Source organism: Peribacillus sp. YIM B13481 (assembly GCF_042787985.1).
In the GTDB taxonomy this organism is placed as follows: domain Bacteria; phylum Bacillota; class Bacilli; order Bacillales; family DSM-1321; genus Peribacillus; species Peribacillus simplex_A.
Genome location: NZ_JBHZPE010000020.1, coordinates 1 through 57671 on the forward strand (window position 1 = coordinate 1; position 57671 = coordinate 57671).

General features: G+C 37.4%; 36 protein-coding genes and 8 pseudogenes (1 of these 44 running past the window's edge). 13 read left to right on the top strand and 31 right to left on the bottom strand.

The features are described from left to right. Positions 1 to 915 precede the first annotated feature (915 nt). From ACFX4X_RS13150 to ACFX4X_RS13175, 6 genes and pseudogenes are all read right to left on the bottom strand, one after another. Entirely contained in the window at positions 916 to 1050 is a 135-nt protein-coding gene (locus ACFX4X_RS13150) for a hypothetical protein (RefSeq protein WP_377384016.1), read from the bottom strand. A 492-nt stretch (positions 1051 to 1542) separates the two neighbouring features. After that, positions 1543 to 2811, bottom strand: a complete 1269-nt coding sequence (locus ACFX4X_RS13155; RefSeq protein ID WP_483878259.1) for a glutamate-5-semialdehyde dehydrogenase — start codon at positions 2809 to 2811, stop codon at positions 1543 to 1545. Between the two features lie 18 nt (positions 2812 to 2829). Continuing rightward, positions 2830 to 3945, bottom strand: coding sequence for a glutamate 5-kinase (gene proB, locus ACFX4X_RS13160; RefSeq protein WP_284470705.1), 1116 nt, complete (start codon positions 3943 to 3945; stop codon positions 2830 to 2832). A gap of 49 nt (positions 3946 to 3994) precedes the next feature. Beyond that, entirely contained in the window at positions 3995 to 4837 is an 843-nt protein-coding gene (gene proC, locus ACFX4X_RS13165) for a pyrroline-5-carboxylate reductase (RefSeq protein WP_377384023.1), read from the bottom strand. 496 nt (positions 4838 to 5333) lie between these two features. Then, positions 5334 to 6688, bottom strand: a pseudogene (locus ACFX4X_RS13170) (IS3 family transposase). A 537-nt stretch (positions 6689 to 7225) separates the two neighbouring features. Then, positions 7226 to 7771, bottom strand: a complete 546-nt coding sequence (locus ACFX4X_RS13175) for a helix-turn-helix domain-containing protein (protein WP_284470701.1) — start codon at positions 7769 to 7771, stop codon at positions 7226 to 7228. A 151-nt stretch (positions 7772 to 7922) separates the two neighbouring features. Here ACFX4X_RS13175 and ACFX4X_RS13180 point away from each other — a divergent pair, with 151 nt between their 5' ends. After that, entirely contained in the window at positions 7923 to 9284 is a 1362-nt protein-coding gene (locus ACFX4X_RS13180; RefSeq protein WP_377384027.1) for a D-serine ammonia-lyase, read from the top strand. A gap of 127 nt (positions 9285 to 9411) precedes the next feature. Here ACFX4X_RS13180 and ACFX4X_RS13185 read toward each other — a convergent pair. Further along, positions 9412 to 10315: pseudogene (locus tag ACFX4X_RS13185) on the bottom strand (transposase); the annotation flags it as partial. A 291-nt stretch (positions 10316 to 10606) separates the two neighbouring features. Between ACFX4X_RS13185 and ACFX4X_RS13190 the strand changes: the two are divergent. After that, positions 10607 to 10806 (top strand): annotated as a pseudogene (locus ACFX4X_RS13190) (MFS transporter); the annotation flags it as partial. 541 nt (positions 10807 to 11347) lie between these two features. On the opposite strand, the gene ACFX4X_RS13195 reads toward ACFX4X_RS13190, so the two are convergent. The 3 genes from ACFX4X_RS13195 to ACFX4X_RS13205 all read right to left on the bottom strand — a co-directional run bounded on the left by ACFX4X_RS13195 (position 11348) and on the right by ACFX4X_RS13205 (position 16116). Next, the gene (locus tag ACFX4X_RS13195) at positions 11348 to 12130 is read right to left on the bottom strand and encodes a phosphotransferase (RefSeq protein ID WP_377384030.1); all 783 of its coding nucleotides are present in this window, start codon (positions 12128 to 12130) and stop codon (positions 11348 to 11350) included. Between the two features lie 872 nt (positions 12131 to 13002). Continuing rightward, the gene (locus ACFX4X_RS13200) at positions 13003 to 14205 is read right to left on the bottom strand and encodes a macrolide family glycosyltransferase (RefSeq protein ID WP_377384033.1); all 1203 of its coding nucleotides are present in this window, start codon (positions 14203 to 14205) and stop codon (positions 13003 to 13005) included. Between the two features lie 1689 nt (positions 14206 to 15894). Next, a complete protein-coding gene (locus ACFX4X_RS13205; protein WP_483878237.1) occupies positions 15895 to 16116 on the bottom strand; it encodes a Ger(x)C family spore germination C-terminal domain-containing protein in 222 nt (73 codons plus the stop codon). Between the two features lie 574 nt (positions 16117 to 16690). Here ACFX4X_RS13205 and ACFX4X_RS13210 point away from each other — a divergent pair. Together ACFX4X_RS13210 and ACFX4X_RS13215 are read left to right on the top strand one after the other, a co-directional pair. Beyond that, complete coding sequence (locus ACFX4X_RS13210) at positions 16691 to 17308, top strand: hypothetical protein (protein WP_377384038.1); 618 nt, start codon at positions 16691 to 16693, stop codon at positions 17306 to 17308. A 492-nt stretch (positions 17309 to 17800) separates the two neighbouring features. Continuing rightward, positions 17801 to 19279, top strand: coding sequence for an Lsa family ABC-F type ribosomal protection protein (locus ACFX4X_RS13215; RefSeq protein ID WP_377384041.1), 1479 nt, complete (start codon positions 17801 to 17803; stop codon positions 19277 to 19279). Positions 19280 to 20505: 1226 nt separating this feature from the next. Here the strand turns inward: ACFX4X_RS13215 and ACFX4X_RS13220 are convergent. Then, on the bottom strand, positions 20506 to 22902 hold the full coding sequence (locus ACFX4X_RS13220) for an immune inhibitor A domain-containing protein (RefSeq protein WP_377384104.1): 2397 nt from the start codon (positions 22900 to 22902) through the stop codon (positions 20506 to 20508). Positions 22903 to 23475: 573 nt separating this feature from the next. Continuing rightward, positions 23476 to 23661, bottom strand: a complete 186-nt coding sequence (locus ACFX4X_RS13225; RefSeq protein ID WP_377384044.1) for a hypothetical protein — start codon at positions 23659 to 23661, stop codon at positions 23476 to 23478. Positions 23662 to 24771: 1110 nt separating this feature from the next. Between ACFX4X_RS13225 and ACFX4X_RS13230 the strand changes: the two genes are divergently transcribed. Then, positions 24772 to 25728 carry a patatin-like phospholipase family protein gene (locus ACFX4X_RS13230; RefSeq protein ID WP_284470688.1) on the top strand — a complete coding sequence of 319 codons (957 nt, stop codon included), beginning with the start codon at positions 24772 to 24774 and terminating at the stop codon, positions 25726 to 25728. Between the two features lie 410 nt (positions 25729 to 26138). On the opposite strand, the gene ACFX4X_RS13235 is transcribed toward ACFX4X_RS13230, so the two are convergent. The 5 genes from ACFX4X_RS13235 to ACFX4X_RS13255 form a co-directional block, all read right to left on the bottom strand. Beyond that, positions 26139 to 26756: a DUF3885 domain-containing protein gene (locus ACFX4X_RS13235; RefSeq protein WP_377384107.1), complete on the bottom strand. Its 618-nt coding sequence runs from the start codon at positions 26754 to 26756 to the stop codon at positions 26139 to 26141. A 256-nt stretch (positions 26757 to 27012) separates the two neighbouring features. After that, positions 27013 to 28536 carry a CoA-acylating methylmalonate-semialdehyde dehydrogenase gene (locus ACFX4X_RS13240; RefSeq protein WP_377384110.1) on the bottom strand — a complete coding sequence of 508 codons (1524 nt, stop codon included), beginning with the start codon at positions 28534 to 28536 and terminating at the stop codon, positions 27013 to 27015. Between the two features lie 31 nt (positions 28537 to 28567). Further along, positions 28568 to 29470, bottom strand: a complete 903-nt coding sequence (locus ACFX4X_RS13245; protein ID WP_377384047.1) for an NAD(P)-dependent oxidoreductase — start codon at positions 29468 to 29470, stop codon at positions 28568 to 28570. Between the two features lie 26 nt (positions 29471 to 29496). Further along, the gene (locus ACFX4X_RS13250; RefSeq protein WP_377384050.1) at positions 29497 to 30852 is read right to left on the bottom strand and encodes a GntP family permease; all 1356 of its coding nucleotides are present in this window, start codon (positions 30850 to 30852) and stop codon (positions 29497 to 29499) included. A 31-nt stretch (positions 30853 to 30883) separates the two neighbouring features. Next, complete coding sequence (locus ACFX4X_RS13255) at positions 30884 to 32083, bottom strand: iron-containing alcohol dehydrogenase (RefSeq protein WP_377384053.1); 1200 nt, start codon at positions 32081 to 32083, stop codon at positions 30884 to 30886. A gap of 266 nt (positions 32084 to 32349) precedes the next feature. Here ACFX4X_RS13255 and ACFX4X_RS13260 point away from each other — a divergent pair, with 266 nt between their 5' ends. Both ACFX4X_RS13260 and ACFX4X_RS13265 read left to right on the top strand, forming a co-directional pair. Next, a complete protein-coding gene (locus tag ACFX4X_RS13260) occupies positions 32350 to 34275 on the top strand; it encodes a sigma 54-interacting transcriptional regulator (protein WP_377384056.1) in 1926 nt (641 codons plus the stop codon). Between the two features lie 112 nt (positions 34276 to 34387). After that, positions 34388 to 34565 (top strand): annotated as a pseudogene (locus ACFX4X_RS13265) (IS4 family transposase); the annotation flags it as partial. 735 nt (positions 34566 to 35300) lie between these two features. On the opposite strand, the gene ACFX4X_RS13270 reads toward ACFX4X_RS13265, so the two are convergent. Next, positions 35301 to 37676 (bottom strand): M14 family zinc carboxypeptidase, encoded by a 2376-nt coding sequence (locus tag ACFX4X_RS13270; protein WP_377384059.1) that lies wholly within the window; start codon positions 37674 to 37676, stop codon positions 35301 to 35303. Between the two features lie 932 nt (positions 37677 to 38608). Then, positions 38609 to 39997: a M28 family peptidase gene (locus ACFX4X_RS13275; RefSeq protein ID WP_377384062.1), complete on the bottom strand. Its 1389-nt coding sequence runs from the start codon at positions 39995 to 39997 to the stop codon at positions 38609 to 38611. Positions 39998 to 41330: 1333 nt separating this feature from the next. Here ACFX4X_RS13275 and ACFX4X_RS13280 point away from each other — a divergent pair. Further along, positions 41331 to 42761, top strand: a complete 1431-nt coding sequence (locus ACFX4X_RS13280; RefSeq protein WP_377384112.1) for an IS4 family transposase — start codon at positions 41331 to 41333, stop codon at positions 42759 to 42761. Between the two features lie 131 nt (positions 42762 to 42892). On the opposite strand, the gene ACFX4X_RS13285 is transcribed toward ACFX4X_RS13280, so the two are convergent. The 4 genes and pseudogenes from ACFX4X_RS13285 to ACFX4X_RS13300 all read right to left on the bottom strand — a co-directional run bounded on the left by ACFX4X_RS13285 (position 42893) and on the right by ACFX4X_RS13300 (position 45301). Next, a complete protein-coding gene (locus tag ACFX4X_RS13285; RefSeq protein WP_317778845.1) occupies positions 42893 to 43375 on the bottom strand; it encodes a DUF2690 domain-containing protein in 483 nt (160 codons plus the stop codon). 573 nt (positions 43376 to 43948) lie between these two features. After that, a pseudogene (locus ACFX4X_RS13290) lies at positions 43949 to 44390 on the bottom strand (transposase); the annotation flags it as partial. Between the two features lie 114 nt (positions 44391 to 44504). After that, on the bottom strand, positions 44505 to 44639 hold the full coding sequence (locus tag ACFX4X_RS13295) for a hypothetical protein (RefSeq protein ID WP_377384065.1): 135 nt from the start codon (positions 44637 to 44639) through the stop codon (positions 44505 to 44507). A 221-nt stretch (positions 44640 to 44860) separates the two neighbouring features. Beyond that, complete coding sequence (locus tag ACFX4X_RS13300) at positions 44861 to 45301, bottom strand: IS110 family transposase (RefSeq protein ID WP_289337529.1); 441 nt, start codon at positions 45299 to 45301, stop codon at positions 44861 to 44863. Between the two features lie 238 nt (positions 45302 to 45539). Between ACFX4X_RS13300 and ACFX4X_RS13305 the strand changes: the two genes are divergently transcribed. Beyond that, positions 45540 to 46151 carry an undecaprenyl-diphosphatase gene (locus ACFX4X_RS13305; RefSeq protein ID WP_289337528.1) on the top strand — a complete coding sequence of 204 codons (612 nt, stop codon included), beginning with the start codon at positions 45540 to 45542 and terminating at the stop codon, positions 46149 to 46151. A gap of 383 nt (positions 46152 to 46534) precedes the next feature. Continuing rightward, positions 46535 to 47296, top strand: a pseudogene (locus tag ACFX4X_RS13310) (COG4705 family protein); the annotation flags it as partial. Between the two features lie 1712 nt (positions 47297 to 49008). Here the strand turns inward: ACFX4X_RS13310 and ACFX4X_RS13315 are convergent. Then, entirely contained in the window at positions 49009 to 50352 is a 1344-nt protein-coding gene (locus ACFX4X_RS13315) for an SCP2 sterol-binding domain-containing protein (RefSeq protein WP_377384068.1), read from the bottom strand. 426 nt (positions 50353 to 50778) lie between these two features. Beyond that, complete coding sequence (locus ACFX4X_RS13320) at positions 50779 to 51375, bottom strand: TetR/AcrR family transcriptional regulator (RefSeq protein WP_317778850.1); 597 nt, start codon at positions 51373 to 51375, stop codon at positions 50779 to 50781. Between the two features lie 140 nt (positions 51376 to 51515). Here ACFX4X_RS13320 and ACFX4X_RS13325 point away from each other — a divergent pair. Both ACFX4X_RS13325 and ACFX4X_RS13330 read left to right on the top strand, forming a co-directional pair. Continuing rightward, positions 51516 to 52685 (top strand): annotated as a pseudogene (locus ACFX4X_RS13325) (glutamate-5-semialdehyde dehydrogenase). A 303-nt stretch (positions 52686 to 52988) separates the two neighbouring features. Further along, positions 52989 to 53128, top strand: a pseudogene (locus tag ACFX4X_RS13330) (DUF896 domain-containing protein); the annotation flags it as partial. 79 nt (positions 53129 to 53207) lie between these two features. Here ACFX4X_RS13330 and ACFX4X_RS13335 read toward each other — a convergent pair. The 4 genes from ACFX4X_RS13335 to ACFX4X_RS13350 form a co-directional block, all read right to left on the bottom strand. Next, entirely contained in the window at positions 53208 to 53588 is a 381-nt protein-coding gene (locus tag ACFX4X_RS13335; protein WP_125162717.1) for a VOC family protein, read from the bottom strand. Positions 53589 to 53841: 253 nt separating this feature from the next. Next, positions 53842 to 53931 carry a hypothetical protein gene (locus ACFX4X_RS13340; protein WP_377384115.1) on the bottom strand — a complete coding sequence of 30 codons (90 nt, stop codon included), beginning with the start codon at positions 53929 to 53931 and terminating at the stop codon, positions 53842 to 53844. Further along, positions 53912 to 54160 carry a DUF5131 family protein gene (locus ACFX4X_RS13345; RefSeq protein ID WP_377384117.1) on the bottom strand — a complete coding sequence of 83 codons (249 nt, stop codon included), beginning with the start codon at positions 54158 to 54160 and terminating at the stop codon, positions 53912 to 53914. The genes ACFX4X_RS13340 and ACFX4X_RS13345 overlap by 20 nt, the downstream gene beginning before the upstream one ends. Before the next feature lie 64 nt (positions 54161 to 54224). After that, positions 54225 to 55193 (bottom strand): hypothetical protein, encoded by a 969-nt coding sequence (locus ACFX4X_RS13350; RefSeq protein ID WP_377384070.1) that lies wholly within the window; start codon positions 55191 to 55193, stop codon positions 54225 to 54227. A 912-nt stretch (positions 55194 to 56105) separates the two neighbouring features. Here ACFX4X_RS13350 and ACFX4X_RS13355 point away from each other — a divergent pair. Continuing rightward, positions 56106 to 56684: a 2OG-Fe(II) oxygenase gene (locus ACFX4X_RS13355; RefSeq protein WP_375166292.1), complete on the top strand. Its 579-nt coding sequence runs from the start codon at positions 56106 to 56108 to the stop codon at positions 56682 to 56684. A 525-nt stretch (positions 56685 to 57209) separates the two neighbouring features. On the opposite strand, the gene ACFX4X_RS13360 is transcribed toward ACFX4X_RS13355, so the two are convergent. After that, positions 57210 to 57662 carry a hypothetical protein gene (locus tag ACFX4X_RS13360; RefSeq protein ID WP_377384072.1) on the bottom strand — a complete coding sequence of 151 codons (453 nt, stop codon included), beginning with the start codon at positions 57660 to 57662 and terminating at the stop codon, positions 57210 to 57212. Then, positions 57614 to 57671, bottom strand: partial view of a VWA domain-containing protein gene (locus tag ACFX4X_RS13365; protein WP_377384074.1) — the end only. It continues 899 nt past the right edge of the window; 58 of the gene's 957 nt are visible here — the last part of the coding sequence; the start codon falls outside the window, past its right edge — the gene reads right to left on this strand; it ends in the stop codon at positions 57614 to 57616. The genes ACFX4X_RS13360 and ACFX4X_RS13365 overlap by 49 nt, the downstream gene beginning before the upstream one ends.

Below are 57671 nucleotides of genomic sequence, written 5' to 3' on the forward strand. Positions count from 1 at the left end.
TCCAAGACGGACACATCCTCTCAAAAATCATTGTAAGGACTTAACTAAAATGTGTCCATGAAACTATACTAACTCCAGAAGATGGTTTTCCTATAGGTACCCATTACCCTACCCAAAAGTTTTTAATAGTATTTATGGGAATGAATTAAATATTAATTCTCCTAATAAAGAAACAGTACTGATTTTCACCCAATCTACTTCTAGTATATGTAAACGTGTATACGCTATATTAGATCTAGTGAGAAAAAAGTATTCAAACAAGGAATTTATTATTTTAATGGTGGCTTAAAAAGAAGAAGCACTGAACTATGTAAACGAGTACTTTTTAAATAATTTTCAGGTAAGTTTAATAAAAGAAGGAGACCTAGAAGATCTTGGTATCTCTAGTGTTCCATTTTCGTATTTACTATCATCAGAAGGCAATGTTTTAAATAAAGGGGTAGTTAATACTATTGAGCACTTTGACATTCTTTTTTCACAAGAGGAAGATAGAAAAATTTCTTAATCTTTTTTTATCTAATTTTTACAATACTACGATATGAAAGGTATTTCTTTCATATGAATGTAATGCTAAAACTCACTTCATAAAAAAAGCCAAAGTAAAGGTCGATAATCCTGTAAAAAGCATGCTGATGAGTGTTGATAAAAAAGTAAATAAAAGCCACTTTAAAGAGTTTTTGAATAATTTCTTCATTATCCGTTTACCTCTTTAGCTTTATTTTCTTTCCAATAGACGTCTGAAAATACTTCAGAAAATGCATCAATACTTCTATCTAGGGGTACAGCCATGGGTAGCGTCACATTGCCATCAAGTTAAAGTTTTGTAGGATCCCCAGTACGAAATTTTGGACTTTTCTTGTAACTTATAAGCTCAGTTTATCGTTTTTGGGGGACGCGGTACCCTTTTTTATCAACTTACTGCCGTTTATAGTCTGATACAAAATTTCTTATTTCTTGTATCGGTATTTCCAAATTAATAACCATTTGAATGAGTTCAATCCATTCTTTATCAAGTTCTTCTACTGTATCGTTTGCCTCCTTACTTAGCATTACTATTCCCCTATCAGGATCAGCGGGTAACCCCCAGGTATCTTTCTCAAACCAGATTCACCTTCTTTTCTTGATACCCCTGTGATTCTTCGTGTAGCAGTTCCGACTGCTCATATAGGCTTTTAGCTATCTGATAGTCATCGAAATCCACTTTTAAATCTATCTGTAATTTTCCTTTTAATTCGCGATTTGACTTTTTCCATTCCTCTAAACTTTTTATGTAAAAGAGTTTTGAAAACCTCGGTTTTATATTTTCCCAGTGAAAATAAATAAGATATCACACCATTGCAACAAATCTTCACGGTATTGTTTTTGTTCTTCTATAAACAGCTTTAAAAGCATATCCCGCATCGGCTAACACGTGCTCAATGTTCAAAATAAGGATGCTGTTATGCCTTTAAGCAAAGGATTTTTGCGAATTTTTTTCTGATTTCCGCAAAAAAAGACCACCCTTACTAAAAAGGATGATCGGTCCTGTTGAAAATAGACTTCTTACCTAATCTGCCCATTCCCACTCATCATATATTTAATCGTTGTCAGTGCAGGCAATCCCATCGGTCCGCGCGCGTGAAGCTTTTGGGTTGAGATGCCGATTTCTGCCCCAAAGCCGAGTGCTCCTCCATCTGTAAATCTAGTGGAAGCATTGTGGTATATTGCGGCTGCATCCACTAATTGCATGAATCGCTTAGCCGTATCATCATTTTCTGTAATGATAGCCTCTGAATGCTTTGTGCCGTACTGATCAATATGCTCAATGGCTTCATCTAGACTGTTGACCGTTTTAACTGCAAGATCTAAGCTTAAATATTCGTTGGCCCAATCCTCTTCGTTTGCAGGGATTACATTGAGCAAGACTGCAGCTGCTTCTTGATCACCGTGAATCGTAATGCCATATTCCTTTAACGTTTCTGCAAGGATTTCTTTATTTTCACTCAGCCAATCTTTATGAACGATAAGTGTTTCCGCTGCATTGCATACAGCAGGACGATCTGTCTTGGCATTGATAATTATGTTTAAAGCTTTTTCTGTCTCAGCTTCTTTATCAAAATAGATGTGGCAATTTCCTACACCTGTTTCAAGGACCGGAACCGTCGCATTTTCTACAACCGCCTTGATTAAAGAAGCACCGCCTCTAGGAATCAAAACGTCGATATGCTCCTTCATGGTAAATAACTTCTGAGTTGTCGCACGGTCTGTTGAAGCAATGAATTGCACGGCTTCTTTAGGTATCTTTGTTTTTTCAAGGGCGCGGTGCATCACTTCAACAATCATTTTGTTGGATGAAAGCGAGGATGATCCTCCTTTCAGCACAATTGCATTACCTGACTTCAATGCAAGTCCTGCCGCATCTGCCGTTACATTTGGACGTGCTTCGTAAATCATTCCAATGACACCAAGGGGAACGCGTACCTCTTGCACTTTCAAACCATTTTCAAGCGTCCAGTCGGAAAGAACATCACCCGTTGGATCCGGAAGACCAGCAACCTCGCGCAGTCCCTCTGCAAAGTCACTGACTCTTTCTTGAGTTAGTGCAAGACGATCCATATACGCCTGGTCAAACCCTTTTTCTCTTCCTTTTTTCAAGTCCTTTTTATTTGCGTCCAAAATGATTCCATATTCTTTTTCTAATTCATTCGCTACAATTCTAAGTGCATCATTTTTTTCCTCAGTTGTCAGCATGCTTAATATTTTCGCTGCTTTTTTCGCTGTGATTGCCTGTTCTTCCACCGTCATTGGTTTAAGCGGTGCAACACTCATCAAAACCCCTCCTGTAAGTTTTTAGCTTGGCACCTTCATTGAGAAATCGAGAGAACATACAAACGTCTCTTGATCAATAGCTGCCGCCGTTTCGTTTTTAGTTTCTTGTGTCAGCTGTTCAGTTGAAAAGTTGATTCTGCCGAGACCGAATTCTTCTCCCTCTTCGTCAAGGATGGTCACAACGGCCCCATCGTTAAATCTTCCGTTCACTTCCTGAATATCGATTGGATATATATTTCTCTGCTGATCAATTATGGCTGTTTTCGCTTTTTGAGAAATGATGATTTTGCCCTCAGGGCCTGAATGAAACGCAATCCATTGCTTTTTCTTATCAAGGTTAAAGGCATTCGGCTTCGGCTCAAAATACGTACCTCTGGCAGTGCCCTTCACTGCATCCATCAGGATATCCCTTGTGCTTGATTTTCCTAAAAAGGACTGAATGCCGGATGCCATCGCAATTTTAAAGGCTGCAATTTTTGATTTCATGCCGCCTGTACCGACTGGGCTTCCTGTTCCCCCAGCTGCTGCTTCAATTTCAGGTGTGATGGCATCTACTTTTTTAAGCAATTTCGCATCTGGATTATTGTTCGGATTGTCATTAAAAAGTCCATCAATATCAGATAAAATAATCAGGAAATCAGCACCAATCAGCGCGGCCACCTTAGCAGACAGCGTATCATTGTCTCCAAATTTCAATCGATCGACTGTGACTGTATCATTTTCATTTACAATCGGAATAATTCCGCGTTCCAATAAGACATTCATCGTATTTTTCATATTGCCATAGCGTGTTTCATCGGAAAAATCACTTCTTGTAATTAACAGCTGTGAAGCGACGTATCCGTGAGATAAAAAGAGTTCTGAGTAAGATTCCATTAATAGACCCTGTCCGATGGAAGCTGCTGCCTGCTTTTCAGGTAAGGCAGATGGACGCTTGATGCACCCTAACTTACGATAGCCCGCTGCTACTGCTCCAGAAGAAACTAAAACCGTTTCATATCCTGCATCCTTTAGCTCTACAATCTGATCCGCCAGCTTCTCAAGTTTTCTGCGGCTGAGCTCACCATGCATGCTGGTCAGTGAACTGCTTCCAATCTTAATAACAACTCTCTTTATCTGTTTCTTTTCTTTGAACATCCTATCCCTCCTGATTTTTCTCCTTTAAACCTACATTCTTAAACTCTGATTAAGACGTCACCAATGCTACTGCCATCTCTTCATTCAGCTCTTTCGAACGTTTCGCCGCTTGATGAATCGCCTGTGAAATGGCTCTGCCGCCATTATTTTTCCGTAAAGCAGCAAGTCCGTATGCTGTCGTTCCATTTGGTGAAGTGACCTTCTCTCTGAGACTTGCCGGTGCTTCGTCGTTCACCAAAATCATCTTGGCTGCGCCTAAAATCGTTTGGGCGACAATCTCACGGACCATCGCTTCATCCATACCCTTTTCAACGCCAGCGTGTTCCATATGCTCCATTAAATAATAGAAGTATGCAGGTCCGCTTCCTGCAATTCCTGTAAAAATATCCATTTGCTCTTCCTCAATTAAGAACACTTTTCCCATACAGCCAAGCAGTTCTTTCACTGCTATCACATTGTCCATCCCTGTATGTCTTCCCGGACATAACGCAGTTGCCGACTCCCGGATCATACTCGACGTATTCGGCATCAACCGCACAACCTGCTGTCCAAGCTGTAGATGATTTTCCATAAATTCAGTGGAAATGCCCGCTAATACAGAAATCACAACTTGATCCACTCTTACTTTCTCTTTGAGTGCATCGAGAGCATCTGCTGCTCCCTGGGGCTTCATTGCCAAAATAAAGAAATCAACTTCTTCATATGGCAATGCATCCTGATGGACCGCATGAACTCCATACACGTGATTCATTTCCTTTAGTCGTAATTGATTACTGCGATTTGTCACATAAATTCTCTCTGCTGGTATGCTCCCAACCTGCACAATTCCTGAAATCATCGACTCTGCCATCGAACCGGCTCCTAAAAATGCAACAATTTTATCTCTCAACATTATGCCCCCTAAAAGTTCATTGTTCGTAATTCTGTTCGTATTTTTCAACCTTTTTATCGTAACATGCTGAGATTTAGATTCAAGGGAAGAGAGGACATTCATAAGGAAAAGGCCGAGATAGTGAAAGGAAGCGTTTTCATCTGGTGCTTACATGCCAGTAAGGTCATTTAATCAGGGATAATCCGCTGTAATCGGGGTATTTGCGGATATTTTAGGAAGAAAAACGAAATAAAACAATTCAGTAGCTGTTTTCTCGTTCGAAAAAATATATTAAAAATAAGCGAACGTTCGAAAATGATTTTTGTGGTTTTACAAACGCTCAAAACAGGTGTTTTTAATCAAAAATACCCCATTCGTAAAAGTATACTTTTATGAACGGCAGCGACAATGCTATATTTCCTATTTCAGAAACTTTATATGTTAAGAGAATTTTCAACTTAAAAAGTCGATCTCCACTACGTGAACTGCACCCCATAAAGTTAGACAGGTTATTTCGTTAGGCAGCCCGTTGGGCATGAACTCGGTATTGTACCGGGCTCATGCCTTTTAATTTTGCCTTGATTCGTTTGTGATTATAGTATTCTATATATTTTGCTAGTTCTTGTTTAAAGTGTTCCACACTTTCAAATTCTTTTAGATAAAGAAGTTCCGATTTCATGATACCAAAGAAATTTTCCATAACAGCGTTATCGTAACAATTCCCTTTGCGAGACATACTTTGTGTAATGCCACGTTCCCTAAGGGCATTACGGTATTGTTTCATTTGATAATGCCAAGCCTTGATCGGAATGAATAAGGAGAGTATCGTCGTCTGTTAAACGTTCAAAAGCTTGATCTAACATCGTTGAAATGAGTGAGTAGGTTGGTCTTGAACCGATTGTATACGTAATGATTTCTCCATTAAATAAGTCCAATATCGGCGATAAATATAGCTTTTCTCCAAATAATTTAAACTCTGTAATATCCGTAACCCATTTCTCATTTGGTTTTTCAGCTTTGAAATTGCGATCTAAAATATTTAGTGCAATCTTGCCCACAGTTCCTTTGTAAGAGCGATATTTTTTCATACGGACAAGACATTTTAGCCCTAGTTCTTTCATGATACGCTGTACCTTTTTGTGGTTTACTAGGTGTCCGCGATTTCTAAGTTCATCACGAATATGACGGTAACCAAACCGACCTTCATGTTCATCGAAAACAGATTTAATCAATACTTTCAGTTCTGCATCTGGATCAGGACGACCGAAGTTTTTCACCCAATAGTAATACGTGCTACGCGGAATGTCTGCGAGCTGTATAAGTGCTTTCACCGGGAATGCATTCCTTAATTCATAGACTACTTGTGCTTTGTCTTGTTTGGTGATTTTTCCTTGTTTTGAACTAAGGCATTCAACTTTTTTAAATAGGCATTCTCCATACGTAAACGTTCATTCTCCGCCTGTAAAGCCTCTATTGACCCTTCATCGGGTACTTGAGTATTTGATGTCTTATTATTTTTATTTTTCATGGATGGACGCCCCTTTTTCTTCGATTGTAGGGCATCAAATCCTTCTGTTTCATAAGCAACTTTCCATTTTCGAAGCGTTTCATAAGATGGAATATTAAAAATCGCCGCTGTTTTCCTGATAAACGTCCCGTGTTCGTTCATATAATTGAGTACATCTAGTTTGCGGGGTAGAGTGTATAGCGTTTTTCAAAAGCATCATCACCAAAAAGGTCAAATTGTTTAATCCACTGATGGAGTAAACTCGGATGAACACCAATAGATTTAGCAATTGTTTGTCCTCCTTCATTACCATCTATATATTGCCTTACTGCCTGTATTTTTTCTTCTGAAGAAAATCTCGCCATAAAAAACTGCACCTCCAATTGTTAGTTGTGTCTAACAATTGGGGTGCAGTTCAACGTTAAGAAATCGACTTTTTTTACTTTTTCTTAAAGAACAAACACCTCCGTTAGCCATTCATGAAGCGCAAAAATCAGCGCTTCACCACAGAGAATGAAAATTGATCTCTATGTCGATAATGTTTTAATGGCTGGCGAAGTATCCGTTTGTCTGCCTCCAACGATCCAACGTTACCATCGACTGTCGCGCCCTTTAAGGGCAGCACTCATGGGAGATTAATCCTTTTTTGGTCTTCGCCCTAGCCTCTACGTAATTCGCTATAATTGGAGGTTTTTGTTTAACGATTTACCAAACTCAATCAGATCACTCATAAGGCTCAGCCTTTTTTTAAAAAGCGTTTTTATTGGGTCTATTTTGTTGTTGCTGTGGTTTTTTCTAGATTTTGTGCTTTTTTAATTTTCATGGGAGTTCATTAAGAAAAGCGAACCTTTTTCAATAATCGCGTCTGTTTGTGGAAAATATTACACTCGACATTTTTTACATTAAAACGCAGGTGGGGTAACTGAAAATAATACAACAGCATTTTGACTAAAATTATTTTCCCATTTATGTTTCAAATTTGCTGGTATTTTCACACTATCACCAGCTTCTAAAAGATACTCTTCTTCGCCTAAATACAGCTTAATTTTCCCTTCCAAAATAAATGCTACTTCCTCTCCTTTATGTTCTAGAAGATTTTCTGACGAAGAAATATTGGAAGGAACTTTCATAATCGCTGTTGCTAAATTACCCGTAAAATCAGGTGACAATAACTCATAAGACAAATTATCAATGATCATTTTCTTACGTTTACTGGATCTAACGATCAAGTCTTCCGTATTTATTTCTTCAAGTAAAAAACTAAAAGTTGGAACATTCAGGGTTTTAGCTAAAACCTTTAGGGTTTGAATAGAAGGATTCGCCAAACCTCGTTCAATTTGGCTTAACATTGAAGGTGTAATTTCAGCTAATTTTGCCAACTCTCTACTACTCAATCCTTTAGCTTTTCTAAATTTTTCAACTTTCTTACCAATATCTATATTTTCCATAATCGATACTCCTTAACAAGTTGTTAAATTTCATTTAAATAAAGTAAATATAAATTAACACAAAGATGATTATGTGTTAAACTGTATTAAATTTTATTTAATTATAATTTACAAAGCAACTTGTTACAAGAAAATGAGGAGGATCAAACAAATGAAAGAGATTGAAAGCAAAGAAATACAAACATGGAAAGACCAATATCCTTTACTAAACAAGCTCATTTCGATGGATGAAGTATTTTGGCTGAATCCAAATGTCGAAAAATTTCAAACGGGAATTAAAAAATCCCCCCTTACTCAAGAAGATGTAAAAGATGCAGAGGAAAGGTTGAAGCGTTTTGCTCCATATATCGCCAGGGTTTTCCCTGAAACAAAAGGAACGAACGGTATCATAGAATCTCCTTTAGTGAGAATTCCTGCCATGAAACAATCCTTAGAACAGGATTATCAACAACCTATATTAGGAGAATTATTACTAAAATGTGATAGTCACCTTCCTATATCAGGATCTATTAAAGCAAGAGGCGGGATTTATGAAATTCTCAAACATGCAGAAAAATTAGCTTTTCAACATCAATTGTTAACAATACAAGATGATTATTCGATTTTAGATAGTGATAGATTCCGGACCCTTTTCTCAAAATATTCAATCGCAGTAGGCTCGACTGGAAATTTAGGACTTAGTATTGGCATCATCAGTGCAAAGTTAGGTTTTAATGTTTCCGTTCATATGTCAGCTGATGCAAAGCAGTGGAAAAAAGACTTGCTTAGAAGCAAAAATGTCAAAGTTATTGAATATGAAGCTGATTATAGTAAAGCTGTAGAGGAAGGCCGAATCCAAGCAGATAGTGACCCAACATGTTATTTTGTGGATGATGAAAATTCTCACGACTTATTTTTAGGATATGCAGTGGCTGCATCTCGATTGAAAAAACAATTAGAAGAGCTAGAGATAATAATAGATGAAAATCACCCTTTGTTCGTTTACCTTCCATGTGGAGTAGGTGGTGGCCCTGGAGGCGTAGCTTTTGGTTTGAAATTATTGTACCAAGACCATATTCACTGTTTCTTTGCAGAACCTACCCACTCACCATGTATGTTACTCGGTTTAATGACTGGACTTCATGATAAAGTTTCTGTACAAGATTTTGGTATCGATAATGTAACAGACGCGGATGGACTTGCTGTAGGAAAGCCATCAGGGTTTGTGGGTAAAACTATGGAACCTTTTTTAAGTGGCAATTATACGGTTAGCGATGAACAGTTGTATAAGTTGCTAAAAGAACTAGTCGATACAGAGGGGCTCCATTTAGAACCTTCAGCACTAGCAGGCATGATAGGACCAAGTAAATTATGTAAAGAGGGCATCGATTATTTACAGAAGCATCATTTAACGGAAAAGATGGGCAATGGTACACATATTATTTGGGGGACTGGCGGAAGCATGGTTCCTGAAGAAATGATGAAGCAATATTATCAAAAAGGGTTGAAAATAGCGTTAGAGAAACAAAAGTAATTTTACACGAGGTAGTTTAACCCCGTGTCAGTTTGTAGACCAAAAGGTTTCGGAATGTTCTCATTCCGAAACCTTTTTGATTTTTTATTGGATTTGAAGCTGTTATAGAAAATAGCTGACCTCTCCATTATTTAGATCTTTTCTGGGCCTCGCAAGTCCAGTTGGCTCTCTTCTTTACATTCATTGCAGCGAAAGTTAGCATCGACTGCATCAACAATTTTTTAAGTCCCCTTAACGTTGTCCAACGCATGCCATTCTTTTCTTTTCCATCCGCGAATACTCGCTCAATTGTTCTTTGCATTTTGCAAAAATTGGCTATATATCTTCGTGATGGCGCAGATGATCTGCTACTTCCACGTATTTTTGCCAAATGGGACGTGTAACAACTTATTGATGATCTTTACTATCCGTACATTGTGCTAATAAAAAGGGCACGTTGCGCAGATATGTTTTGGTGATTTGTACTCACGATTCACCTGCCCGGCAAAGATAACAGTCAAAGGATTCTTTCGTAAACATATTCATGTTTAAAAGAATCCTTCTTTTTGAATGGTCGTGTATATGGTAAGGCAGGTGTTATCTCCAGTACAAATAAGTATCTCGTAGTCGCAGGTGTTTTATAAGCTGTATCTGCGGAAACAGCCTGGGGTTTTCCAACTCTTCTAATCACTTTTTAACTATTGGCTCTAAGATATTACTATCATGTGTGTTACCTGGTGTTACAATCATGCCGACTACAAAACCGTTTCGTCTGAGGCAGCAAGGAATGAATAGGCAAACTGTTTTGTACGTTCGTTTTTGACGTAGTATCCACTATCTGGATCGGTTGTACTTTCTTTCATTTCTTTCTCTTCTTCATTAGTGAACTTTTCTTGAAAGAATGGCTTTTTTTCGTGTTTTTTAAGTCCTGGTTAATCTCATTTTGAAGATGTTCTCGATAAGCATCGATTTCTTTCCAAACGATTTTCTTTTCAAATTTGTGCAATTCTCATTAGCCTTACATGTGTGGAGTCAACGAAAACATGTTCTGCAATGATTGGTCTGTCTATCTAATTACCTTTCCTATTAATTAGGAGTTTACAACTATCTAAATTCTGTCTATTATCTTCGATTTTATCAACATAAATCGAAAGAAGTGATAACTAATATACAGTTATTAGGAAATTGTCTATTGTCAAATTACCCTTTAATAAGGTAATTTTTATAGTGTGAATTATTCAACACTTTGTAAAAAAGTCTGCATTAAGATAAGAGAGAATTGCCTAATCAGACTAAAACAGCCCCCAATTCGATAAAAAAAAGGTCTATTTTATTCATTATGATTTTATCAACTGACGGACTCCACTAGTTATACCTATTTGATTCTCATATCAACAGGGCGTCGCATTGGAATGGCCTTAATGATGATGCCTATACAGCCTGCTGGTTTAAGTCCATTGCCACAACGGTTAAATGCGCATGGAACAGCAATAATAATACGATTCGTCAAGTTGCCGGTGCCTTCGGTACTTCGCTTCTTTTGATTTCTCCAAAGTCCTTTCTCACTGAGAAAAGAAAAAGAGAACGATATAATGATTCCACATATCATTAATACACGAAAAGTTGTTACTCCAGGATCAATTACTTGTGTTATATTCGCAGTAAAAAAACAAATAACCAAGATAATTAGAGCAAACGAAATAACCCCTAAATATTTTGTCATGATTCCCCACCCTTCTCCTCTAATCTAATTTACTAAATTGTGGTTAATATGTATATTTTTATTCGGTATCTTGCCCTATAGTTTCATAAAGAAAAGCTTACTTAAAGACCCCTCAATCTTCAACGAATGCACCGTTAGCCATTCATGAAGCGCAAAAATCAGCGCTTCACCACAGAGAATGAAAATTGGTATCTATATCGATACTGTTTTAATTGCTGGCGAAGAAGGTCGTCGAACTATGTGCCTTTGAGCTCATCCGTTAGTCTGACTCCGGCGACCACGTTGTACCACCGACTGTCGCGCCCTTTTTGTGCTTTTTTAATTTTCATGGGAGTTCAACAAAAGCCTACCCTTAAATCCACTATTTTCCATGTTCACAAATGAATTTAATATCGTTTTGGTAATGTTCAAGATGCCCTTCATCTATCATCTTTTGAAATGCAATGTCACCTTCACTGGATTTTTTTGTAATTGTTTTACATAACCCCTCTAATCGTAGCAATACCATTTCCAAATAATCTTCGTCTATTCCTTCACCGTAAGATTCAAAAAACAATCTAACTCTTTGTTTTATACGGTTAGCATGCTGTAATGAATTATAATAAACTCTCTCACCTGTTTCAGAAAGGTAAAATCTACTTAAGGGGACGCAATTATAAAGAGTATAAGCCATGTCCCAAAGTCTTGGACCAGGTCCAGCAACATCGAAATCAATAATACCTATTGGTCTTTCATGTTTAAAAATAATGTTGTATATCGCAAAATCATTATGGCATAGTACCTCAAATTGTTGTGGGGTGTTATCTATCGATTCCCAGCTATCATCAAATGAAAAATCACTGACAGAATCATGATAAAGACGGAGCATTTTCGCTATTTCTATTAAGACATCATTAGACCGCATGTATTCTTTTAAAGGATAATTACCAGCTTCTCCTTCAATAAATGATAATATCCCCCTTCCTTTTTCATCAATACCTAACAACTTTGGGGCATAACTGAAACCTTTGTTCTCCAAATGCTTTAATAGCTTATGAATTTTGGGACTATCTGGCTTTAATTCTCGTCGCACAGTATCTCCCGAACGATAAACCCTAGAGACATTCCCTCCTGTTAGCATTTCTTCGTTTTCATGGTTTGACATCTAAATATCCCTCCTTGATATGACTTTCTATAAACCATAAAATAAATCCTGTTTGTTAAACTAATCTCTTTCAATTTATACCGGGACAAGGTACTTTGGGAGATTCCGATTTCCTTAGAGCCGCCTCTATAATGGATTAATCCCCGATCCATTCTTTCCTTTATAATCGTTACTGGATAAACCTGCTTTTCTTCAACCATTCCCTGGTTGCAACAGTCTCCCTGTCCGTCATACCCTTCAACAAAGATCATCTCCCATTCCCGTGATTTCATTAGGTGGGATTATTTGAACACGTGCCTTCAACCAGGTGTTATGTTTTTACCTTATACCCACAGCCTTAATGATTCCATCCTTCTTGAAATTGTTCTCTAATCCTTGAACCATATCGCGGATTCACTTCCAAATTCATGACTTTTATAAGCCCTTTGCCTCTCCTGTTATGATAAGACCTGAGATAGCCCGTACTCCTCTGGTGAATCCACCATTGCCAGGACAGGTACTGGAATAACCGTTTAGGGTATCTTTGCTTAATTGGATGGTATTCAAGAGTCTTTAATGCAGAGCAGCCCACTGCGGAACCATTCAAGAAGTTGGCAAGCAATTCCCTGGACGAATGCTGCATTCATAAATACCAATTCGGATTTCCCCCCGCTACCCACAAAAAACAAGGGATTAAACTGCACTTGGCCAAACTTTCACAAAGTCTCCCTGATTTTCATTAATGAACCTCAAATTCTCTTTTTCTGATCCATATCGTTGTGGGCACAATCTAGCGTTTATAATAGTTCCTGTTCCATTACTTAATTAAAAACAGAAGTTGCCGAAACCACTAAAAAAAGCCGCCAATAATGGCAGCTGAGAAATCTTTATATTTATATATCATATTGGCTTTTAAATTGGAAAATCTCATCGACAGCTTGATGATACCCACCCGATTTTTGAAAGGATTCACTAATATTTGAAACAGCTTTATGGAAGGATGGGTGGTTTAACAAATGATCTACCGCTTCATTAAGTTGAGTTGCCGTCAAACTTTGCATTTGTAATTGAATACCTGCTCCTATATTGGCAACTTGCTTGGCAATTATCGGCTGATCCGCACTTTGCGGAATTACAATTAGCGGAACCCCGTAGTAGAGACCCTCATTGGTACTGTTCATTCCACCATGAGTGATAAATAATTTCGTGTATTTCAGCACCTCAGTTTGTGGAACATAATTTTTCACAATGAAGTTTCTAGGAATCTCCCCCAAGTCAGATATTTGAGCATTTTTCCCGATAGACATCAAGACAGTATGATCAGTGGCCTCGAATGCCTTAAAACATAGCTTATAGAAATCAATTTCTTGGTTAAAGACAGTACCCAGTGAAATGTAAATTGGGCTTTTTCCTTTGATTGAAGTAAGCTCGAAGTTTTCTTGCTTTAATCGTGTGGAGATTGATGGACCAACAAATTTGTAAGTTTGGTTGAATACTTCTCCGAAAGGTTGAAACTCCCTAGTTGTATAAATAATTGTAAGTGGTGCAGGATTGCAAAAAACTTCGTAAGGAGAATCGATCACCACATCATATTTTTCCTTCACCATTGCCGTCAGGCTTTGAAATTCATCGTATATAGGTTTAACTCTTTCTGTAGGGATTTTTTTAGAAAGTTGTTCCAACATTTTATCGAATGATGCTTTTGTCTGCGCAAAAGATGTACAAGAATTAATTGCCGGAAGTTTAAGTATTTGTGCAAGTAAATATCCACATCCAAACATGGAATCGTGGATGATATAATCAAAATGTTCTCCTTCGATTTGCTTCAGAACACTAGGTATCACGACATCTGCTGTATGCAAAAGACCGTTGATTCTTTCGAGTAAATAATTTCTTCCACCAGAGATAAAGGCTTTTACAAATTTTTCACCGTCTAATGTTCGTACAGTAGCTCCGGTCTTCTCAATACGCTCTCGAAAAGCTTCTATCGTAAAGTACACCACCTCCTCTCCACGCGAAATAAGCTCATGCACAACTCCAATAGTTGGATTGATATGTCCTTCTGATCCACCATTAATAAATAAAACACGTGCCATTATAACCACTCCTTAAGTAAAACGTTCACTTGATTTTGTAAGAGTAAGGGGCACTGCCCCATACCTTTCTCAACTATGTTAAAACTCCGTGGGTTCTTTTAGCAAGTGCAATCAAGTATCATTTTTAACTAAATTGCCCAGTTTAGTGAAAATCCTCACACTCTCTTCACCATTACCGATTTTCTTTAAATTGTTTTTTAATTATCTGTCCGCTTACTAAATAAGAAAAAACCCTACATTATCAAAAAACAGCATATAAACGGCCTACTTTGGGTTATACTCTTCAAGCATTACTGATTTCCCCATTAACTAGGTCACCTCTTAATTAAAAACAGTTAAATCCCACGTTACAAGAACGATTATATATGACAGAAAAGAATGGACAAAATCCTTTTTCAGGTTTTAGCGATGTAGACATGCTACAGTGGTTTCTTCAAAGGCGAGAGCATTTATAACTGCAACATGAAAAGTCCACCCGCACCGTCTAAGCCTAAGAGCGAGAACTTCTTCAATTTATTGAACAATTACCCACTTATTCATTGGAAATCCATGTAGACTTGGAAAAAGTTGTGGAGGGTTCCCTTTTTAAATCTTTATCTAGCCGGCACATTCGAAGGTATCAGGAATGGTTATCAGAAAAAAGCCCCTATGTCTTAACAAAAGGAGCGTATTCCGTTGCCACATTATCCAGAAAGACAACCATCATTAAGAGTTTTTTGAAATTCCTGTTCGAAGCAGGATAAATCACGGAACCTATTCATGAAGGTTTCTTTAAGATCAATGTTCGTAAAGATGATCGGCCCAACGGGATTGGGGACCAAAGGAAGTCATTCAGCTACTTGATTACTTTAGGGAAATTAACCACCCCATCGTTTTTTCGATTATTCATATCCTAACGATGACAGGCATGCGTAATGAAGAGTTTACAAGACTCCGGGTCAAGGATCTTCAATATGATTCCATTACCAGCACGTATTTTTTAGAGGTCCTAGGTAAGGGAATAAAAAAAGGCAAATACTATTGAAAAGGAATGAATAGTATTCGAATGTTCCGTTCCGCTAGAGGCATCGACGATATAGATGCAGCAGAAGGAGACGACCCTCTCTTTACGACCAATACCGGCCGTGCCTACTCTCCCTTTTATTTGTCTCAATTCTTAACAAAAGTCATAAAAGAGAGTGGATTGCCCTTTTTGAAGTTCCGTTCTTCTTCCGTTGGTCCTCATACCTTTAGGTAGGCGTGCTTTCGCCATCATTTCTCACTTAAATGGAGTTAATGTCTATCAGATTATGAAGAGTCTGGGCCATGAGCAGCTATCCACTATAGAAATTTATTTGGAAAAGGTTTTTGAAAAAGAACGCCATGCGATTCATTTGTGGAAATCAGATGTGTTTGGAGAGTATATATAATAGAAGAAAGTCGTCCTATTTAGAGAAGTTTTTGAAGCATATCGCTGATAACTAAGAACTTCTTCGAAAATTTGAACAATCATTTCCTTGGAATCGTTCATTGTTATACCGCCTAGTATATTATGTTTAGGCTCTTTATTTAGAGCACATATTCTTCTTGTTTTTACTGCAAAATATAGTCCAATTACTTGAACTAAATTGAAAGGGGGGGAAAAAGAGGAGCGTCTCAAGGGGACGAATTTAGATCCTTTTGGGTCGCTCCCTTTTTTGACGTCACTTTCTATTCGGTGATGCCGGTGTTCACAATACGAACGTTCATATAAAATTCAACAGGAACGGTTGGGTAGCGGTCTTTCCATGCTTCTTTATCAAAGTTCCGAAAATGGCTCCGGACTTTTCCGCCGATTCCGAGCGGATCAATCTTTAGCTCCTGAAATTTCCTCATCATTTTTTCCGCTCTTTCCGCCGTCTCTTTGCTCCATTCCTGCTCCACTTCTTTCATCTTACTAGAACCCTCATTTTTATTCCTCCTGCTAGTTTCATAATATATATTTACCACTTTAAAGTTTAATGAAACAATTAAGCGTCTTCTGCCGTATCGTTTAATTTAACGATTCTGTTCATTAAAAGGGACATTATTCTACGAGCTGAAAAACCTTCAATATCGAAGGTTATTTGTTAAACTATTCATATTTGATGCTTTTTCCCTTTGATTTTTCATTATAAATATGAACAGCACGCAGAACAAAGCACCAAAAGGGTATTATAACTATTGCTATTCCCACCGCATACCTGGCTTTAAAGCGAATATAACCACCTATTAAGCCCCATTAATATATATAGATACGAACCTTGGAGTAGGCTTAACAAGTGTAACGGTATACCTAATAGAGATCCTCCTTTCACTAATGGTCCTATTTTGTCATAAGTCACAAATCAATCGTAAAACATCGCTCTTTTTCTTATGGAGCTAAAGGGGCAGGTTAATTTAAGCATAGCTTTCTAAATATATGCCTAATATACAAAGGAATATCAGGGAACTATAATCCCAGATAAAGTATAAAGGGGACATAATTATGAAGAAAATAATGCTATTTATCTTACTATCATCCGTAGTATTAAACCTTTCTCCGATAATTGTTCAAGCTGACAAAAAACTGAATAAAGAGCTGATGAAAATTGTTAATGAGTTTAAACCGTCGAACTCGTTAATTGTAAGTCCTGACAAACCTTTCCCTACAAAGTCAATTCAACTATATGACTTTAATCAAGATGGACGGAAAGAAATAATCGTTACTTTTGAAGTTAAAGCAAAAGAACATCCTTCCCCTTCCCAGTATGGAGCAATGGTATTAAAGAAGGTTAATAATAAGTGGGAAAAAATATGGGAAACAAAAATTAAAGGAGTAGATTTGGATTTTTCTGGATTAGCTGATATTACTGGTGATGGTACAAAAGAATATCTATTTGGTGTTACAATTGGCGCAGCATTAGGAAGTAAACTTAAAATTTTCCAGTGGAATGATAACTCATTCAAAAATATTGCAGAAGTTCCTTATCATGAAATTGACATTTTGAATGGAAATCAAAAAGAAGGTTTAGCAGTTTGGCGATGGTATCTTGCTGAGTGTTCTTTAGTAGATGTATTAAAATGGAATGGTGATCAATTAGTTTATGATAAAGAATTATTTTAGTTTGGATATAGGATTAGGTGAAGATGATTCAGATATTGCATACCGTAAAAAAGAATGTTATTTTTAAAATAGAATTATGAGAGGACTGATGGTTGAATAATGATTAACTAATCTATATTTTAATTTGAAATTAATATTCAAACTAAAAAAATAGGGTTGGTCTATCCATTTTTATAAATCAGTTCATACTTTATTTATCATGATTCCAATGATTAATAAGGACTTATTTAGTATGAGTGAAAGACTAATCCTTCCAATTATAAATTGGGAGGTTTTTTTTATTCTCTTATAGATAAGTCGATATTTATTAATCCGTAACTTTAACCCAACAAACAAAGGAGAGAGAAAAATGAGTAATTCAGACACTATTGTTACACATGTAATGCTCTATATAAGTCGTTAGTATCCATCATACTTATATGGAGGAATTAATAAATTGATGGATATTCCGACTTTATATGAAAAGTGTCGATATATAAAGGAGGAATTATTATGTCAATGATAAAAGTTCAAGACTTAACTTTTTCATATCCAGGTAGCTTTGATAATATTTTTGAAGGTGTAAACTTTCAAATGGATACGGATTGGAAACTAGGATTTATCGGTAGAAACGGACGAGGAAAAACGACATTCTTTAATTTATTATTAGGGAATTATGAGTATAGTGGGAAAATCACTTCTTCGGTAGAATTTAATTATTTCCCTTACCCAGTTTCAGATAAGAACAAGTTTACTCATGAAATCCTTGAAGAAATTTGTCCCCAAGCAGAAGATTGGGAATTTCTTCGTGAAATATCCTATTTAAATGTTGATGCCGAGGTCATGTACCGACCATTTAAAACATTATCAAATGGAGAACAAACAAAGGTGTTGCTTGCTGCACTGTTTTTGAATGAGGGTCAATTTCTATTAATTGATGAGCCAACAAATCATCTAGATACTGATGCACGAAAGATGGTCTCTGATTATCTAAGGAAGAAAAAAGGATTTATTTTAATTTCACATGACAGAATCTTTTTAGACGGATGCGTTGACCATATCTTATCTATAAATAGAGCAAACATTGAAGTCCAAAGTGGTAACTATTCTTCTTGGAAGTTAAATTTTGATAGACAGCAGGAACACGAAGAAGCAACAAATGAGCGTCTACAAAAAGACATAGGGAGATTAAAACAGTCTTCAAAGCGTTCAGAAGGTTGGTCTCATCAAGTGGAAGCCACTAAAAACGGGACAAGGAATTCTGGTTCCAAGTTGGACAAAGGTTTTGTAGGGCATAAAGCGGCCAAGATGATGAAGAGATCGAAGAACCTTGAATCAAGGAAACAAAAAGTTATTGAAGAAAAGTCAAAATTACTAAAAAATGTAGAGAAAACTGATTCGTTAAAATTAGAACAATTGAAATTCCAGTCAAATGAATTGGTTGTTTTGGCTGATGTGTCTGTTAAGTATGATGACCAAATAGTGAATGAGCCAATTAGCTTTATAGTTGAACAAGGTGACCGAATTGTACTTGATGGAAAGAATGGAAGTGGGAAAAGTAGTATCCTAAAACTAATTCTAGGACATCCGATACAGCATACAGGCTCAGTTAATTTAGGCTCAGGACTCATCATTTCCTATGTCCAACAAGATACTTCACATTTGAAAGGATCGTTATCAAATTTTATTGAAGAGCATGAGACTGATGAGACGTTATTTAAATCTATCCTACGTAAGATGGATTTTGACCGAATTCAATTTGAGAAAGATATATCTCATTATTCTGGTGGACAAAAGAAAAAGCTGCTTATCGCTAAAAGTTTATGTGAAAAAGCTCATTTATATATATGGGATGAACCATTAAATTTTATTGATATTTATTCGCGTATGCAGATTGAAGAGCTTATTCAACAATTTAATCCCACAATGGTTATTGTTGAGCATGATCAGGCATTTCAACAAACAGTTGCAACAAAAACTATATCTATGTAGTTCAAAGTGAATGATTGAAAATATAATCAGTAAATCAAGTCATTAAACTATAAGGCGCTTTAATGGAGTAGTGAAAAAAAGCCTAATTTCTCTACAATAAATTGAGAAATTAGGCTTTTTAATGGGGAAATAGGAAATACTTTAACGAAATGCACTCATATATGGGAATATATAAGACCATTAGGTTTTCCTACTATTAAAGAAGATGTTTAAGTTTGAATGACACAGGTTAGTTTTGTAATATTACCCATTTTGAATATAAAATAAAGTCACGACTTGATTAAACTTATTTATACAAAAATAGTTTGTTAGAATATTTTAAGAGCAAGTTTTGATCAATCTTTTTCAAAACGCGCACTTTCTTTTTGTTCTTTTATCAAGGTTATTTGCATTTATTTGAACAAACTTTTTTATAAAAAATTATTCACTAGCAACAAACAACCCAAGCATTTTGACCAAACTTTTTTCAAAATGTTTGGGTTTCTTCTGTTGAAAAATTTTATCGTGCCTTTGATGGCTTTTTTGCCATAATGAAAGATAAAATTGCAAAACAAATTAAAAAGACAGAGAGAATCCCATAAGCCGCCCCTTCATGTTTACGAGACCAATGTAAAATAGAATAATAGCAGCTATAACTGTTAAGACTCCTGGTACAATTCGTACAAATAGGGGAAGGTTTATTTTTTTAAACCACCACGTAACTAACAATATAATGACTCCAATCACAATAGCTATAAGAAATGATACAAAAATCATCATTTGCCTGACCACCTTTTCATTATTAATAAAATATAATAATGACTCTTTTAATCACTATATTCTATATGTCTATTTAACTTTAGCATTCCTGTAGAACATTAATTATAGGCTTTGAAAAAAACAGAGCCCCTCAGTATGAACTGCACCCCAATTGTTAGTCAAAATTAACAATTGGAGGTGCAGTTTTTTTATGACAAAATATTCGTTAGAAACTAAGCTAGCTGCCGTTCATTTTTTTATTGAGGGTCATGAACCTTTTAAAAATGTAGCTCAGAAGTATGAAGTAAGCAAAACTAAAAGGATTGAGTCCTGTAAAATACAAGATCCAATCCTTAGTAGCTGCTTAAAATACTTTGTCTAACTTTTTGGGTTCACTTCACAATACAGGGATCATCTGTTCAATGCTTTCTAGCTTTTTTTTAAATATCCTTTACAAGGGATACACTTTAAATAAGAGAACCACCTTATTATTTATAAAGTAAAATTTTACCTACAGTACCGTCAGCACTTTGGCCAACTACGCGAACCTTTAGTCCGAATTTTGGAATATTACGGCCAACGTCAGGAGCTTGGGTATTGCTGTAATTCTGATTATCATCAAACATGGCATTGCTTTGAGTAAAGTTATCTTTCACGTAGAAAGATGAATCACCAATGGTCACTTTACTACCTTTGTTTAAGCTAAATGCTGCATCATGCATTTGATAGCTGTTTGAGCCAAGGACTTTATTAACATCATATACACCGTTTGGATCCTTCCAGTCCTTATAATGCCAGATATTATTGTGCTGGTCGGCGTCGACAACACCTAAGAAACCGTCACCAGGGTGATAGTCTGGACCTGTCCAGTTGTTATCGTAGGAGTTATCAACATACCAAACTACTAAACCTTGATCATAAGATAACATGGTTCCTTTACGGTTCACATTGGCTAAACCTGAATCAGAACCGTTATGGGATCTCCATTCGAGAAGGTAATACTGACTTGCATGTTTTTTGCCATCAGATTTGGAGAAACCTACAAAAGTAAATGGTGAAGTTCCTTCCGCATCATCGGACAGAATTGTGCTGCCCCCCGCACTTACCTTGATATCATCAACATAGAAACCTGCCATTGCCAATCCGCCATCAGTGACATAATTGAAGCTTAATTGGACTTTTTGGCCAGCAAATTGAGATAAATCAAATGTTGCATCTACCCATTTGTTTCCGGAATCTCCTGTAATACCATTGCCTGGATTTGACCCTTGAGGATCATCATTCGTTGTGATGTTACCATGAACCGTTTGACCATTGACACGAACAGTAGCATAATCATAATCTTGTTCGATAGAGTACCAGGTTTTAAATGTAAGTTGAGCAGAAGTAGCATTGGATAAGTCAATAGTCGTGTTCATTTTGTTACTTAGATTATTTCCACTCCCACTGAAGTACTCTGACTTCCCACTTGCAGGCGTATTAACTAATATCTCCTTTTCAGGAAGATTTACTTTAACAACATCATCATTTGTGCCTTTTGTACTTGCTTCATCAAGCAAGTACTCTGTTCCTTTAGAAGTAACATCATTTACGTTTATTTGACTTCCTGACTGCCAGTTTGGCATAAAGTCATTTGTTGTCATCATTTGCTGTAAAAACTCTTTATCATATGGACTGAAGCCAGATGGTTCCGTACCTGGAATTTTCCCTGTCCAGCTTCCACTTGACATGAGTGACCAGTAGCTGACTGGTTCACCTAAACCGCTGTAAAGAGTGTCATACTCATCCGGCAAGCCTAAATCGTGACCGAATTCATGAGCAAATACGCCCGCAGCTCCATCTTCTGGTTCAATGGTATAGGCTAGTCCTAACAAATTATCGACACCAAAATAGTTTACATCCGCTTTTGTTTCGGGAATTGGGTAGAGACCGCCTAGATCCCAGCTGTGAGACCAAATTGCCTCTTCACCAATTTTACCGCCGCCTGCTTCTTCCCCGACACCAGAGTGAATGACCATGACATGGTCAATGATTCCATCTGGTTCGCGCATATTGCCGTCACCGTCCAAATCAAACTGATCTTCTTTGTCATATTGATTCAAATCAATTGAAGGATCTTTAGCCGCATCAGCAAGGGCTTCCCGAATAAGTGCTCTTGGATTTTTATCATTACCGGCATTTTCATCATGAGCGCCGTAATAAGCAGCTGGATGTTTGGCTGTATACCAGCCGGCAACCTTACCATCCACCGTATAACTGCCGCCGGACTGTTGCTCGTAATACTGTTTCATGGAGATCTTTTTTTTACCATCCGGACCGACATAGCCATTTTCACCGAAAATCATATCCTGATAATGTTGGTTGGAGTATGCATCGGGTCCGCTATAATACATGTCTGTTTCATCGGAAGTTAATTGTCCGTGTGGAAGATTAGGAAAATCAATTAATAGAACGAGGACCTCGTCTTTCCTTTCCGTACCATCCCAATCTTCTTTTTTGACAGAGGAAACAGTATTTTGCTTTGCTTGCCCTGACTTGTTTCCTTTTCCCACATTTAGACCGTTACTATCCATTTTTGCTTTAACTTGTTCTTTTAGTGCGGCCTGCTTCTTTTCAAAAGAATTTTCTTTTTTATTAGTTTCAGAGGCCGTCGCTAGCTTATGTAAATACTTTTGTAATGCCTTATCTGCTTCTGTGGCCGTCGCATCTTTTGGAATCGTTCCATTTTTCTTTAACATCTCAATTAGCCGGTCATCATTTGCAATCCCTAAATCAATTGGTGCTCCCTCTTTTTCAGAAGCCTTAACTTCTTGAGATAAATTCACATGACCTATAACTCCGGGTGTAAACGCACTAAATGCAAGTCCAGCAGATAATAATGGCATGCTAATTTTCTTTTTCCAATTCAAAGTCCATCCCCCTTAAAAAAAGTCTATGAAACTAATTGCGAAAAGAAAGAGTTTCATAGAATTTTATACTATAGGCTACAAATTGGCAATGGTTAATATATTGAATAATCAGATAATTGAAAATATGTTTCTCAATAAACATTCTTAAATTTAACACTCGAGACCAAGTAGGTTTCCACTTGCATTAAGGTAAATTACGACAGATTACATATTTACAGGTACAACTATGAAAACTAATTCATAGCAATGAACATACCTTTCTTCTTAAACTATTGTTAATCCAAAATTACGTCTTATTTAGTTCATATTTCAGCTTTTTTCGCATTCGTGAAGATATCCTGTGTGGTTGTTAAGTGTCGCTTGGCATGTCTGGAAAAGTTAGTCGCTTCCACCCACTGACCACAATAAGGACATGGAAGCTGTGCGTCTACTTGCCATTGTGTCGTTACGAATCTATTTGTATTTGAATTACATCTTTTGCAACCTTATTGACTACCTTTGTATTCACATTGACTACATCATCATTCATTTTGTATTTGTCCGTGATTGCTAATTCTCCAGATACCCTGTCATTTCACGTTCTATCAGCAGACAAATCGCTTCACCGATAGATAAATTCAGTTCGTCACAGTAACCTTTGAAATCACCGTACAAGCTTTCTGGAATGCGTGCGGTTAATACCTCGGTCTTTTCTCTTCTTCTCCGATTACGTACGAATTGTTCCAAGTATGTCATCCAATTCCCTCCTAAATCCACTTATTGATTTATTCGGTCACCATACCTCCTTTTATTCATTCCGTATACAATTCGAATCACAATCAAATCATTTTGAAACATTTATATTAGGTCACCTTGTATACTTTTGTATTAGATTAAAATATATATTCTATCGAGGTTATTCCTAAAATAATCAAGAAGTAAACTTCACTTTAGTAACTGATAAATTTGTCTCCAAGAATCTTTGATGATTGTTCTTTTTGACGCTCATACCGAGTAGTTTTTTTTAAAATTACTTATGTATTTCACTAGAACGATGCTACGTTGAATAAGAGAATATGTAATTCAAAACCTTTATTCTGAGTGCAAAATAAAAACGACAATTAAGTCGCCTTTTCTCTAACTTTTTAATAAAAATCTCCAAGCTGCAAGTTTTGTTGTCCCACCCTAGCCCCCTTCGTAAATATATCAGAAGCATCCTAACCACCGATTTATTTGGAGAACTTTAATAGGGCGCTGCTCTCTTTTTCAAAAAAATGAAGTTTGCGCTTTATTTAATATGGTCTTTTTCCTGATTAGTAGTGTTTAATTTTCATGGTATTTTAAGTGTAATTCTTCACAATCCTGTTTTTGGAAAAAGCGGCCTCCATCTTGAAGGATCGCACGATATATAATAAAAATAATCAATAACCTATTGTGCACAAGGCTGCAAAATAACCTGTTTGAGGACGGAACAGGCAGCCGTCGCCCTCGTTGGAGATCGGGATTGTCACCCCGCTAAAATTTTGCATGCTAGTAGGCCGTAGCCCACCGCTATTGCTTTTTTATTTTCTTTCAAGCTTTTTTTGGGTTGTACTTTCTGATTTTTTCATCACTCATTATAAACAAAGTACGTGCATAATAAATTCCCGTTTGGTTGGCCCGTAATGCCACTCAAACGTAGTCTCCTCTTCCCTCGTCGTAATATTTTTTTATATACTTGATGGAGTCTTTCCTTGGATGTTTAGCTACATAATCCGGCTCCTGAAGGATTTCAGGTCAAAGAGGTATTCATTACCCATACTACAGACAAAAAATAAACATATACTTAATGATACTTGTGATCAGATTAGAAAGGAGAAATCTGCTTTGACAAAATATCGGATTATGTCCTTTGATGGAGGCGGTACCTTAGGTGCTTTAAGTTTACAACTTTTGAACAGACTGGCTCAGCAAAACCCAAAATTAATTAGGCGAACCAATGTTTTTTCAGGAAATTCAATCGGTTCATTCACTGCCCTTGCGTTAGCAAGTGGAAGATCGCCCAAGGAGACACTCCAGTTTTTTAAGGATAAAATCCTGCCGGCATTCAGCGTTTCCCGACCAGGTGGACCTGTTTTCAACCAACAATTACCCTATTCTGGTTTCGTTAAAGCGGTGCAAACATTTTTTCCACCAGATCTTCTCCTCAAAGACTTAAAAAGACGAATTGTTGTCCCTGCATTTCATTTATTCTCACCGGAGCTGAATCGTTGGACTCCTGTGTTATTCCACAACTTTCCTGACTCTCCCTATTTAAATGAGAAAGCGAGTGATGTAATACTACGGAGCAGTGGTGCTCCCGCGACACAACGGGCCTATCAAAACTACGTGGATGGGTATACAGTAACAACTAACCCTAGTACAGCCAGTATCGCGTTTGCAGTGGGGAAAGCCAAACAGCCGTTGGATCAAATTGCGGTATTATCCATTGGAACAGGTGAAGAGCCGACTCAATTAAGAAGAGATACAAAGGGGTGGGGGATGGTGAGTGCAGATAACATACGCCCCGAAAATATGAAGAACCTTCCCCCAAATTGGGGAGTCCTTTTGGACCGATCTCCCAATGAACCCTTACTGCCATTTCTTCAGATTGTCGCTAGTGGATCCGGTTACTATGAATCCATGGTCAGTTCTCAGCTTCTAGGAAATCGTTTTTTTCGGTTAAATCCAAGGATCCCTAATTTCTCCAAAACGGACCCGTCTGTAGTTCCCGCTGTCATTTCAATTGCTAACAAAACAAATTTACAACCTGCAGTTCAATTTATAGAGAAAAACTGGAATTAATCAAATTATCCCATAAATCTGATTGGGTGATTGAATTTTCCGTTTTTATTGAAAGCATTTGGATTTTTTATAGAAAAACAGCCATAACCTGGCTGTTTTTATTTATTCAGTTCTTCTTCAACTAAACTCCCTCAATAAACTAAACACAATCTCACTATTGCTCTAGTTTTCAAAGAAACACGTTTTACCCAGTTCCAATCCTCTAAAATCCTGTGCCCTCGCTACATGATTGTGCTTAGCGATATCTACTTCCACAATTAAGGTTTCAGAAGTAATTTGAGAGATTTTATGATTTTGGTTATAATTCTTTGTGAGACCTCCAAATAGATGTTTTTGTCCTTTTTAGCTGCCTGCTTAGGACACATTCATCTTATCAAGAGGTCTTTTTTCGTTCAACAAGGAGACATCCTTTATTTGAATGTCTCGTCTATTTCATTTCTGTCGTAATCTAATATCCAATCGTTGTATTTGTCATAAACATCTCTTATTGTTTCGGGAGAGGTCGCCAATAAATCACAACCCCTGTCATCATAAACGTGAAATATAGTTTTCCTGTTGATGTTGATAAAATAGACTCTATTAAAAATACTTGGTCTTATACCCATATCATTATTGCAGATTGCTTTTAACATAGGAATGTATTTGAAGTCAGACGTTTTACATTTTAAAGTAAATCTATGTGTTTTATATGTTCCTTCATCATCATCGTCAGGAAAAATATAAGGAATTGTTTCTTGGTTTAACCCATATAAGACCGATTTCTCTTTAATATAACGAGAAAAAGTTTTTGATTTATGTTTATAACCATCTGCATAATCGTTTACGTCAACTACGATATAAATATCATCGTTATGAGAATGCAAGGACTTAAATAAAGTGATAGCCCTTTTATATACTCCTTGTAGATATGGGCTATTTTCATAATCATTATCTCTATCATAGTCCACACCTAATTCAAAACGGATACCAATTTTCCAACTATAAAACAAGGGTGGTCTAAGTTCTAAGTTCGGGAAATTCTCATTCATAAAGTCGTTTAAAAGCATTTTTGCACCTCGTTAATTTTCCTTCATTGTACCATTCCTTAAGGAACTATCTTACCCCTTTAGCATTCCTGTAGACCGTTAAATATCAGGTTTGAAAAAAAATAGAGCCCCTCAAGCAAAAAAACGCTTGGAATCATAAAATCATCCAAGCGTTTTGCGCTTATTTCAATATATTTCATTTGTTAATTACATTTCCCAATGAAAATTCGACATATCTCAATGTAATGAAATCATTTAGTTATTGATTACTTGGAAATGAAAATTCCGCTTTATTTTCGTTGTCTTTGGATTCAGGCCATCTTTCTGAAATCGTTTTGGTTTTTGTGAAAAAGCGAACGGTGTCTGGACCAAACATGTGGCCTTCCCCGAATTTCGAACGCTTCCACCCTCCAAAGTTGTAGTATCCGACTGGTATCGGAATCGGTACGTTCACACCGACCATTCCCACTTCAATTTGTTCTGAGAACTTCCTTGCAGCAGACCCATTTTCTGTGAAAATCGTAACACCATTACCATATTCGTGATTATTAATTAATTCAATTGCTTCGTCTAAGCTATTTACGCGTACCACAATACGTGCCGGTCCGAACACCTCATCACAATAAATTTTCATGTCAGGAGTAACATGATCTAAAATCGTTGGTCCTAAATAAAAACCTTTTTCCGTTTCACATATTTTAGGATTCCGGCCATCCACATATAATTGTGCGCCTTCTTCAAGACTTTCATTAATATACTTGATAACAGAATCCTTTGATTCTTGTGTAATTACAGCTCCGAAGTCTGCATTATTGTCATTATATGCCCCTACTTTTAATTCTAGTACACGAGTTTTTAATTTTGCTACAAATGCATCAGCTGTAGCTTTACCAACCGGAACAGCTGCTGAAATCGCCATACAGCGTTGGGATGCAGAACCAAATGCTGCACCTAGGAAGGCAGTAACAACTTGATCTAAATCAGCATCCGGCATAATAATCATATGATTCTTTCCTCCACCAAAAGAAGCTACTCTTTTATTATTTCGGCTTCCTTCGTGATAAACATATTCAGCTACCCTTGTAGAACCTACAAAAGATATGGCACATACTTTTGGATTTTTAAGTAATGCATCAACTGCCTCTTTGTCACCGTTAACGATACTCCAAATCCCATCTGGTAGGCCCGCTTTTTTCCATAGATCCGAGATAAATAAAGCTGAGTTCGGAACACGTTCAGAGGGTTTTAAAATTACCGCATTTCCACAAGCTACTGCCATAGAAGTCATTGCGAGCGGTACCATTACTGGAAAATTGAATGGAGAAATCGCTGCAACTACACCTAGAGGTTGTTTCATTGAAAAAGAGTTGATATTTCCACCAACATTGACAGAGTATTCACCTTTTAACATATGTGGAGCATTTATCGCCAAATCAACCGATTCAATTCCTCTACTAATTTCACCTTTTGCATCAGAAATTGTTTTGCCGCTTTCAAGACCTATTATATTTGCCAGTCGTTCTGTTTCCTCTATTAGAAGGCTTCTAAAGCGATGAATAACTTCCACTCTTTTTGTTACAGACGTATTTTTCCAAGCTGCAAAAGCCGAATGTGCCACTTCAATTGTTTCATTTACTTCCTCTTCAGAAGCATATGGACAAAAAGCCGTTACTTCACCCGTTGAAGGATTATATACCTTTCCAAAGCGTTCACTTCTGCCAGGTTTCATTACTCCACCAATAAAATGAGTTAATGTTTTGGTATTAAATTCACTTTTAATCATGGTCATATTATTTATTCCTCCTAATTTATTATTATTTTTTTTGTATTGCTTTTTTGGCTAGCTTCTTAGTCATTAGGTAAACAGCAGACATATCATTCTCTCCATAACCTTCATTCGCTGCCTGCGTATACCAATCTACCAAGTGGTCTCCAATTGGCAGCTTAATTTCACATTCCTCAGCCATTTGCTTAGCTATTTTTAAATCTTTTAACAACAGATTTGTTGTAAAGCCAGGTTCAAAGTTATTTTCGGCGATATACTCCTTATAATTTCTTTCATATATTCTGCTTTGGCCATAACTTACATTTAGGATTTCAAACATACGCTCGTGATCTAAGCCCATATTTTCACCAAGAGTTAGCGCTTCCCCAACTGCTTGGGTATAGAAGCCGATCATCAAATTATTGATTAACTTAATCACAGTGCCACTATCTGGATTTTCTCCAACATGAAACAGATTTTTTCCTAAAATATTTAGCAGTGGATGTACTTCATCAAAGTAAACTTTAGGTCCGCCAACCATAAATGTTAGGGTTGCATTAACGGCACCAATAACACCGCCACTTATCGGAGAACCTAAGTATCTTAAGTTATTTTTCTGGCAAGCAGTAAAAACTTTACGGTTTAATTCGGGTGTTACTGTACTTGTATCAATAATCATTAAATTTTCAGTACCATACTTAATAATACCTTCTTCGAAAAACGTCATCTCAACAATAGCTGGTGAAGGCAAACTAATAAATATCACATCTGCATATTGGAGTACTTCTTTAATACTTTGACATACATGTCCACCAATTTCTTGAAATTTGACAATAGCTGTTGGATTAATGTCAAAACCGTATACTATATTTTCATGACTAATCAAATTCTCTGCCATAGGTAAACCCATATTTCCTAATCCGATAAATCCTATCCTATGTTTTAAACTCATCTCTCTTTCCCTCCTTCAGGTATCATCTAGTAAAAAATCATATATAAGATAACTGCTAAAGCTAAAGCTGCTGTAGGTACGACCACACTGAGAACAAATACTGGCTTATATGCTCGTTGATGTGTCTCTTTACATACCGCTCTGATAGTAGTAACGACGTATCCGTTATGTGGTAAAGAATCTAGGCCACCGGAAGCAATGGATGAAATTCGATGCATAGCTCCTGGATCTAAACCTTGTGCTTGATAAATGGGTGCAAGTATAGGTAAGGCGATTCCTAAACCGCCAGAGGCTGAACCTGTTATAGCGGCTATAGTCGTAACAGCCATAGCAAGACCCGCATATTTTAGCCCAGGCATATTAGTAAGCGTATCCACAATAGCAGTAAATGCTGGTACTTTTGCTGCAACTGCACCAAATCCTACCACAGCACATGTATTAGCAATGGCATTAAGTGCATTTTCTGCCCCTATAGTAAGGGCTTTCCTATGAGTGCCAATAGCATTTTTATACATAAGCGCCCATCCCACAACAATTCCCGCAAATAAAGCAACCAATACCGCTTGATCCGTAGGGATATACTTGGCAACAATATTTAAGACTGCTACTACAGAGATCAAAGGAATGATCGAAATAATTATATTAGGCAAGTCCTTTTTAGATACTCCTTGATTCGGGTCATCCTCTGTTTCCAGCCGAGTTGCAGCAACCTCATTCGATGCACTTTCAGCAATGTGGTCCATAGAAAAAGTTTCTCCTCTATCTACAGCTTTTTGAACCATCCTTCCTAAGAGAATTCCACCTCCAACCATAATTAATAGAGCAATAACCACACCCACCCAACCTCCAGCAGTTGGAGTCGTACCAAAATGTTCAGTAGGAATTAAATTTTGTATTTCTGGTGATCCTGGCGATGTCATAGTGAAAGAAATGGATCCAAAGACAAGTGCACCAGGTATAAAACGATGGGGTAAATTAGCACTTTTAAACAAAGAAACTGCAATAGGGTAAACGGAAAAGGCAACGATGAATACGCTTACACCGCCATACGTCATAAGCGCACACGCGGTTACAACAGCAAATACTGCACGCTTAGCTCCGAATCTACGCTGAACCCAATCTGCAATTGAATTTGCAGATTTTGTATCCTCCATGATTTTCCCAAAAATTGCACCTAGTAAAAATGTTAAAAACCAGGAGGCAAAGAAACCAGTGAAGCCCCCCATGTAGTCTGTTGTTAACGCTTCCATTAGATTGAGCTTGCCTGTGATACTTACAACAACAGAACACAACACAGCTGCAATAATGATGTTTATCCCTTTAATGGTCATATACATGAGTAGTCCAAGGCCAGCTATTAAACCTAAAAAACTAATTGCCATATTAACCAATCCCCCCTTTCCAAATTCAATATTATTTTTTGAGTAGGTTCATAGTTGAATAGTCATAAGTAAAGGAGACTCGATATAGATCAATAATTTCCTCTTTGCTAGGCACTCGGGGGTGATTCCCTGGACTTCCGCTTGCTAATGCGTCAGTTGCCATTTTCTCTAAAGATTGTTCAAAATCTTCTTCATTAATTCCCCACGCTTTAAGATTAGGAATATTTAAATCAACACATAGTTTTTTAATAAATAATACGGTTTCTTTTGCCACGTCCACATCACTTTGCTGTTCCATGCCTTCCATAATTGTCCGACCTACTTGAGCTAGTTTTTCAACGCAGCTGCCTTCACTAAATTCCAACACAGCTGATAGAAGCATTGCATTCGAAATCCCATGTGGTACTTTATACAAGGCACCAATTGGCCGAGACATCCCATGAACAAGGCATACGGATGAATTAGAAAAAGCAATGCCTGCTTGCATTGAAGCTAAAGCCATCTGTGTTCTTGCTTCTAAATCATTTCCATCTTCATAAACACGTTGAATGTTATCTATAATTAATTTGATAGATGATAAAGCTAGTGTATTAGTTAAAGGATGAGACTTACGTGAGATATAAGCCTCTAAAGCGTGGCATAATGCATCAATCCCTGTGGCAACTGTTAACATTTTTGGTGATGAAAGCGTCAGACTTGGATCAACAATAGCTACCTGTGGCATTATTTTAGGTTGTTTAATCATCATTTTTAAATCTAAAATTGTATCAGTCACAACTAAGGCATCAGTCACCTCAGATCCTGTTCCAGCTGTTGTCGGAATAGCTATTACTGAAACGGGATCATTTATAATCTCATTTTCCACACCCATATATTCAATTAAAGCGCTTTTATTTCTAGCCAATAGAGCTACCGCCTTAGCAGCATCAATACAACTTCCTCCGCCTAGACCAACAATTAAATCACATTCATTCTCTTTAAAAAGAGTTAAAGCCTCTTCAACATGAGTATCTTTTGTTTCTGAATCCACTCCCAAATATGTAATCGAGTGAACACCCCCACCTTGAAGATATCTAATAACCCTAGCCACATAACCTAAATCCTTCATAGGCTTGTCACTGATTAACAATGCTTTGGAACCTAAATCATTTGCCACTTTGCCTAGTTTAGAAAGGCTTTGGTCTCCGTAATATACAATATTAGGCGTACGTAATTCTCCGATAAAATTCATACTGCACCCCCTATAAAAAATTGACTTTCAGTTATAAACTAATGCAAGTGTTGTGCCAACTCGTTATTATGCCAAATTTACTGTAAGTGCCCATCCGTTTCTTAAATATCTGTTTCCAAAAAGCAACACTCTATTGATAATTATGTAGATAAACAAGAACAACTTCGTTGACAAATGACAACAATTTCCTTTAGTATTATTTTGAATATTAAAATTATTCAAAATTAATATCAATTTAAAATTATATATAAGATAGGTGATTCTTGATGAATGTTTTAAATAATAAAGGCGTCTCCTATAATATTTTTAAGGACGGTATCGTTGAAGATTGGATGGAAGAAGAGTCATATTTATTACAAATTCACGACTCTATTTATAAAGCTGCTAATATCATGTCGAAATACGAAATAGATAACATTGCAGTGGTTAACGAAGATTGTATAGTAAAGGGGATTGTCACTTTCTCAATAATAATGAGAGCATTTTTGGATGGCATACCTTTAGAACAAGAAATTCAAAATATCATGATTAAGAAGTTCCCTGCTTGCTATGCTGATGATCCTATAAACGAACTTTCCTTTCAGTTTGGAACGCGTATTCCAGTATTAGATAGAAATGGACGTCTTATTGGTCGTTTCCCTTCAACGAGAAGTTTGCTAAACCAATTCTTTGTATTGAGCGAAGAAGTACAATCATTAGATCAAATAGTAAAAATGTACGATCTTTGTTTTGATACAGCCTATGAAGGTATAACAGTAGTGGATCAAAACGGCGTAATCCAACTTTTTAATAATTCCTACAGCCGTTTCGTACAAATGAGAAAGGAAGAAGTTATAGGTAAGCATTGTACTGAAGTAATTGACAATACCCGGTTGCCAGTTGTTCTTGAAACGGGTATTCCTGAACGCAATAATGCGGTTATTTTGCAGGGGCAAGAAATGATTGCTAGCGTAATTCCGATATGGAGAAATGATAAAGTGATTGGTGCAATAGGGATGCTTGTTTTCGAAGGAGTTTCAGAGCTCTCTAAAGTCTTTGATAGGATGCAGACCCTTAAGGATAAATCGAGCCATAAACACATTACACTTGAATATCCCAAGAAAGATGAAGAAACGATTACATTTGATAAAATCATCGGTGAAAGTAGCTCTATAGGTGAAGTTAAAAAAATAGCCCGTCGAGCAGCAAAGACAATGGCTACGGTTTTAATTATCGGTGAAAGCGGTGTTGGAAAAGAGTTGTTTACCAAAGCTATTCATAATTTAAGTCCAGTAAAAAATGGTCCATTAATATCCATTAATTGTGCGGCTATTCCTGATGAGTTGCTTGAATCTGAGCTTTTTGGGTACAACCACGGGGCTTTTACAGGAGCAAGCAAGGGAGGAAAACCAGGAAAATTTGAATTGGCTCATAATGGGACGCTTTTTTTGGATGAAATTGGAGACATGTCCCTACACCTACAAGCTAAACTGCTCCGTATCTTGCAGGAACAAAAATTTGAAAGGATTGGGGGCATTAATGAAATACATGTGAACGTACGCATTATTGCCGCAACGAACCAGCCATTAGAGCAGTTGGTTGAAAAGGGAACCTTTCGTAAAGATTTATTCTATCGTCTAAACATCATTCGTTTGCACATCCCTCCCCTCAAAAATAGAAAAACAGATATTCCTATTTTAGTATCTAAATTATTAGAGGATTCTTACAATAAACACCAAATCCCCCCCGTTAAATTAAGTCGAGAAGTCTTGGAAAGCTTCATTCAATATGATTGGCCCGGAAATGTTCGGGAAATGGCAAACCTTTTAGAAAGCTTAGTGGTTATTTCAGATCAAGCACGAATTCAACTCGAAGATCTGCCACCACATCTTACAGACTATCTTATGAGGACTAAAAATAAAAATAGTAAAAATCCTAGTGAAAAAACAGGCCAGATTTCAACTCATACTATTAATCCTCTTATAACTACTGATCTAGAATTAGATCAGCAATTAGGTTCTCCTCACCAAGGAAATAGTTCAACAACCTCTAATTTGCTGGTTAATGAAAAAGTGGCGAACGAAGAACGTGAACGTGAACTTATTTCAAACATCTTACAGAAAGTAGACGGAAACAAATCGAAGGCAGCTAAAATTCTCGGCATACACCGATCTACTTTATATAAAAAAATGGTGAAACATCACCTAAGATAAACTTGATAGGTGTAGCGTCACATGCCCATCAAGCTAAGTTAAAACGATACCTTCAAAAATGAAAAAACGCTATGCTTATCGAAAGAAGTTTACGAGATAGGATGGTGTTTTTATGAATCCTATCATCTCTAGTGAACTAACACTTTTCGCACAAGAATTACAACGCTTTTTATCTCCAATAGTCCTACAAGAAATCACCAAACAAGTTGGTTTTGTATAGCGATCTAGTAAATATAAGCAGATGAACTATCACTAATTGCGTTTGGCTCAGCCAAGAAGTCGCTCGTACATGAAGATAGAAAACTAGTGTGATTTTCGACTGATAATTTGCATATATTTTAAATGTTATTTTGCACATCCAACTTTAAAAACCCAGCTATCTTCACATGAGAAGATTAGCCGGGTTTCTTAATATTTACATCCAATGATTTAAAGAATTGATTTGAAATTAAAGCACTGCAGAGGCTTGACTAACTATTGAGACAAGCTGTTCGAGATCAATCGTATCCCATTGCAGAGCTTCATTGTCTTTCTTTCTGGGGGTCCATCGAAAATGGCTTCTGGAAGATCCAATGTGACGGCATTAAAAATTGTAAAGCTGACTGCTGCTTTAGATGTCGAGATAACTTCAGCATACTTTCTGTTTTTTTATAATGTCACAGTACGAAGACACTACGCTTATTAAAGTATGCCCCGGTAGTTGAATAAGCAAATATTTCTTTCATGCAAGTATAAAGCTACCAATGTGGTTTTTCAATGGATGCCCATCAAAACAGAATGGTTATTAAGGAAAGTGTTCCTTTATAACGGAATAAGCAAATCCTGCGGGGTTTGCTTATTTGTCTGGAGAACCATTGATAACATTGTGATGCATGATTTACTTCCAACCTCATCAGAAATATAGCCCAATCCTTTCCGTTATAGCAATTGCTGAGATAATTGTTCAAGACTTAGTAGCAGGCGTTTAGCATTTTTTAAATAGCCAAAGCCGGATTCATTGCTGAATCTGGCTTTGGCTATTTCTACTATTTTTCAAAAATTGCATTTGATAGAAGACGGAACAAGTAATCCGGGTGGTCGCGGAAACCTGCTTCTAACCCAATAAGAGTTACATCTTTATTCTGTTCTTTTACGATTACGGCTTGGCCCTTGGCGGTTATGTTATCTTTCCAGTGACCAGCTACGAAGAAAATATCTGAATCTGCAAGGGTCGCGACGACTTCATCATTATCCGTACCCGTGAACCATGTTGGACGATAGACAAAGCCGATATCATCCTCACCATATCCTGCTGTTAAACCGGTTCCCTCATAATCGACTTTTACGATACCATTACTGTTGGAACCTCCTACATTAATGATGTCGTCTGTAAGACCAAGTGTCTTAGTTGCTCTAGATGCACCAGCACCTACAGCTATATATTTGCCTCCTTCATTTAAGAAGCTTGTCATATTTTCTTTAAACGCATTAAGTTGCCCGTCGCTCTGTAATCCAAATTCTTTATTAGCTTGAGATAGGTTGGTAGAAATGAGACTTTCCGTTCCACTATAGACAAAAATATCAAAACCGTAAAGGCTATTTTTAGCCACTTCGACTGGCGTAACTTCTGTCACATCAAAACCTAGTCTTTTCAAAGCGAGCTTTGTTCCTGCGTGTGATTTCTGTTTACCCATACCTCCATCCTTTAATATAGCCACTTTTAAAGACGTAATAGCCACTGCATCTACTGGTACCTCAGCAGTTCCAACTTGTAACCCAGATTCTTTCACCGCTGCTGATACCTGATTAGCTACTGCTTTTGCAAAGAAGTTGCCTTGTGCATCACGTACAATAGGTATTCCTTGCTTAAGCAATGCATTTACTAAATTTACCGATTGGACAGAGCTGTTCGGAATCAGAAACGGTCCTTTTCCTGAAACCGTTCCTTGACCTGTAATCTGGTTTACTTTCGTTGCTTTAACTTTAATAGGATTTTGTGTGGGTACTGCCTCGAATCCCCAAAGCTCCGGTAAACTCCATGCGGAAATGTCGTACATTGCTGGGGTATCGTTCGTGATGTCTTCCCCATCCCAGAGCATCGTGTTTGCTAATCCGGCTTTCGCCTGATCCATCTCAACGAGATAAGTTCCTTTTGGATATGACACTCCATCCGATTCAAATGCATTCACAGCTTGAACAACTTCAATATCATTATTGATCAAATGATTTACTGCCTTATTCGTAACAGTCGGATCCTTAGGGTCTAGTGGAAGTATGTAGGCTATTGGAAACAGCCCTTCCTTATGAAAAGGATGGTCAAAGTTAATTCCTCTTTTAAAAACTTCAATTTGATCAGTAATCATGGATTGCTTGTTAGCTGTTGCAAATTTCAGTGCCCCCATAATCGAATTATACATCCATCGTACGCCATCCCAATCATTTGTTGGAGCTTCTAATGTATGACCGTAAGCACCATGGTACATCGCATACATTGGTGTGAAAATTGGTGGGTAATCATCCCAGCCAGCGGAATCGTCGCGCAGCGGAATATAGGTACCTTTCATGTTTTGATACAAGGATCCTGAATAGTTCCCATGATCCTTCATTATTTCCGCTTCCATCGCTTCTGCCTGTTTATAGGCCCATTTTCCGTATAAGTCATACTCGTAATTAGGATTATGCGGTGGCGTACAAGGCTCAATTAACCCCTGCAGATTTGGCTGATAATTCTTCACATAACCATGAGTATCAAGGAACACCATGGGATTCCATTCTTTAATGAGCTCAACCATCTCTTTTGTTTCTGGCTGCGACTGGGTGATAAAGTCACGATTTATGTCAATTCCTTCGCCATTAAAGCGGGTGGCATCAATCCGTCCATCTGGGTTTTGTACGACATTGAAAATAAGAATGTTATTCTTTAAAACGTCTTTGGTTGTTGAATCATTTTGGGTAGCAAAACGTTCAATTAATTGAAGGATTGCATCGCTTCCGACAAATTCAGTCCCATGAATAGAACCATTAATCATGATTGGAACTTTAAAGTCAGGATTATTGGCAACCCATTCTTGAGCTTTGCCTGGATTCTTAAACATTTGCTTTCTAAGTGCCTTCACTTTTCCAAACTTCCCTTGCGTTGTTGGGTCAGCAATCGTGACAACGTAGAGTGGGTTTCCATCAGCTGATGTTCCACGGACTTCAACTTTCACACGGTTTGAAAGTTTTTCAAGCTCTTTTAATTTGGAACCAATTTGTGAGAATTTCACAAAGTCATAGTTTTCGCTATTAAACTTGCTTCCGTCCTGTTCCTCATATGTATTCACATTTGTCCATTGAGGTTTCTCAGCATGTCCAGAACTCCACGGAATTACTGTTAGTAAACTCACAGCCATCAGGCCGGATAATCCTTTTTTCTTTTTCATCCTAAAACCTCCAGTATGTATATATAGTGATTTTTGTATATATTAAAATACATAGTTTAATTGAATACAACACGAAATGACTGGCTAATGGGCTGAACAAATTCTTTTGAAAGCGCTTTAATTTTATTGCGTTGAACAAACCACATCTTTAAAAATAGTCTGTATAAAATTTGATAAGCTCCCCCAGTAAGTAATGCTACATAAAGTTGACCTTCCGAGGAGCGAATCCCAATAAAATAAACAATGAACGACTTGGTGGAAACGCAATACCTAAACCCGCATTACCAGCGTCTACTAGCTGCCTTAATTCCTTTCTAGACTAATAAATTTCTCCTTTTCTGCATCCTACTAATATTTCTTTTCTAAAAAATAAATTTCCATACATGTTTAAGAGTATCGCCTACTTATTAAGAAATAGTAACCCACAAACTTAGATAACTGTTTTATAATATTATACACTTATTTTAGTTTGAATTAAGAATTTTCAGTTAATAACATCTGAATTTTTATCCTATTTTCATCACTTCATAAGCATATTAGTATTTATAAATAATTTCCATGAGCTTCTAAATCGGTAAAAAGCACTGGTCTCGTACAATGTGTCAAACAACTTAGTTTAGCAAGCTTCTATTGTACGCAATTCGGTCCAAGGTTAGAAAAATTAGGATATACCGTAAATATATCAGAAGCATCCTAACCACCGATTTATTTGGTGAACTTTAATAGGGCGCTGCTCTTTTTCAAAAAATTGAAGTTTGCGTTTTATTTTTTATATGGTCTTTTTCCTGATTATTAGTGTTTAATTATAGTGAAAAAATTAAGCACGAGGCGCTGGCCGATAAAAAGAAGAGAGCATCTGTAAACTACACAGCTGCCCTCCTGATTTTCTCCAAGATCCATTATTAATCTTGTAATTCTGTACAATGAAGTATTTAATCTACCGGACGGTCATCAAAATCATAGTCTACCGTGACAGGAGCTACACGTGACTTTATTAATGCCGGAGTTTCCGGACGGGCAATTTGATACACACTGGCACCGACAATTTCAGCTGCTTGCTGTAATTTTTCTTTCGAGATCTTATCCAGTGTATCTGTAGGCTGGTGATACCAAGGCTCTACAGGGGAATGGATAAACAAGGCGGATGGAATGCCAAGCTCATGGAATGGTTGGTGGTCACTCCTGCCCAGCTGTCCATAAGGAATCGCAACATCCATTGTTCTGGCCCCTGCTGAGGAACCCAGGTCCGTCACAAGGTTTTTCATTCCATCAATGGTATACATAATCAAACCACCTGCAGGATTATCCTCGCCAGCATCACGTCCGCCTATCATATCCATTTGGAAGTGAGCCACCATGCGGTCTACATCCTCTTTGGGAAGGGAATCTGCATAGAAGGATGATCCAACGAGCCCTCTTTCCTCAGATCCGAACGTGAGGAAGCAAATTTCAGTGTCAATTGGCGTTTTGGCCAGGATCCTTGCCAGTTCCAGCACAGCTGATACACCCGAAGCATCATCGTTTGCACCAGGGCCGCCCGGGATAGAATCATGATGGGCTCCAACAGTCACGATTTGACCATTATCCTTATTGGCTTTTGGTTTTAGGGAAGCGATGACATTGTAGGATGTCTTTTCGATTCTTTCAGCTTTTCCCACTTCCAGAGTGGACGTGATTGGTTTAGTTTTAAGCTGTTCGACCAACTCTAACCCTTGGGCTTGGGTAATGGCTACAGCAGGTATATTTTGCCCCGCTGATACTTGTCCGAAATTATTTCCTGATGGTGAGTTGTTGTACATTAAAACGCCAACCGCTCCTTTATTTAGGACATTCTGAACCTTTTCAACAAAGGTAATGTCCCCACGTTCAACTAGTGCAATTTTCCCAGATACATTTTCTCCAACTTCCTCTGGCTTTGCTTTTCCAACATTAACAAGTTCGGCCGTTACCTTCCCGCTGATACTGCCGCTAATGGCACGCGGTGTTCCTCCTAAATCACTGTCACCAATTTTCACTTTTACATTTTGCACCGTATCATAGATGGGAAAAGGCTGAACCTTTGTTTCAAAACCAAGACTCTTAAACTGACTTTCTATGTATTTGACTGCACGGAGCTCCCCTTCTGTACCAGCAGCCCTCGGTTGCTCTGATAGATAGGCAATCGTATTATACATATTGTCCGCACTAATTTTTTTGATAACTTTGTTATCAAAAGCTGTGTCAGACTGGGCATTTGTTGCCCCGTTTGTTTGTGCAAATACTGTACCAGTTGATAGAGCCATACCCGCAGCTAATAGTACTGTTAGTGATTTTCTATACATGTAATCCCTCCTTATTCATAATATTCCTAATTATGTATTTAACTGAATAGTTTGTAAATGAGCTATTAGTCTTTAAATTCCAGTTATCAATCGGTGTCTGACACCCGCTCTCTTTTTCAATCATCATCTTAAATTCATTAAAACTCAGACAAAAAAGCACCCCAACTGGATGCTCAAGTTTCTATACCGGCCTTGTATTATAATTCCCAGATAGTAAATAGTAGTTTAAATAACTTTCATTCAAATCAGTTGAAGCTCCATAGGACAAATCCAAATACAAAAGAAATCCCGCAGAGTGTTGTCGTCTCATTCCTCAAAGAACCAGCCTGCTTTTTGTTCATCAGTATAGGTAGAGATCCAAGGATATAATTCTTCATACTTATAATTAATAATAATTCCTTTGTTTAATACCACTATACAATCTATTTGTTCAAAATAGGAACGTCATTTTCTTCGTAATATGTCTTGATTTCTCTAATTGTGTCATCAATATTACTTTTAGCCTTTATACTAAAAATAAAAAAAGGGACCTGTTTTGAATGATTGCGTATATATTCTGGCTTAGAATTTTCGTAAATAAGTGTATTGACTCGTCGACGCAATTTTTTTACTGATATACCTTGCACTAATCTTCTTTGGAGTTCATGAAAATTAGCTATATCAGGCTTTACTTCTATTGCAACATCTACACCGTCAGAAACAATTAGACTATGTTTACCACTATTATTGACGGTATGAGGGAAAGACGCATTGTAATAGAATTTTGGGTCAGGTTATTTAACCGTTTTATTATTAAACACAGCTTTCTCCGGATCAACCTTGTAAATCACACTATTAAAGATATATTTATTACCTTTCCCCATAGTCAACATTTCACAGCAAATATAGCCCATCTATCAATCAATCTTTTTTCAAAACGATACAACTTTATTAGGGGCACGGAAACGATTCGAGGATTAAGGGGCCATATGTATAAAAATTTACAATCGTTGTAAATTATCGAACCGAATAATCGGATAATTAATGCGGATTCTACCATATTTCAACAGGACTTAAAAATGCTAATTGAACCTTGGCTAACTGTTAAACAATATGATGAAAAAGATATTAAAAAAAGTGTTCAACAATTAAGATAAGTCTTTTCAAACAAAGCCCTGAATCTTCTACTTAGCGTAGAAAATCCAGGGCTTTTTATTCCAAAAATTGTCTTAGCGTATTCGCGTTTTGTCGGCAGGACCCCATGCCCATCAAGCTAAGTTTAAACAATACCTTCAAGAATGAAAAAACGCTATTCTTATTGTAAGAAGTTTACGAGAAAGGAAGGTGTTTTTTTATAAATCCTATCATCTCCAGTGAACTGACACTTTTTGCACAAGAATTACAACGTTTTCTATCTCCAATTGTCATACAAGAAACTGCCAAACAGGTGGGCTTTGTACAACGATCTAGTAAGTATCAAGCAAATGGACTTATCGCCCTGTGCGTTTGGCTCAGCCAAGAAGTCGCTAGTACATCACTTACGCAATTATGTAGTCGTTTAGAGGCTTCGACGGGTGTATTAATAAGCCCAGAAGGGCTGAATCAACGCTTTAATCCAGCAGCTGTCGCATTTCTTCGAGAAGTCTTTACTTCTCTTCTCACACAAAAACTCTGTTCAAATCAATCGCTTTCTGCACACATAATCTCTACTTTCAATCGTATCCGTATTTTAGATGCGACAGTTTTTCAACTGCCTGATCATTTCGCCACTGACTATCGAGGTTCTGGTGGGAGTAGTAATACGGCAGGCGTGAAAATCCAATTGGAATATGATTTATTAAGTGGCCAATTTTTAAACGTACAACTGGGACCTGGAAAGAACAATGATAAAACATACGGCACCATCTGCCTTGAAACTGTTGAGAAAGGCGATTTATGTTTACGTGACCTTGGTTACTTTGATTTAGGAGACTTACAAGCCATTCATGATAAAGAGGCTTATTTTATCTCTCGGTTGAAGTTAAATACACGTATTTATATCAAGAACCCTGATCCAGAATTTTTCAACAATGGTACGGTAAAAAAACAAACTGAATACATCCAAGTTGATATGACACAAATGATGTCTAGTCTAACCCCTGGTGAAACGCTGGAAATATCAAAGGCATACATTGGACAAAATCAGAAGCTCCCAGCACGTGTTATTATCCATCGACTAACCGACGATCAAACGCAAACACGCCTAAAAAACCAAGCACTACGAGAAAAGAAGAAAGGCATTGTCATGAAAGATAAAAGTAAGCACTTGATGGGCATGAACGTCTATATTACGAATACATCACCAGAAGAAGTTCCCACTGACTATGTTCACTCCCTCTATTCCCTGCGTTGGCAAATCGAAATTTTGTTTAAAACATGGAAGTCATTCTTTGAAATCGATGAATGCAAAACAATCAAAAAAGAACGCCTTGAGTGCCATTTATATGGCCAACTCATTGGCATTCTCCTCTGTTCTTCTACCATGTTTCAAATGCGACAGTTACTTCTTGAAAAGAAAAAGAAGGAATTGAGTGAATACAAAGCAATTTATATGATTAAAGATTACTTCCCGTTACTGTTTCAAGCGATGGCAGTTGGCACAGAAGAACTTTTGAACATTCTGCATCGCCTTTATCAGTTGCTCAAAAAGAATGGTCGTAAATGTCATCGTTATAAGAAGATGACTGTCTTGGATATTCTTGGAGTTGTATATGAAAAAACGGTGAAGGATAGACAAGCTGCCTAGCAAAAAAATAGCATTTTAATAGGCTTTTTTGTCATGTCAACTTTTTCATTACTCGTTTGTTTTAAAACAATGATCAACTCGTATCTTGTAATTTATGTTGTTAGCTTGATGGGTATGCGGCAGGACCCCTATTAATAGTATCCAGTAATACCATAAGCCTCAAAAGGATTCGAGCTTGTTGATCGATATCCTTCTGCTTTCGCATAATTTCCCACTGGATCATCAACCATGGGGGTATAACATGATTTTTGTCCGGAAAGTACTTTTCCATTTCCTCCAGAACTATTACAATCATATGATCGGAGCTTAATCGAATGATCGGAATTATACTGGTGAATAAAGGCATTCCCTGTATAACCGGATGGCAAGGCAGAATTAAATGTAGTTTTCGCCCAAGCAGACTTACAGGATGGACTATATTTTACCTGAATTGTTCCAACAATGGTTCCATTATCCTTCTTTACACTCGTAGAAACTGCCGTGTAGGCATCATTTTGACAACCAGTAGAAACTGGACTCTTCCCGTTATAACTTGCAGCCTCTACATTGGGAATAGAAAATGACATTGTGGTTAACGCCAAAAATGAAAGAAATACCAACAATTTTTGTTTCATTATAATCCTCTCCTCGATATTTTTTCAATACTCTGAAAATTATAACGTTATGTGTATTTATAATCTATATAACTAAACTACTATCTTATTCAACAATCTGGCCCAATTGTTGAATAAAGATCAAACAGCACTCTTCAACTCCCTAAGTTTGATGCAAATATCTCTCGAATGCTCACTTATTCGCAGGATTTCATTACCCTTGATTGTAAGGTCAAAGTTAAATGGAGTGATTTCAGGACATGAAGATTTCGTGAAATCATAGTGAAATAAAGGAGTTGTACAAGACTCCACATTTTGCCATATTATGTACATTCTCCACGCCGCCCCTGGAGGCTTTCCCTCCCATGTCTCAACAGGTCAACTGCCCTATCATTCCTTCTTCATGCCTATCCAAGGGGTGGAGGCCAGTTATGCTAACCTGATGGGTCAGTGCTCTTTTGTTGAAGAAATCTGGTACTCCGCACATATTTGAAATCCTACGAATAAGCCAACATTCGTAAAAAGAAAAAGTCTATGAAAAAATTAGCTTTTGAATGTTCCCTCGAGAACCCAATTAAAAAATCCCCTTTAAAATTACGCAACCGGTTCAGTAATAGGTTGAACTTTTTCTGCACAATAAGCCTCGTTTCTGCCTGCTATTCCAACAAATATCCTAGCTAGCTTACCTACCAATTTCATAATCGATTTCATTTTCTTCACCTTAACATTATTTGGAGTGAATAGCTCGAAATTCCGTGTTATTCATCAAAAGGCTCATGGTGGCTAAGTAAAGGAAACGTCTTAGCCTGGATCGCCCACGCTTAGAGAAGACAATTTAGCCTTTCCACTTACCAGAGCTTGCTTCAGCCAGATGCAACCCAGTGTGCCAAAGTAAAGAATTACCGTTTGAAAAACCACTTAGATCTCCTGCTTCATCTAATATTCCGGCTAAAGACATTTCACTAATTCCCTTAATGGCAAGCAGCTTCTTGGCAAAAGGTATCTGTTTTAATACATCCTTAACCTCTTGTTCCACTTTCGAGATGTAAGACTGCAAAGTGAGAGTTTAGTAACTGAATGAAATTCTTAACATGGCGTGAGCAACGACAATTCCAGCTCGTTTTCTTCCTTTTCTTGCAGCTGTCCGTCTTTATAGAGGGCCAGGATAGCTTTTAGAGGCTCCAATTGAATGAGCAGCTTCGGTTAAAGGAGACTTTAAATATTTATTTCCCTTTTTGGCTCTGATGGACTTCCTTTTTCCTGCACTTTCATTGTGTCCTGGCACGAGGGCGGCCCATGAACATAATCTGGCTGCACTTCGAACTGTTTTTCAACGTCTGTTCCGATTTCAGCTAGAATTTGTTCTGCCATTCGAATGGCAATACCGGGTATTGAATCCAATCGTTCTATGCTTTCTTGGTACACTAACTCTTTGGGCAACCTCCTGATCGAGTTTTTCAATCTGTTCAGTCAGAAAGTCAATATGAGTTAGAATCGTTTTGAGCATCATGCCTGATTAGGATTCACGTACCCATTCAGGGCAAGGATTAAATCCTCCTTTTTCTTCTTCATCGAACATCTCGCAAAGTTTGCTAGTTTCTTAGGATCATCCTCACCATTTGCGATCGCATGAAGCATGTCCTTTGATGAAACGCCCATAATATCCGATACGACAGAGCCGAATTTGATATTTGCACCATCAAGAACCTTTTGAATTAAATTATGCTGTCTAGCTCGTTCTTCAATAATACTTCTGCGATAACGAACAAGCTCACGCAATTCTCGCTGATCTCGATCAGGGATAAAGCTTGCCTTCAACAACCCATGACGAAGAAGTTGAGTGATCCACTCAGCATCCTTGCCATCAGTTTTTCGACCAGGGTCTGCTTTCATATGTTGTGCGTTAACAACTAAAAATTCCATTTCTTCAGCCTCAATTAAGTTCACGATAGGCTTCCAAAATACATCAAAAGACGCTTTGCACATGCAATAGCTTACTATTTGTTTTTGCCTTCATTTTTAACGACTATAGCACTAAACTCGCCTTTATTTTTCTTTTTTAATTTATTTTTAACGTAATTTTCATAGGATGTTCAGGTTCCTTCGATACACTCAGAATGAATGTTTCTGGTCAACTTGATTTTAAATGAGAAACCAAAACCATATAAGCAAGGAGATGAACAATATGAACTATGAAATATTTCAATGGATTAACGGTTGGTCCGGCCATTACTCTTATCTAGATAGAGGAATGATATTTATCACTAATAGCGTTCCATATGTGGTAATCGCACTTATGTTGTTCCTATGGTTTATTGCAAACAAAGAAAAACGAGCGGAAAAACAGTACACAGCTATATACGCTGTTTTTTCTTGCTTACTTGGATTGTTCATAAACGCAATCCTTCACCTTGTCTACTATCATCCAAGGCCATTCGTGGCACACCATGTTCATCAGTTAATACCGCATCCTGCTGACTCTTCGTTTGTAAGTGATCACTCGGTATTAGTATTCTCCATTGCATATACGATGGTGCTACGAAACGACTCGTGGAAGTATCCCATATTAGTATGGGCTATTATTGTTGGCATTTCGCGTATATTCGTCGGAGTCCATTATCCTGCAGACGTGATTGGTGGCGCCCTTATTTCATATGGGGTAAGCATATTCGTTATGCAGTCTTCCAAAAAACTGGAGCCTTTGGTACAAGTGGTGTTCTACATGTATGACAGATTAACGAAACATATCCCTTTCCTGGCTAAGTACAACCATAAAGACTTAAGTCAAGATAGATAAGGATTTTTTCTAATGGAAAATCTACTAAGAGTTGAAATCCTATGGTTAATTGATAAACAAACTTTTTCTTATTATTTGGAAATGTTGTATTTTCTATTTTTGTCAGAGATGGAAATTGCTTTGTAACAATGACAACTTCCAAGAAGGAGATGAGTTAGCATTTTCTGAACAAACTGAAATGGTCCAACATTCAGGTCGGTAAATGCTATGCAAAGAATCACAAGTCACCATATTTTTTGGAGCCGTCAAGATTATGGCAACCACTGTGGGAGAAACAGCGCAGACTTCCTTAATGATTAACTTGGATTTGGATGGGTATCCTTATTTAGAGAGAGAAATAAAATTAAGTTGTGGGAAACCACTTTAAAGAAAGGAAATTATATATGCAAGAAAACCAAAATAAAATGAAAATTTCACTTAACAAAGTGCCACAAGTGACGATGTTCTTTTGGATCATCAAAGTTTTGTGTACAACTGTTGGTGAAACATTTGCTGATTTCATCAATTTCAACATTGGACTTGGTTTAACTCTTACTACCATTATTATGGGAGTTGCGTTTTTTATTGCATTGTTTTTTCAGTTTAAAGCAAACAAATATGTTCCAGCCATTTACTGGGTAACAGTTGTTCTTATAAGCGTATTCGGAACACTGGTAACGGATAATTTGACAGATAATATAGGCATACCACTTGAGGTTAGCACAGCTGTATTCTCGGTGCTACTAGGACTGACTTTTCTATTTTGGTATCTTAGTGAAAAAACACTATCGATCCACTCGATTTTCACTAGAAAAAGAGAAGTTTTCTACTGGCTTACGATCCTTTTCACCTTTGCACTTGGAACAGCGGTCGGCGATTTATATTCCGAACAACTTGGTTTCGGTTATCTTAACACAGGAATAGGCGTTGTTATTATTATTGCTCTTGTGTTCTTAGCTTATAAATTATTGAAACTTGACGGAGTATTAGCTTTCTGGATTGCGTATATTTTAACACGTCCGCTTGGAGCGTCACTTGGAGATTACCTATCCCAACCAAAAGTAAATGGCGGATTAGGACTCGGGACAACCGTTACGAGTGTGATTTTTCTTATCGCTATTTTAGCGATCATCGTTTTCCTTGCCGTTTCAAAAATTGATACAAATGCTAAAAGTGATATAGCGGAAACAAACCAAAGTAATGCAAATAAGAAACATGTGCTAACACAAACGATTGTTGTACTCGTAATTTTCTTAGTTGTTGGTATAGGTGGTTATAACTGGCGCAGTAATAATATTGCATCACAAGGTGCTGCAGAGCAAGCTACATTAGCAGGTCAATTAAATGATTTTGTTAAAATTGAAAATGATATGCTAAACGCTGTAAATAAAAACGACTTTGCTTCAGCAAAAAAAGGCGCTGATAATTTGGAACATCAGTGGGATACACAAGAACCTAAGCTTCGAAAAATTGATAGCACTACATGGACAAAAATTGATGGAACAATTGATTCTGTACTAGCATCGGTTCGTTCTTCAAAACCTGATGTTAATCAAAGCAAAACAGCACTTACTAATTCACTTAGTGTCTTAAAAGGTGCAAATAAATCAACATCAAATTCTGGTGCCTCACAAACTACATTATCTGGACAGTTAAACGATTTTGCAAAAATCGAAAATGCTATACTAAACTCTGTAAACAAAAATGACTTTGCTTCAGCGAAAAAAGGGGCAGATGAATTAGAACATCAATGGGACACACAGGAACCTAAGTTTCGAAAAATCGATGGCGCTACATGGACGAAAATTGATGGAACAATTGATGTTGTATTAGCAGCAGTTCGTTCATCGAATCCTGATGTAAACAAGTGTAAAACAGCACTTAACAATTCACTTAGTACCATAAACGCAACAAATAAATAATACTCTTAGGAATCGCCAATCGCGGTTCCTTTTTAAATGGAACTCTTATTAAACTAAAACTCCCTTAATAAACTAAACACAATCTCAGGATTGCTCTAGAATTCTTAGGATTTCATAGCCATATCATTAACCATTATCCATGTAAGATCAGCATTATTCCTCAAGGATAGGGATTTATCGAAAAAAGTGTATGCTAAACTAGCCAATTATAGTAAAAAAATTGGTTCAAGCAATGTTATGATCGCAGTTTAGGATGTATAATTGAAATTGGTATTTATGCAAAACATGAATGTATAAGTGACTAAAAGGAAGGCGAATTGTTTTGGCAATAATAGATTTTGACCAATTGCTTTTAGATACTGAAGAAATTACCGAATAGGCAACTCCATTCCATCTCGATACATTTGACAATTATTAGATAAAACTGATAATTGGTAAAGAAAAGCATGCCCAAGGTGGATATGCTTTTTTGTCACTTTGACCGATAATTTACACCTATTTTAAGTATTATTTTGCACAGCCAACTTTAAAAACCCAGCTACCTTCACATGAGAAGAATAGCTGGGTTTCTTAATAATTTACATTCAATCATTTATAGAATTATTCTGATCTGTTTAGTAAAAAAGCAACTGCTTATTATTTAGCAATCGCGCCCTTTTATTGAAAAAGGATCTTAAACTATTATTTTTCAAGGGTACTCATTATTTCATTAATAACTTCGGCGCAAGTCTTAATTTCTTTTATTCCACGAAACAAACTCACCAAAGGGCGGTGTCTGTCCAAAACCTAAAAAAATTCATCCATCCACTGTTTGGATTAACTTCATAAGTTAGCAATTTAAAGGAAACTGTTCCTCTATGTTTCTAGGAATAGGTTTTTGCACCTGAACCATAATGTATCGAACCTAACAAAATGATTATGTTATTTCCCACTTTTCATTAAAATCTTCTTATCTTTTATGACGGAAAGCACTTGCTGAAAGCTTTAAATAGCTTTAACTGCCCTTTTGTGCGAATTTTACCTGACATGACGGCTGATAATATCCCTGTTTCTTTGGCCATCAGCCGAATCCATGTTTGACTGTCTGCAATAAGTTGGAAATCTGCATCCCCGAGATGTCCCTTTTCCACAGTAAGGGTCTTGTTCTTTATGATAACCGTTGCTTGAGCATTTTCTTCTCCAGTAAATGTAAAATGATAGGTAGCAGCTAAATCTTTTGCTTGATTTCTTTGAAACATATGAGGAAGCACCTGCAAAAACGCACGGATTGATTTCGATCGTAAGCCGTTGCTCACCGGTCGAACTTGTTTATGGGGAAAACGCTTTTTGACATGATCCTCAGCGTCGGAATTCGGCACTACATACACCATTTCGCTTTTATCCTGTAGTGGTTTGACAACGTCCTTCAAAAATTTCTTGCGATCGTCAAGAAACTCACCAATTACATCTTCTCCAGCAGGACAAACGGACATACAGTAGGCCGCTTTATAGCTAGCTCCAAAAGAAAGGCTCTGCCACATAGATGCTGTTTCTGCATCATTTACTTTATCCCTGTATGATTTAGAATTTTTGCTGTCGGTAATCTTCTTCACCCAATCGCTGAAGCCGCCGGAAAATTCTCGATAGTTGTGCGTATAACAGGCGGAGAAATTAAAATGACCATCAGCGCCAATGGCTCCTACCGGGCAGGCAGCTACGCACAATTTGCACTCCAAACACGGATTATAATCAATGGGCTGACTTTCCGAAGTCATATCTGCATTTGTAAGGATCGTACCTAACAAAATAAAGTTGCCGAACTTGGGATGAATGACATTTCTATGGATGCCTATTTGTCCGAGTCCAGCCGCAACCGCAATTGGTTTATGTGAGATGACCCATGCTTTTCCGGTACTTTCCTGCTCCATCGGGAATCCTGCTGGCGGATTCAATGCTTTGATGCCTTGCTCTTCAAGCTCTTTCACGATTTCATGTCCGATATGCGTTACGTTATCGACAACATGATGAAATTCCGTATTTGCAATGGATCGAGCTGTCGAACGCAAGGGCTCGCGGTTCATTTTACAGACGAAACTAATAAGCGTCCTGGCTTCAGGAAACAGATTCAAAATTTCTTTTTGTTGGTCCTCAAGTTCGCTTCGGTCAATAGTGACGAATCCAACATCGTCGGCTCCTGCATGTAGACATAAATCCCGCAACCATTGTGTATCTATGCGCCTGCCTTCGGTCCCCTGCATAATTTCCTTTTTCTTGTAATATTGTTTTACGGTATGATGATCATTTATTGTCCCCTTTTTCATGGCACTCAACTCCTTAGTCATTCAATTTAACGCCAGCCGAACTGTTTGATGGCCTGCCCAATCATTCGAAGTTGTGCATTTCATACAGACTTCGTAAAATTGATTTTTAGTTCTAGCGTTGTGAATGTCTCCCCTTTGCTGAGGGTAGATGCATAGGCTATTCTCATCGCTGTATCAGTAGCATCGCAAAGTACGCCGTCGTGAAGCTTTCTACCAAGGCTCACAGAACTTGTACGGAAAGCTTATCGGAACGGTCAAGACTTAAAGTTTCTTTCTTCTTGCCCATCGATGATCAGACGACATCCACTATGACAGCATCCTTGTCAGATTTCGTATTATCGCCTTCTAAGTATTATAGATAATCAGTGAGACCGATCGGTCTTTTTTAGAGTAAAAAAAAGCCATCTCCGGCTTCTTTTTAGACTGCTAGGCACAGTTCTGAGCAAGAAACGATCTAAGATGATACACAGCTTTTTTCATGTACTCTTGGTTCTTGTAAAGTTTGCTAAGTGCTAGCGCCCCCTCCAGCGTGGAGATAAACACGGTCGCCACAAACTCGGGATCCACTCCTTGTTTAACCTCACCCTTCTTTATGCCTTCCTGAACAAGATTACGAACCATTCCGAGCAAGCCATCCATTGCTTCACGGACTTTTTCTTGAAGCAATGGGTCTGCGTCATCTGCTTCAATGGCAGCATTCATAATCGGGCAACCTCCCGGGAACAATTCTCTTTCAGCAATCCCCTCAAATACGGAAATAATGGAAAGAAGACGTTCCATGTATCCTTGTTTGCCTGCCATTGCTTCAGAGAAAAAATGACTCATAGTGTCAATGGAAAAGGAGAAAGCGCTCAACATTATTTCCTCTTTATTTTCAAAATGGTTATAAATCCCTCCTTTTTGAAGACCAGTCTCGTGCATGATGTCGGATATAGAAGATGCCCTATATCCTTGGCTATTAAAAATTTTTGATGCTTTTTCTAAGATCAGGGCTTTAGTCTGTTCTCCCTTGCGATTAACCATGAATCTATTTGCCTCCTTTTGAAAAAGGTTTACGAAATTTATAAGACCATTCGGTCCTTTTTATTGTACAATTAGGTAGTATCTTTGTAAAGTGCAAAAAATAACAGGAAAAATTTTTGATTAAAGTGGATTACATCACATTGACTGAATTACAGATAAAAGGAAGACAAGCAAAACAGACATCCCACGTCCTAGCAAATATAAGTAGCAAATGCAAACAAGATGCTCTATTTAAAATGGCTGATTATTTACTTAAATATAAGCAAGATATCTTAAAGGTAAATCAAATAGATTTAAAAGTGGAACAGCAAAAATAATGTTAGATCGTCTATTGTTAAATGCAAATCGTATTGAAGAAATGGCAAACGGTTTACGACAAGTCGCTACTTTACCAGATCCCATTTGTGAATTAAAGAATATGTCTGTACATCCAAATGGTTTACAAATTGGACAGCTAAGTGTGCCATTAGGAGTTATAGGAATCATTCATGAAGCTCGTCCAAATGGAACTTGTGATGCAGCCGGATTATGTTTAAAATCTGGTAATGCAACTATATTACGAGGTGGCAGTGAAGCAATATACTCTAATATAGCTATTGTAAATATATTATCAAAAGCTATTTCTGATGCAAATGCAACTTAATGAACATGTAGATGTGCTTATTCCTCGTGGAGGTTCAGGGTTAATTCAGAACGTCGTTAAGAATGCAACGGTACCAGTAATCGAAACTGGTACTGGTAACTGTCACATTCATGCAGATGAATCTTGTAATATTGAAATGGCGAAATCAATTATTATTAATGCAAAACATCTCGTCCTTCTGCATGCAATGCAGTTGAATAAGTACTTATAAATAAAAATATAGCTGAGAAATTCTTACCAATCATATCTCAAGCATTAATTGAAGAAAATGTTGAGATACGTGGGGATAAAAGTGTTGCTGAAATCTGTCCAAATATAAGATTGGCAACGAAAGAGGACTGGAAACAAGAATACTTAGATTACATCTTAGCTATTAAAGTAGTAGAAGATATTGATGAAGCTATTTCACATATTAATAACTATAGCTCAAGCCATTCAGAAGCGATTATCACAAACGACTATAATCATGCTCAATACTTTCTAAAAATTTGTGAATTCCTCAGCTGTGTATGTTAATACATCGACTCGTTTTACTGACGGAGAAGAGTTCGGGTTTGAAGCTGAGATTGGTATTAGTACTCAAAAAATACATGCTAGGGGCCCAATGGGGTTGAAAGGATTAACAACTACGAAATACATAATTTACGGAAACGGACAAACTCGGTAACCAGAAGTTTATAAAGAGAAATATGTACTGCCCGTTTTTTCACAGAGTATATAAACATAAACTATTTAAAAAAGATATTTTATTGTTTTCTAAAGGATAATGATAATTTGAACGGAATTTTTAAATAGATAAAAGGCAGCTAAGAACTATTTCTCGCCGCCTTTTATTTTCTATGAAGGTGGACGCTATACCCTGTGCAAAATAACGCTTAAAACCAACGCAAATTATCAGTCAAAGTTACAGGGATGACATGAATTCCCTAATCATGGATTCTTTAATTGAAAGCCTTGACGACTAAACTTTTTAAGACAAGAATATCTTGGTATTATTAGAGGCCAAGTGGGTCTACAACATTCTCAATTATGAAAGTTGTAGACCCACTTGGCCAAGACGTAACACCAGATAAAGTATATGAACTACGTAAACAATCAAGTATTGATTAATTTAAGTTAAAAAAAGAGACTCATTCGTTCTCCTAGCTTTTAATAAGTTAGGGGCAGCAAATGAGTCTTTAATTTATTGTTAACACACAAGCAGATTAAATTTGTGACCATCTAAATCTTCAAATAATCCACCATAATATCCTTCATGTTCTGTTGAACGTTGGAGTACTTTGCCACCTGCCGCTTCAACTTTATCCAATATCTCATCGACCTCATTATTTTCCTTCACACCTATCGACACTAACACTTCATTTGCATTAGTTTTTACTGAAGCATGAGAAACCTGCTCATAATGAGACTTTTCAATTAGAATGATTATCGAACCTTCCGCCACTTTAATACCAACCATTTTATCTAACATATCTGGGTTTTTATTAATATTGAATCCGATTCCCTCGAAAAACGCTTCACTCTTTTCTAAATTTTCAACTGGTAAATTAAACCATACGGATTGCAACATTCTTACATCCCCCTAGTGAGCTGGATAATACATAACTTATTCAATTATACACATTTCAATTTCCTTATGCAAAGTAGCTAAATAAAGAGTACGCCATTTATCATGGCACACACTGCTAATCATTCGAACCTTTTACTGTCTCATTAGCGACTACATAAATGCTTAAGTTTCTTAGTAGTTTACTGTTGCCAAGGCGACTGCATAAGAGGATGGGACATAAATCCCATTCTTAAATAGAAAACGTGGTAGATCTCTACCCTGGGCCAAATTCTATCCAGTGTATATCTTTGAGATCAAGGAAATTCAGAGGCCCAAGAAGTGGTTCAAGTGAGAGAAATCGAATATGAGCAAGTACTTTTTCTTAAATCTTTAATTCGATAAGATACATCTTCATTCTCCAAACTCGTTCCTATCCAAATATTTGGTGTCCAATGTAAGGATTCAGCCAATTCACTAAGTCGTTTAGAGCGTTTAGTTAGTATTTGATAAGTATTATGTGGCGTTTCATTCATTGTTTTAAAGACTCTCTGTATAAAATCAAGCGGAACCTCCTCATTAAATAAATCCGACATGGAATTGGGCAATTTTTTTATTTTATGTTTTTTTCTATTTAAAACATAATTCAATCTTAGGACATTAATTCCTTCTAGAACTGCGCATTGCTCTCCGGCGGTCGTGCAGTACCATCAGGATAATTATTCCCATCATCACTCCCAAGACGCTACTTAACTCGGTGGTTAGTACATATGCAAGCGGGTACTCTAGAGCAGGTTGTGCATCGGGGCGAATGGCGGACAAGCGGTTAAAGAGGTTATAAGAGAACAGCATTCCCGACGAGATCCATGCTGCTGCCATAGGAGGGAGGAACCTCTTCGACCCGCGGCGGGTGGTCAGTACCAACAAACCCCATGCCCCCGCGAAGGCCCACACACCGGTACTCAACGACAATAGGCGCCACCATATATCGCGGTTATCCAACATAGCTGGGTTGATGCCAATAGTTCCACCAACCGCCCAGAATAGCTTAATAAATCCAAGCAGGATACAGCCAGCCGCGACAAGCCTAGCCAAGGTGATATGCAGTTTCTGGCTGTTGCCCGGGAGTAATTCAATGTCGATTGGATCAGCAAATGCCTCTGGCCAACGCGCTTTAGCGTATCCAGCTAAGGCGAAAGGTAGGCAGATGCCGACTCCAACCAGTGAGACCATTACGAAAATCTGCTCATATACCCAAACGTTGATAGCTCCTGCCTGCTGATCGCGTATCATAGCAGCAGGACCAAGCACAGGTGCTAACAACAGCATAGGAATAAGTAAACCAGTACCTACCCAGACGGGCAAGGCAACCAACCAGGCGGGCAGTCGCTCACCCCATGTCATGCTAAACGCCAATGCTAACAGGATACCAACTGCAGCTAGAACCATTGTTACTGCGTTTGCAGTGCGCCAACTTGGGTCGCCCATTTGTTCGGTCGGCATGAAGAGACCGAACGTCCAGGCGATTTTGATTAACAGATAAGGCATTAACGCTATAGCGGCACCATAACCCCAAAATCTGCGCTTCTTCATCAAATGTGAAATTGGCTGCTTTTTCATTACTGTCATGAGGACACCTCGGCTGCCAGACCAGTGAGTTCGTAAATCTCTACCTCTACAATGAACAGAGCGCTTCCATTTAAACTCTCATGTTTATTTCTATTTATAACTATAAATAAACACCCCTTAAGAATTATTATTTAAACTGTTTTAGTTTTAATGAAATATAAGACTTTTCACGAAGATAATCATTCCCCCCCCATTACGCTCACCGTCAATACCCTAAAAACTGCTCTGCCCGCTTTAACTTTAACATAATATTCCAATCAGGAATCCCTTATTCTAAAAAATTGACACAAGAAGATCGCCTTCATTGACGACCTTCTTGTGTCAATAACTAATATGCCCTTACTATTATTTAAATTGGATTATTCTTTTTATAAAAGGCTCTTTTCGTAAAGATTGTTGTTTTTAAAACGAAACTATATAAGGTTGATTGGAGCGGAAGTGCGAGACTCCTGCGGGAGCAGCGGGACAGGTGAGACCCCACAGGCGTTTACGCCGAGGAGGCTCACCGCCCGCCCCGCGGAAAGCGAGCATCTGGAGGGGAAATCAACCACAACTCACTACCTGGTAAATAGCAACAAAGTATGTGAAAACAGCCTTATAAAAAAACATTGATCATTTTTGCCTTCCTTAATCAACTAAACCAGCTAATAGGAAGTCAATATCTTTCTCTAAAATAAAAAACAACGTATGGTGAGTTCGCTCAAAGGGGGATCATCACACACAAAATGTCCATTGACGAAGCAAGACATGGTTATCCCATGATATAATTATCATAGAAAACCGCTTACAGAAATGAAATTAAAAATCAGAAAATTCATTCTCTTGAGGAGACGATGAAAGTTGACAGTGGACAATAAAAATTCAATAAGTAAAGAACAAACTATTTTTAATCATATTGGAAATAAAATCAAAATGGAAGATAGAGAAATTAATATAATTGCTAAATTAGAAGAACCTCTTCTGGTGGTTTTAGGAAATGTATTGAGTGACGAAGAATGTGATGAACTTATTAGACTGTCAAAAGACAAAATGCATCGTTCTAAAATTGGAGTTACACCCGAAGTAAATGAGATAAGAACTAGTAGTAGTATGTTTTTTCAAGAAAATGAAAATGACATCATTTCCAAAATTGAAAAAAGAATATCGTCTATCATGAATATACCCATTGAACATGGGGATGGTATTCAAATTCTTAAATATATTCCAGGTCAAGAGTATAAAGCTCATTTTGATTTTTTTACATCTGCAAGTAAAGCAACAAAAAACAATAGAATCAGCACAATCGTCATGTACTTAAATGATGTAGAGCATGGGGGAGAAACTTTTTTTCCTAAACTGAATTTTTCAGTATCACCTCAAAAAGGAATGGCTGTGTATTTTGAATATTTCTATAACGATCAAAACCTTAACGACCTGACTTTACATGGTGGAGCTCCAGTTATTACTGGAGAAAAATGGGTTGCAACACAATGGATGAGAAGGAAAAAATAGTCTCCAAATGTCAGATGTTCAATTTTTTAAAATGATAGATGTAATTCACTTCCTGCTCCTACATAACTGTCTCCTTCAAACCTTTATATCTGTATTAATGCATGAAGAATGAAGTTCGAGAAAAAACAGAAAATAGACATCTTTTTTTCTCATCGAGTTCCTTAATGAACTAATACACCTATTAGTTCATAAGGGATTTTCCTGATAAAATATGGCCACAAGGTGAAATCAAATAAATGACCAATAGCCTAATTAAGACTTGTCCATGGACCTTTCAAAACCTCGTCTTACCTCTTCTGCTATTAAATGCTTTAATGCATCTCTAAGTAAGCTCCATCCAGTGAAATGTTTGTTTGGCAATCCGGATATCCAAGTTCTTGAATTAGGAATACAGCTTAAGATTTAACTTTTTAGTGTCCAAAATATTGACTCAAATCCAGTTACCCCTTAAAAAAGTTGATTGATTTAGTGTTAACAATCCAACATTGATCCTCCATGATCGTGTCATTCCGCCGTAGCCGTTAATTATTTTTTCTTATTCGTCAGATCATCGATATTCTTATCCCCTTCATCCTTGATATCGTCATAAACCTGATTTCCACTATTAGTGACTTCGTCATACAAACGCCTCCCGGTATTACGAGCATAATCCCATGCGAAATTCTTACGATCAGTAATCTGTTTCCAGACCTCACCGTGAGGGATAGCATTTCCATATTTAATTTCTAGATACTTAAGGGCTGCTAGCAGATTATAATATTCTTTGTTCACTAGAATTTGCATATCTGTTTCTGTATTATTAATAACTCCCTGCTTCTGTTCTTTTTGTGTATTTGCCTGTCCTTCTCCTTTTTCTTTCCACATCGTCCACTCGCCTTGTAATTTGGCATACGCTTTATTGAGATAATTCTTTAGTGATTCGTCATTATCTACAGAAGTGAACTCTCCACCACCAGATGTAGCAACTTGTCGAAGCAATTTCTGTCC

Bases quoted from the DNA above. Each gene is read 5' to 3' on its own strand.
- ACFX4X_RS13150 (WP_377384016.1), bottom strand. From the start codon at position 1,050: ATGCTAAGTAAGGAGGCAAACGATACAGTAGAAGAACTTGATAAAGAA.
- proB (WP_284470705.1), bottom strand. From the start codon at position 3,945: ATGTTCAAAGAAAAGAAACAGATAAAGAGAGTTGTTATTAAGATTGGA.
- proC (WP_377384023.1), bottom strand. From the start codon at position 4,837: ATGTTGAGAGATAAAATTGTTGCATTTTTAGGAGCCGGTTCGATGGCA.
- ACFX4X_RS13175 (WP_284470701.1), bottom strand. From the start codon at position 7,771: ATGGAAAATATAGATATTGGTAAGAAAGTTGAAAAATTTAGAAAAGCT.
- ACFX4X_RS13180 (WP_377384027.1), top strand. From the start codon at position 7,923: ATGAAAGAGATTGAAAGCAAAGAAATACAAACATGGAAAGACCAATAT.
- ACFX4X_RS13195 (WP_377384030.1), bottom strand. From the start codon at position 12,130: ATGTCAAACCATGAAAACGAAGAAATGCTAACAGGAGGGAATGTCTCT.
- ACFX4X_RS13200 (WP_377384033.1), bottom strand. From the start codon at position 14,205: ATGGCACGTGTTTTATTTATTAATGGTGGATCAGAAGGACATATCAAT.
- ACFX4X_RS13205 (WP_483878237.1), bottom strand. From the start codon at position 16,116: ATGAAAGAAGTGGAGCAGGAATGGAGCAAAGAGACGGCGGAAAGAGCG.
- ACFX4X_RS13210 (WP_377384038.1), top strand. From the start codon at position 16,691: ATGAAGAAAATAATGCTATTTATCTTACTATCATCCGTAGTATTAAAC.
- ACFX4X_RS13215 (WP_377384041.1), top strand. From the start codon at position 17,801: ATGTCAATGATAAAAGTTCAAGACTTAACTTTTTCATATCCAGGTAGC.
- ACFX4X_RS13220 (WP_377384104.1), bottom strand. From the start codon at position 22,902: ATGCCATTATTATCTGCTGGACTTGCATTTAGTGCGTTTACACCCGGA.
- ACFX4X_RS13225 (WP_377384044.1), bottom strand. From the start codon at position 23,661: ATGACATACTTGGAACAATTCGTACGTAATCGGAGAAGAAGAGAAAAG.
- ACFX4X_RS13235 (WP_377384107.1), bottom strand. From the start codon at position 26,756: ATGAATGAGAATTTCCCGAACTTAGAACTTAGACCACCCTTGTTTTAT.
- ACFX4X_RS13240 (WP_377384110.1), bottom strand. From the start codon at position 28,536: ATGATTAAAAGTGAATTTAATACCAAAACATTAACTCATTTTATTGGT.
- ACFX4X_RS13245 (WP_377384047.1), bottom strand. From the start codon at position 29,470: ATGAGTTTAAAACATAGGATAGGATTTATCGGATTAGGAAATATGGGT.
- ACFX4X_RS13250 (WP_377384050.1), bottom strand. From the start codon at position 30,852: ATGGCAATTAGTTTTTTAGGTTTAATAGCTGGCCTTGGACTACTCATG.
- ACFX4X_RS13255 (WP_377384053.1), bottom strand. From the start codon at position 32,083: ATGAATTTTATCGGAGAATTACGTACGCCTAATATTGTATATTACGGA.
- ACFX4X_RS13260 (WP_377384056.1), top strand. From the start codon at position 32,350: ATGAATGTTTTAAATAATAAAGGCGTCTCCTATAATATTTTTAAGGAC.
- ACFX4X_RS13270 (WP_377384059.1), bottom strand. From the start codon at position 37,676: ATGAAAAAGAAAAAAGGATTATCCGGCCTGATGGCTGTGAGTTTACTA.
- ACFX4X_RS13275 (WP_377384062.1), bottom strand. From the start codon at position 39,997: ATGTATAGAAAATCACTAACAGTACTATTAGCTGCGGGTATGGCTCTA.
- ACFX4X_RS13285 (WP_317778845.1), bottom strand. From the start codon at position 43,375: ATGAAACAAAAATTGTTGGTATTTCTTTCATTTTTGGCGTTAACCACA.
- ACFX4X_RS13305 (WP_289337528.1), top strand. From the start codon at position 45,540: ATGAACTATGAAATATTTCAATGGATTAACGGTTGGTCCGGCCATTAC.
- ACFX4X_RS13315 (WP_377384068.1), bottom strand. From the start codon at position 50,352: ATGAAAAAGGGGACAATAAATGATCATCATACCGTAAAACAATATTAC.
- ACFX4X_RS13320 (WP_317778850.1), bottom strand. From the start codon at position 51,375: ATGGTTAATCGCAAGGGAGAACAGACTAAAGCCCTGATCTTAGAAAAA.
- ACFX4X_RS13335 (WP_125162717.1), bottom strand. From the start codon at position 53,588: ATGTTGCAATCCGTATGGTTTAATTTACCAGTTGAAAATTTAGAAAAG.
- ACFX4X_RS13345 (WP_377384117.1), bottom strand. From the start codon at position 54,160: ATGTCGGATTTATTTAATGAGGAGGTTCCGCTTGATTTTATACAGAGA.
- ACFX4X_RS13350 (WP_377384070.1), bottom strand. From the start codon at position 55,193: ATGACAGTAATGAAAAAGCAGCCAATTTCACATTTGATGAAGAAGCGC.
- ACFX4X_RS13355 (WP_375166292.1), top strand. From the start codon at position 56,106: ATGGAAGATAGAGAAATTAATATAATTGCTAAATTAGAAGAACCTCTT.